Raw genomic sequence first — 57671 nt, 5'->3', positions numbered from 1 at the left:
GTGGTGTGGTGGCCGCGCCGCCGGGAGCGGGCCTGGCGGCCGGTCGGGTTGGCGCTGCTGCTGGTGGCGGTGCCGTTCGCGCACCTGCACTTCGTCGGCCTCGCGGTCCGGGACGTGCTGGGCGCGCGGGCCGACGTGACCCTGGACGGCGTGGCGGTCGTGCTGGCGTGGGCGCTGCTGGTGGCGTTCGCCTCGAAGGCCCGGTGCGGACGACCGTGACCAACGACGCGGCGGTGCGCGGTTCGCTCTGGTTATTCCTGGTGAACGTGGTCAGCAAGGGCAGCCAGGTGGCGGTCACCCTGGTGCTGGCGGCGTTCCTCACCCCCGGGGCGCTGGGGCTGGTCGCGCTGGCCGTGGCGCTGGTGAACATCGGGCAGGTCGTGCAGTCGATGGGCGTGTACGACGTGATCAGCCGCACCGCGGGCGACCCGCGCCGGGTGGCGGGCACGCTGCTGGTGCTCAGCGCGGGCGCGGGCGCGGTGTCGGCGCTGGTGCTGGTGGCGGCGGCCGACGAGGTGGCGCGGGCGCTGGACGCGCCGGGGGCCGCGCCGCTGGTGCGGCTGGCGGCGCTGAGCCTGCCGTTCTCGGCCGTGGCCGGGGTGCAGATGGGGTTGCTCCACCGGGACCTGGACTTCCGGCGCAGGCTGCTGCCCGACGCCGGGGGCGCGGTGCTCGGCGCGGCGGTGGCGATCGCGCTCGCGGTGGGCGGCGCGGGACCGTACGCGCCGGTGCTGGGGCTGCTGTGCACGGCGGTGTCCGCGCCGCTGCTGGCGGTGCTGGTCGGGGTGCGGGTGCGGCCGGGGTGGGACGCGGCGGCGGCCGGCGAGTCGCTGCGCTGGATCGCGGTCGTCGGGCCGGGCGCGCTGGTCGCGGTGCTGCTGATCAACGTGGACTACCTGGCCGTGGCGCGGGTGCTGGGCGCCGAGGCGGTCGGCGCGTACTCGCTGGCGTACCGGATCGCCTGGGTGCCCTACATCCTGGTGGCGGTGGTGCTGGGCGGTGTCCTGCTGCCGCTGTGCGCGGAGCTGCTGCGCGAGGGGAGGGAGCTGTCCGGTGTGGTCGGTCGGTTCACGCTGGCCGTGCTGGCGCTGACCGGCGGCCTGTACGCGGTGGTGGCGGTGTCGGCGGACCGGGTCGTGGTGTTCGGCGCGAGGTGGGCCCCGGCGGCGCTGCCGCTGGCGCTGCTGTGCCTGTACGGCCTGGGGATCAGCCTGCTGCACGTCTGGTACCAGGTGCTCAAGGCCACCGGGCACGCGCGCCGCTACCTGGCGCTGGAGGTGACCCACCTGCTCCTGCTGGTGTCGGGCCTGGTCCTGTTCACCGCCCGGGGCGTGGTGGCGGTGTCGCTCGTGCACGCGGTGGCGGCGTGGGTGCTGGTACCGGTGACGTGGCGGGCGTTGGCGCGCCGGGGGCTGACCCCGCCGGCGCGGTCCCTGGCGCGCGGCGCGGCGGGGGTGGTGGCGGCGGCCGGGTGCGCCGCGCTGGTGGTGTGGCCGGCCGGTGAGGTGTTCGGGCCGCCCGGTTCGGTGGCGGGCGCGGGAATCCAGGGGGTGGTGCTGGTGGCGGTGTGCGGTGCGGTCGTGGTGGGCGTGAACCGGGACGTGCTGCGGGGGGTGCGGCGGTGAAGGTCGTGCACGTGAGCCAACCCGTGACCGCGGGCGTGGCGGCGGTGGTGCTGGGCCTGGCGCGCGCGCAGCGGGACCGGGGGTGGCAGGTCACCGTGGTGTGCCCGCCGGGGCCGCTGGCCGCGCGGGCGCGGGGCGCGGGCCTGCGGGTGGAGGAGTGGCGGGCCGGCCGCCGACCCGGACCGGGGGTGGTAGCCGAGGCGTTCCGGCTGCGGCGCGTGCTGCGGCGGTTGGCGCCGGACGTGGTGCACCTGCACAGCTCCAAGGCCGGCCTGGCCGGGCGGCTCGTGCTGCGCGGGCGGCGGCCGACGCTGTTCCAGCCGCACCTGTGGTCGTTCCAGACGGCCCAGGGGTTCCTGGGGCGCGCGTCGCGGTGGTGGGAGCGGTTCGGCTCGCGGTGGACCCACCAGCTCGTGTGCGTGAGCGACGACGAGCTGGTGGTCGGGCGGGTCGCCGGCATCGGCGGGTCGGCCGAGGTGGTGTGCAACGGGGTGGACACCGAGCGGTTCCGCCCGAGCGACCGGCTGGCCGCGCGGTGGCGGCTGGGGCTGCCGGACCGGCCCACCGCGGTGTGCGTGGGCCGGCTGACCCACCTGAAGGGCCAGGACCTGCTGCTCTCGGCGTGGCCCGCGGTGCTGGCCGCGGTGCCCGACGCCCGGCTGGTGCTGGTCGGGGACGGGCCGATGGGGCACCGCTGGCGGCCCGCGTTCCTGGACGAGTCGGTGCGGTGGTGGGGCCACGACGACGAGACCGCCGACTTCTACGCGGCGGCGGACGTGGTGGTGCTGCCGTCGCGGGCGGAGGGGATGGCGCTGGTGCCGCTGGAGGCGATGGCGTGCGGCCGGTCCGTGGTGGCGTTCGACGTGGGCGGGGTGCGGCAGGCCCTCGGCTCGGCCGGGGCGGTGCTGCCGGTCGGCGACGTCGCCGGGCTGGCGGCGGCGATCTCGGCCCGGCTGCTCGACACCGCGTCGGTCGACGCGGAGGGCAGGCGCGGGCGGCGGCGGGTCGAGCTGCTGTTCGACCGCAGGCAGGCGAACGAGCAGGTCACGACCCTGGTGGAGAAGCTGGTGGACCGTGGGTGAGCGGCTGAGGGTGGCGTACCTGCTGACCCAGGACGGCGGCGGGCCGGTGGAGGTGGCGGTGCGGCTCGCGCGGGCCCTGCTCGACTCGGGCGAGGCGGACGTGCGGGTGTTCGGGCCGGTGCCCCGGCGCGGGGCCGAGCTGCTGGGCGGGAACCACGAGCGGGTGGAGGTCGGGGGCAAGTCGGACGTGCGCGCCGGGCGCCGGGCGCGGGCGGCGCTGCTGGCCTGGCGGCCCGACGTGGTGCACGCGCAGGACCGGCGCTCCGGGCTGGTCGCGGCCGGGCTGGTCGTGGCGGGGCTGCGCGCGCGGTGCGGGGTGGTGCAGACCTACCACGGCGTGCCGGACGACGTGGGCGAGGCGTGGTTCCGCGGGGTGGCGCGGGCGCCCGGCCCGTCGCCGTACACGCGGACCGTGCTGGCCGCCGACGCGGTGGTGGCGCGGGCGGTGCACCGGACCGTGGTGCCGGCGCGGGCGATGGGGCTGTTCCTCAGCTCCCGGCTGCGGGTGCCCGCGCGGCGGCTGGCGCACATCGACAACTGCGTGGGCGCGGCCCGGCCGCACCCGCCGTCCGGCCCGGTGCGGCGGCTGGTGTTCGTCGGGCTGCTGGTGGCGCGCAAGGGGGTGGCGACGCTGCTGGAGGCGCTGGCCGTGCCCGGGGTGATGCCCGCGGACGCGACGCTGGCGGTGGTCGGGGACGGGCCGGAGCGGGCGCGGGCGGAGGTGCTGGCGGGGCGGCTGGGCGGGCGCGTGCGGTTCCTCGGGTTCCGCCCCGACGTGCCGGAGCTGCTGCGGGCGCACGACGCGCTGGTGCTGCCGTCCACGATGGAGCAGCAGCCGCTGGTGGTGGCCGAGGCGATGGCGGCGGGCAAGCCGGTGGTCGCCACGGACACCGGCGGCGTGGCGGACATGCTCGGCGACGCGGGCCGGCTGGCCGCGCCCGGTGACGTGGCGCAGCTCGCGGCCCGGCTGCGGGCGCTGTTCGAGGACCCGGACCCGGGGCGGACCGGGCGGGAGCTGGCGGAGCGGGCGCGGGAGCGGTTCGCGCCGGGGGTGTGCGCCGGTCGGCACCTCGCGCTGTACCGCGAGGTGCTGGGGCGGCCCGGGGGCTGACCTCGGGTGGCGTTCGCCGGACGGGGGTGCCCCGACCGCGACGAACGCCACCCGGGGTCAGCCCGGCGTGGGTGTCGTGGTCGGGGCCTCGGTGGTCGTGTCGGTCGTCGGCGGGGTCGTGGTCGGGTCCGCGGAGGTCGGGCCTTCGGTGGCCGGGACCTCGGAGGTCGGCGCGTCGGTGGGCGTGGTCGCGGGCGTCGTCGTGGCGGGGTCGGTGGTCGTCGTGGGGTCCGGCCGGGTGGTCGTGGTCTCCTGGGCCGGCGGCCTGACCAGGACCAGCGCGTCGGCGGCGGCCAGCTCGACGGTCGCGGGCACGGGGTCCCCGGTGTCGAGGTCCACCAGCCCCGCCGGCGGCGTCACCACGACCTTCTGCCCGGTCGGGTTGACCGCCACGTACCCGCCGGTGAAGCGGCGGTCCCACACCCCGGAGGGCAGCCGGTTCGCGGTCTCGACCGCCTCGCCCAGCTCGGCCTCCTGGTAGTCCGACCAGTCCGGGTGGCGGTAGTCCTTGGTGGTCGCCCCGCTCCAGCAGGTGTACGGGCTCGCCAGCAGGGCCGCGGTGGCGTAGCCGACCCGCTCCTCCCGCTCGCTCCTGGTGTGCGTGATCAGCAGCAGCCACGTCTCGCCGAGCGCGGCCTGCGAGCGCAGCTCCTTCCACTCGTTGCCCTTGAAGGTGAGCAGCTCGCCCGTGCCGGTGTCGCGGAGGCCGAAGTTCTCCTCCATCGCGCCGTGGTAGCGGGAGTGCGCCGACCAGCGCCCGGCCGTCAGGTGCGACTCGGACACGTTCGGGACCAGCATCTTCCCCGCCTTCTGCAGGGCGTCGCCGGCCGTGGTGAGGAACGCGTCCAGGCCCTCGCGGATGATCCGGTCGGACTCGGCCGCGTCCTCCGCGCCCTTGACGACCGCCGAGGAGTAGTAGCGCAGGGAGCTGAAGTCGTTGTCCGCCAGCACCCCGTCCCAGCCCTCGCGCACCAGCTCGGTGGTCACCGCCTCGGTCCACGCCTTCTGGTAGGAGGGGTCCCACACCGCCATCTGCCAGTGCTTCGGGTACGGCTTCCACTCGATCCGGTGGTTCGCCGTGTCCACCGCGAACCACTGGGGGTTGTGCCGCTGGGCGGCGAAGTAGCCGACGCCGCTGGGCAGGAACGGCGCGTCGTCGTCGCCGATGACCGCGCCGGGGTAGTTGCGGGCGCTGGAGAAGTCCTTGTAGACCAGCACCTTGATGTCCGGGTTCAGCTTCTTGAGCCGGCGCAGGGCCTTGGTCTCGGTCGCGTTGAGCACCACCAGGTCGTAGTGCTGGGCGGCGAACTTCAGCTCCACCGCGCTCGGCGGCTCGCCGATGCCGTACCACCAGGCGCACGGCGCGAGCGGCTTGGGCGGCGGGGCCAGAGGGTCCGCCGGGGGCCTGCCCCCGACCTGGCCGGTGGCGGAGTCGACGGTGCAGCCCGAGCCCGCCAGCAGCAGCGCGGCGGCGCACAGCAGCCCCGCCGCCCGGCGCGCCCGCCGGATCAGCGATCCCTTCGGCACAGCAGCTCACCCACCGTCTGCAACAGGATCTTGACGTCCAGCCACAAGGACCAGTTCGCTATGTAGTAGTTGTCGTACCGGGACCTGTCGACGATCGAGGTGTCGCCCCGGAGGCCGTGCACCTGCGCCAGCCCGGTCAATCCCGTGGGAACGCGGTGCCGGGCCCAGTACAGCTCGTGGATCGCGGAGAACTCGCGCACGAAACCCGGCCTTTCCGGGCGCGGGCCGACGATCGACATGTCGCCCCGGATGATGTTCCACAACTGGGGCAGTTCGTCCAGGGACGAATTGCGCAGGAATCGTCCGACTGGTCCGACCCGGCGATCTCCGGTCACCGACCAGGTGATTTGGGAATCGTCTTCGCCCAGCATTCTCACGCTGCGCAACTTGTAGAGCACGAAAGGCTGATCATCCATCCCGATCCGGACCTGCCGGAAGATCACCGGCCGCCCGCTCTCCAGCAGCACGGCCAGCGCGCACAGGGCGATCACCGGCGACAGCGCCACCAGCGCGCCGGCGGCCAGCAGCACGTCCATGCCGCGCTTGACCCACCAGCTCGGCCTGCTGGTCGGCGCGGTGCCCAGCCGCATCAGCGGGTAGCTGCGCAGCCGCTCGACGTCGGGTCCGTCCTGGTGGAGCTCGTACATCCGGGGCACCACCAGGGTGGTGCAGCCCAGCCGGTGGGCGGTGATGGCCGAGTCGACCACGGACGACTCGCGGGCGCGGGAGAACGCCAGCACCACCGTGCCCACCCCCAACCGGCTGATCGCGTCGGCCAGGTCCCCGTCCAGCAGGTCGACCGGCAGCGCGGCCGGGTCGAGCGCGGGCTCCGGGTCGACGAACCCGACCGGCCGCAGGCCGAACTCCGGGTGCGCGAGCATCGCGCCGACCAGGTCGACGCCGACCTTGCCCGCGCCGACCACGATCGCCCGGTCGCAGCGGTGGAACCGGCGCCGGCACCAGCGGCCGAACGCGAACACCGCCAGCCGCGCGGGCTCGCCGGCCGCGGCGAAGACCAGCACCGATCGCTGGGCGGCGAGCGCGGGCTCGTCCGCGACCAGCCCGACCCCGGTGACCAGGGCGAAGGCCAGCGCGGTCGCGCCGAGCGAGCGGGGCAGGTCCTGGAGCCAGGACAGCCACAGCCGCCGCCGGTACAGCCGGCCCGCGGCGCGGGCGCCCAGCAGCGCCGCCGCCACCACCGCGGCCCACCACCAGTCCGGGCGGCACCGCGCGACCGCGAGCGCCACCGCGCCCGCGTCGACCGCGACCAGCAGCACCGCCACCGCGTTCACCCGCCGGAGCAGGTCCGACCACGAGGACTCGCGCGGCCTCGGCCCCCGCCGCCGCGACGCCGGGGGCCGGGTGGCCGCCGAGCGCAGCCCGTTCACCCCCACCCCGTTCACCGCGGACCGCCCGGGCCGGGGGCCGCGGGCGTGCCGCACACGCCACACCACATCAGGACGTCGTCCTCTCCACCATGAACTCGATATTGGTCACCCGTTCGAGACCAGTCGAACGGGGAAGCGCTAGTCACTCGGTGTAAATTCAGTGCGCCTTCCTTGGATTAGTTCACTCTTTCGGGAACCGCTTTTCCTCTTCTCGGTCAGAGCCGGTCGGTCGGGCACCGGCGAATTCGCCCCGCCGCCCCGCCCGGAAAGCCCGGGGTGGCCGGATCGGGTCGGGACACGCAGGCGAATAATTCTGACCCGACATCCGACATCCAGTGAAATGGGGCCCTTTGACCGTCGATGAAGGCGCCGTGCGCACCACGTCGGAACAGGGCGCACCGGCCCTTTCCCCCGGCCGCGGCACCAGCGCCAGAGCCCACGTCGTGCTGCCCGCCTACAACGAGGCCGCGTCGCTGCCGCCGCTGCTGCGCCGGCTCGCGGACGTCGCCCTCGCCGAACGGCTCACCGCCTGGGTCGTGGACGACGGCTCGTCCGACGGCACCGCCGAGGTGGTCGCCGCCGGCGTGCCCGGCCTGGACCTCAGGCTCGTCAGCCACCCGGTGAACCTCGGGCTCGGCCAGGCCGTCCAGTCCGGCCTGCGCGCCGTGCTCGCGGAGGCCGCCGGGTCCGACCTCGTCGTGGTGATGGACGCCGACGACACCCACGACCCGGACCTGCTGCGCCGGCTGCGCGCGGAGATCGACGCGGGCGCGGACGTGGTGATCTGCTCCCGCTTCGTCGACGGCGGCGACGACGCCACCGCGCCCCCGCTGCGCCGGCTGCTCTCGCGCGGCGCGGCCGTGCTGTTCCGGCGCCTGGTGCGGGTCGAGGGGGTGCGCGACTTCACCAGCGGGTTCCGCGCCTACCGGGCGGACCTGCTCGCGCGGGCCACCCGCCACTGGGGCGAGCGGCTGATCGAGGAGCGGGGGTTCGCCTGCATGGTGGAGCTGCTGCTGAAGCTGCGGCACTGCCGCCCGGTGGTGACCGAGGTGCCGCTGGTGCTGCGGTACGACCGCAAGCAGGGCGCGAGCAAGATCCGCATCGCCCGGACCGTCGGGCAGTACCTGAAGCTGCTGGCGCGCGACCGCCTCGCGCCCGCGCCGCACCGGGCCCTGTGATGGCCGCCGCGCCCCGGGCGGGCGAGCACGTCGCGGTCGTCGGCGGTGGGATCTGCGGCCTGGCCGCCGCGCACCGGCTGGCCCGCTCGGGCACCGGGGTGACCCTGCTGGAGGGCAGCGACCGGCTCGGCGGCCTGGGCACGTTCTTCCCGTGGCGCGACCGGTGGGTCGAGCGGTTCTACCACTGCGTGATGCCCTCCGACGAGCACCTGCTCGGCCTGCTCGACGAACTCGGCCTGCGGTCCTCGATCAGGTGGTCACGCACCCGGATGGGCATGGTCGTCGCCGGGCGCCACCACGCGTTCAACACGGCCCTGGACCTGCTGCGCTTCACCCCGCTGGGCCTCCCCGACCGGGTGCGCTTCGGCGTGGTCACGCTGCTGCTGCGCCGCCTGGGCCGCGGCCGCGACCTCGACGCCGTCCGGACCGAGGACTGGCTGCGCGGCCTGTACGGCGACCGCGTGTGGGAGCTGCTGCTGGCGCCGCTGTTCGGCGCGAAGTTCGGCGCGCGCTTCGGCGACGTGCCCGCGCTGTACCTGTGGCAGCGCCTGGGGCGCGAGGGCGCGGTCTCGGTGCGCGGCTACCCGGAGGGCGGCTACCGGGCCGTCGTGGACGCGCTGAGGGCCTCGATCGAGGACCACGGCGGCGTGGTGCGGCTCGACGCGCCGGTGCGGCGGATCGGCGTCGGCGACGGCGTGCGGCTGGAGCTGCCCGGCGAGGTGCTCACCGCCGACCGGGCGATCTCCACGCTGCCGCTGCCCCAGCTGCGGCAGGTCGCCGACGAGGACCTCGCGCCCCGCCTGCCCGAGGTGGAGCTGCCGTACCAGGGCGTGGTCAACGCGCTGTTCTTCCTGCGCCGCCCGCTGTCGGGCCACTACTGGACGCCCGTGGTGCGCTCCGGCACGGACTTCGACGGCCTGGTCCAGATGACCCCGCTGGCGGGCGTGGAGCCCTACGCCGGCCGCCACCTGGTCTACGCCATGCGCTACACCGACCGCGGCTCCGCGCTGTTCGCGGAGGACGACGCCGCGGTGGCCGAGCGGTGGACCGCGCAGCTGCTGGCCCTGCACCCCGGGCTGGGCCGCGAGGACGTGGAGGACGTGCGCGTGTTCCGGGCGCCGTTCGTGGAACCGGTGTACCCGCTGGGCTACCTGGCGCGGCGGCCGCCGGTGGTGGTCGCCGGCACCCCGCTGCTGCTGGCGACCACCGCCCACGTCTACCCGGACGTCACGAGCTGGAATTCGAGTGTGGGACTCGCGAACCGCGTGGTCGCGACGCCGGCGGGGGCACCAAGACCCGTTCCGGGCTGAGCACCCGCTCGTCGCCGACCAGCCGCCGCAGCGCCGCGGCGATCCGGGTCGACGGCGAGCCGGTGCCGTAGGGGGAGGGGATGCGCTCCAGCCGCTCCCGGTGGCCGGGCACGTCGTCCAGCCACCGCAGCACCTCGGCGCGCACCCCCGCCCCCGGCGCCACCAGGGTGCCGAACGTGCCCTCGATCTCCGGCCGCTCGGTGCTGCGGCGCACCACCACGACGGGCCGCTTGAGCACGCTCACCTCCTCCTGGATGCCGCCGGAGTCGGAGACCACCACCGCGGCGTGCCGGGCCAGGGCGAGGAACGCCGGGTACGCCTGCGGCTCCACGACCCGCAGGCCCGCCAGGAGCCCGCCCAGGTTGAAGCCCTCGACCCGCTTGGCCGTGCGCGGGTGCAGCGGCAGCACCACCGGCAGCGGCAGCCGCAGCAGCTCGCGCAGGATGGTCTCCAGGTTCGCCGGGTCGTCCACGTTCTCCGGGCGGTGCACGGTGGCCAGCACGTAGCCGTCCGGCCGCAGCTCGTGCGCGGCCAGCACGACGTCCTCCTCCTCGCGGCCGGGCAGCGCGGCCACGAGCGCCTCGACCACGGTGTTGCCGGTGATCGCGATGCGCTCGTCGGGCACGCCCTCGGCGAGCAGGTTGGTGCGGTTGAGCGGGGTCGGCGCGCAGCACAGGTCGGCGAGGTGGTCGATGGCCACCCGGTTGTGCTCCTCGGGCATCGCCCGGTCGTAGCTGCGCAGGCCCGCCTCGACGTGCACCAGGGGCACCTCGTTGGCGTTGGCGGCCAACGCGCCCGCGAGCGCGGAGGTGGTGTCGCCCTGCACGACCACCGCCCGCGTCGGGTGCTGCGCCAGCAGCCCGTCGACCGCGGCCACCGCCGCGCCCAGCTGCGCGCCCCGGCGCGCGCCGCCGACCGCCAGCTCGTGGAACCGGCCGGTGCACCCGATGTCGCGGCGGATCCGGTGGTACATCGCGGTGTCGTAGTGCTGCCCGGTGTAGACGACGGTGGCCGCCTGCCCGAGCAGGCGGATCAACGGGGCCAGCTTGATCAGCTCTGGCCTCGTCCCGCACACCAGCGTGACGGCTCCGGGGGCTCCCGTGTCGATCTGACCCACCTCCAGTCGCGGACGCCGCGCCGGGGCGCGATCGCGGAGAAGGTTAGAGTCCCGGTGGTCGATTTCCCTTGTGTCTCAGTCGATCGAGTGAACCTGGCCGGTGTGTAGCCGGTTTGTCGGGGTATGTCACTAGGTTCTCAAGTGGACGAATCCGTCCATCCCCCCGAACACAGGAGGAGAAATGCGCAGACACGTGCCCCTGCTCGCCACGGCGGTGCTCGTCGTGGCGCTCATGGGGCCGTCGAACGCGCGGGCCGGCGACGCGCACCTCCTGCCCGACCTGAGGCAGGCGCCGGTCGGGTGCGCGGGCGGGCAGACCGGCGACCCGGCGGGCTGCACCGACTGGGACGTGTGCGTGGTCGCCGACGCGGAGGCGCCCACCGGGCCGTGCGGGAGCGCGGGCGAGGCGGTCCGGCTGCGCTTCACCACCGCCGCGGACAACGTCGGGGACGGGCCGCTGCTCATCTACGGCAGCCGCGCGCGCGCCGAGGAGCCGACCATGACCGCGCGGCAGGCTTTCCAGTCCTCTGTGGACGGCAAGATCCCCGGGTCGTACGCGGAGGCGCAGAACCCGATCCCGGCGACCCTGTACTACGAGCCCGCCCCGTCGCACACCCACTGGCACCTGCTCGACTTCGAGCACTTCCAGCTGCGCACGCCCGACGGGCGGGTGGTGGTGACCGACCGCAAGACCGGCTTCTGCCTGGGCGACCGCTACCCGCTGCACGACGCGCTGCCCCACCGCCCGGACGACCCGGGCACCCCGGAGGGCGCGCTGGCCGACTACCTGCGCCAGAACCGCTGCGGCCACCACGCGCCCGAGGCGCTGGAGGTGGCCGAGGGCATCTCGGTCGGGTACGGCGACGACTACCGGTACGCGGTCGACTTCCAGTGGCTCGACCTGACCAGGGTGAGGTCGGGCGTGTACGACGTGCTGAACGTGGTCAACGGCGACCGCTCGCTGGTGGAGAAGTCCTACGACAACAACACGTCGTCGGTGGCGATCTCGCTCCAGTGGCCGGGGGGAGCCGCGCAGCCGCCGCTGCGCATCACCTCGCCGCCGGTGGTGAAGCTGCTGCGCAGCTGCCCGGGGGAGGCGACGTGCGCGCGGCGGGCAGCCGGTGACGCCCTGCTCGACCCGCTGCCGTCGGTGGTCACCGTTCCGGGGTAGGGGGTGGTTGTCGGGGGTCGCTGTGCTGCCGTGACGGAGTGGCTGCCCCGGTCGCGGGCTGGTCCGGGCTCCTCGTCCGGTGGTGAGACGCAGGTCATGGCCGGTTCGCGTCTCGAATCGGTTCTCCGGTTTGTCGGCGTCGACGGAGGGGAACCCGGTCGCGTCCGGACCAGTCGACCGTGAGGGGCGAGGCAGTGTCGCTGCCCACCGACGACCGCGTGGCCGACCGTGCCGGTGGTCGCGTGCTGGCGGGTCGCTACCACTTGTCCGGGAAGCTGGGCTCGGGCGGCATGGCCGAGGTCCACCGGGGCTGGGACGTGGTGCTGCGCCGCTACGTCGCGGTGAAGGTGTTCCAGGGCGAGGACCTGGTCGCGGGCAGCCGGTTCGACAACGAGGTGCGCACGCTGGCCTGCCTGTCGCACCCGAACCTCGTCTCCGTCTACGACGCGGGGGAGTGCGACGGCACCTCGTTCGTGGTCCTCCAACTGGTCGACGGCCCCACGCTGCGCGACCGGTTGGCCGGTGGCCCGCTGACGCCCGAGCAGGCGCGGGACCTCGGGGCGCCCCTCGCCGACGCCCTCGCCCACGTGCACGAACGCGACGTGGTGCACCGCGACGTGAAGCCGTCGAACATCCTGCTCGACGAGGACGGCATCCCCTACCTGGCCGACTTCGGGCTGGCCCGCTCGGCCGGCTCGACCAGGCTCACCAACGCCCGCCAGGTCGTCGGCACCGCCGCCTACCTGGCCCCCGAGCAGGTGCGCGGTGAGGACGTCGGCCCGGCGGCCGACGTCTACGCGCTCGGCCTGGTGCTGCTGGAGTGCCTGACCGGGCGGCGCGAGTACCAGGGCAGCCAGGTGGAGGCGGCGGTGGCCCGCCTGCACCGCCAACCGGAGATCCCGCGCGACCTGCCCGCCGACCTCGTCCGCCTGCTCAAGCGCATGACCTCGCTGTCCCCGCACCGGCGCCCGACCGCCGCCGAGTGCGCCCGCCTGCTGCGCGGGTCGACCCGGCCGGTGGCGGTGCTCGCCGTCGAGCCCGGCACCGTGGTCCTCAGGGCCCCGGCGCACTCGCGGGCGAAGCTGGCGGTCGCGAGCGCGGCGGTGCTCGCCGCCGTGGGCGCGGCCTGGGTGGTGTCCGGGCAGTTCGAGCCCGTGCCGACGCCCCCGGCGACCGGGTTCCACCAGCAGATGCCCGGTTACCTGATGCCCTGATCCGGCATTCCCCGGCCTCGCATCCCCTGGCCCAACACCCCTGGCCCGACCTCCCCCGCCCCGACATCCCCGGGCCCTACCGCGCTGCCTCGCCCGCCTCCCGGAACACCTCCGCGAGGAACCGCTCCACCACCCCGGTGAACGCCTCCGGCCGCTCCAGGTTCGGCAGGTGACCGGCCCCGTCGACGACGGCGAGCGTCGACCCGGGGATCACCGCGTGCAGGCGCCGCGCCACCTCGACCGGCGTGTACTCGTCCTCCGCGCCGACCACCACCAGCGCCGGCACGGCGACCCGGGCCAGCGACCCCAGGTAGTCGGGCCGCTCCGCCCGCCCGCGCAGCGCGGCGGCCGCGCCCTCGGGTGGGGTCCCGCGCATCATCCGCAACACGTGCTCCGCCACCTCGGGCAGCTCGCGGACGTTGCGCGGGGTGATCATCCGGTCCAGCACCTCGTCGGCGTAAGGGCCCATGCCCTCGCGCAGCACCCGCTCGGCCGCCGCGCGCCTGGCCTCCCGCCCCGCCGGGGTCTCCGCCTCCGGGAAGGTGTCCGCGAGGATCAGCGCACCGACCCGCTCCGGGTGGGCTCGGTGCACCTCCATGACGATCTGCCCGCCCATGGACAACCCGCCCAGCACCACCCGCTCCAGCCCCAGGCGGTCGAGCAGCGCCACCAGGTCGTCGGCGAACACGCCCAGCGGCGTCGTGTCCGGCATCGCCCCCATCCCGCCGGACACGAGCCTCGTCTCCCCGTAACCGCGCAGGTCGGGCACGATAAATCGATACACCCCGCTGAGCCGCTCGACCTGGGGCCGCCACAGCGAGCGGTCGAACGGGTGGCCGTGCACCAGCACCACCGGCGGGCCGCTGCCCTCGTCGTCGTAGGCGATGTCCAGCCCGTTCACCCGCATGAGGACCCCCGTTGCCGTTGACGACCCCAGCCTAGGAACGCCACTATCTCGGTGCAATGAAAACAATGCTCTCGGTGCAATGTGGGGTGCCGTGGACTACCGGGACATCGCGGACCGGATCGCGCGCGACATCGAGGCCGGCCGGCTCAAGGCCGGTGACCGCCTGCCGCCGCAGCGCGGGTTCGCCCGCGCGCACCGCATCGCCGCCTCCACGGCGGCCCGCGCCTACGGCGAACTGGTCCGGCGCGGCCTGGCGGTGGGCGAGGTCGGGCGGGGGACGTTCGTGCGCGCCGCGCCCCCACCCGCCGAACCGGCGCTGGCCGAACCCGCCGACGCCCGCGTGGACCTGGAGTTCAACACCTGCGTGCTGCCCGAGCAGGCCGACCTGCTCGCGCCCGCCCTCCACGACCTCGTCGACCGGGGGTTCGGCGAGGCGATGGCGCCGGTCGGCGTGCGCGGCACGGCCCCGGCCCGCGAGGCGGCGGCCCGCACGATGACCCGCGGCGGCTGGAGCCCCGACCCGCGGCGCGTGGTGTTCACCGGCAACGGCAGGCAGGCGATCGCCGCCGCGGTGGCGGCCCTGGTGCCGGTGGGCGGGCGGCTCGGCGTCGAGGCCGTCACCTACCCGGTGGTCAAGGCGATCGCGACCCGCCTCGGCGTCACCCTGGTGCCCCTGCCGGTGGACGAGGCCGGAGTGCTGCCGCGGGCGGTGCGGGCGGGCGGCGTGCGCGCGGTCTACCTCCAGCCGGTGCTGCACAACCCGCTCGGCACGACCGCGCCCGAGCACCGGCGCGCGGAACTGGCCGAGGTCGTGCGGGAGCTGGACGTGCAGGTCGTCGAGGACGCCGTCTACGCGTTCCTGGGCCCCGGCCTGCCGCCGCTCGCGCCGGAGCGCACCACCGTGGTGGACGGCCTGTCCAAGCGCCTGGCGCCCGGTCTGACCCTGGGCTTCGTCGTCCCGCCCGCGGAGCTGGTCGACCGCGTGGCCGCCGCCGCCCGCTCCGGCGGCTGGACGGCCGGCCGCTTCGCCCTGACCGCGGCCACCACCTGGATGTCCGACGGCACCGTCGAGTCCGTGGTGGACCGCAAGCGAACCCTGGCCGCGCAACGCCAGCACCTGGCCCGCCGGCACCTCGCCGGTTTCGACGTCCGCTCCGACCCGGGCGCCTTCCACTGCTGGTGGCGACTGCCGGAACGGTGGCGGGCCGAGACCTTCGTGGCCGCCGCGGGGAGGCGGGGCATCGCCGTCACCCCCGCCGCCGCGTTCGCGGTCGTGCCCGGCCACGCGCCGAACGCGGTCCGCCTGGCCCTGGCCTCCACTCCCGCCGAGGTGCTGACCAGGGCGCTCGACGTGCTGGCCGCCCTGGCGCACGGCCACCCCGAGGACGAGGCCGTGGACTGAGCGGAGCGCCGGGGTGGGCGGGAATCCCCGCTCACCCCGGCGCTCGCGCACCGCGGACCGGCGGAAGACCTAGCCGCGCCGCCACTTCTGGTTCGCCGTGCCCCCGCACTCCCACAGCTGGAGCACCGCGTCGTTGTCCGGGTTCCAGTCGGCGATGTCCACGCACTTGTTCGCCTGCGGGTTCACCAGGTCGCCCGCCGCCGACAGGACGAACTGCTGGGCCGGGTTGCCGCTGCACCGCGCGACCTGCACGGCCGCCCCGTTCGCGGTCGAGCCCCAGGCCACGTCCATGCACATGTCGTTCTGCGTGCGCACCGTCCCGCCGGTGAACTCCCACCGCTGGTTGGTCCCGCCGGTGCAGTTCCACACGATCAGGCGCTGCCCGTCGGTGAAGTTCCAGTTCGGCACGTCCACGCACTTGCCGTGCCAGGCGCTGACGATGCTGCCGCCGGTGGGCGGAGGGGTGGTGCCGCCGCCACCGCTGAACGGGGTCAGGATGATCCCCGCCGCCCTCGGGTCGCCGTCGTGCACCAGGGACTCCTGCGCCTGCACGTCGTCGAACGCGAACCCGTACGCCTTGCCGTCCACCATGTTCTGGTGCACCAGGCGCGAGTAGTGGTTGGTGATCGCGCCGCGGTAGAAGTCGGCGGGCCCGCCGCCGGGCTGGGTGTCGATCACGCCGAGCGTGGAGCGGTGCAGCGCCGCGCACAGGGTGCGCGCGATCGGGCCGACCACCTGGTCGTTGGGCGCGTGCAGCGCGCCGTCGCAGCCCCACACGTTCGCGGTGGACGGCTTGGCGAACGACGCCACCCGCTGCCCGGCGGAGTTGGTGAAGTTCATGGTGCTGCCCGAGGTGCGGCCGAAGTAGCGCACGTCGGGGCGGTCGCCGAAGGGCACCACGGTCAGCGTCCTGGACGTGTAGGCGTTCCACGCCTGCGTGATGTACGGGTCGAGGTAGTTGCGGTCGAACAGGCCCACGTCGGCCGCCTTGCCCGGCGCGAGCACGCGCAGCACCGTGCCGTCGGACCGGGTGACCACCGAACCACCCCAGCCGGCCTGGCCGCGGATGCCGTTGACCACGTTGTCCCGGCCGTTCGCGACCAGTTCGCCGGTCTTCTTCGTCACGCCGCTCGCGCCGGTCACGGTGACCGCGTGCGGCACGGCGAACATGTCCACCTGGGAGCTGTTGAGCCACAGGCCCGCGTCGTTGTAGGTGAACTCGCTCCAGTCGAACAGGATGCCGTGGTTCGGGTCGCCCGACGCCCACGGCGCGGGCTGCACCAGGCCGTCCGGTGTCAAGAAGAATTTCAGCTTCTCCCCGAACGACATGTAGACGCGGCCGGAGATGAAGCGGGGCACGCGCAGCGTCACGCTGCCGCCCGGCGGGGGACCGGGGATCGACACGTCCGGCGCGGGGGAGGGCGGGTTCGAGCCGGCGGGCCACGGCGTGAAGCCGCCGCCCTGGTTGACGTGGCCGAGCCGACCGCCGGGGCGGATGTCGGTGCCGAGGACGTAGAGGTGGACGGACTCCGACCGGCCGCTGTTGTTGGTGACGGTGAGCGGCAGCAGGTCGGGACCGACGGCCTGCGCCGGAGCACTGGCCACGGTTCCGGCCGCCGCAAGGGCGACGAGCGCGCTCAACAACTTCGTTCGGGTGCGCATCTTGACTCCTAGGGCAGGGTTCGTCCGCCGCCCGGGGTTCCAGGGACGGGCGGCGGAGCCTTCACGAAACTGGTCCAGACCGATTCGTGAGAGCGCTTCCATAGGGTCGGCCGAAGGTCCATTCGATGTCAATAGGAGAGAGTGGGTGCCATGACCTACGACGTCGACGCCGTGCGCGGCCGCTTCCCCTCGCTCGCCTCCGGCACCGCCCACTTCGACGGGCCGGGCGGCACCCAGGTGCCCGCCGCCGTCGCGGACGCGGTGCGGGACGCGCTGACCTCCTCGCTGTCCAACCGCGGCGCGGTGACCGCGGCCGAGCGCGCCGCCGACTCCATCGTGCTGGACGCCCGCCGCGCGCTGGCCGACCTGCTCGGCGTCGAGCCGACGGGCGTGGTGTTCGGGCGCAGCGCGACGCAGTTGACCTACGACTTCGCGCGCACCCTGGCCAAGACCTGGCGGCCCGGCGACGAGGTGGTGGTCACCCGCCTCGACCACGACGCCAACGTGCGGCCGTGGGTGCAGGCGGCCGAGGCGGTCGGCGCGGTGGTGCGGTGGGTCGGGTTCGACCCGGCCACCGGCGAGCTGACGCCCGACGACGTCGCGGCGGTGCTGTCGGAGCGGACCCGGCTGGTGGCGGTGACCGCCGCCGCCAACCTGATCGGCACCTGCCCCGACCTGCCCGCGATCGCCGAGCTGGTCCACGCGCGCGGCGCGCTGTGCTACGTGGACGGTGTGCACTACGCGGCGCACCGCGCGGTCGACGTCACCGCGCTGGGCGCGGACTTCTTCGCCTGCTCGCCCTACAAGTTCTTCGGACCGCACTGCGGGGTCGTGGCCGCGCGGCCCGAGCTGCTCGACCGGCTGCGGCCGGACAAGCTGCTGCCGTCGTCGGACGCGGTGCCGGAGCGGTTCGAGCTGGGCACGCTGCCCTACGAGCTGCTGGCCGGCTGCACGGCGGCGGTCGACTTCATCGCCGACCTCGTCCCGTCGCGGGGCGACCGGCGCACGCGCCTGGCGCGGTCGCTGGCGGAGGCCGGCGCGCACGAGGACCGGTTGCGGGAGAGGGTCGAGGCGGGGCTGGCCGCGCTGCCCGGGGTGATCGTGCGGTCGCGGGCGGCGCGGCGGACGCCCACGCTGCTGGCGACCTTCGCGGACCGCCCGGCGGCCGACGCGCACCGCTTCCTGGCCGGGTTGGGCGTCAGCGCGCCCGCCGGGTCCTTCTACGCGCTGGAGACCTCCCGCTGGTTGGGCCTGGGGGACACCGGCGGGCTGCGCGTCGGCCTCGCGGCCTACACGACGGACGCCGAGGTGGACCGGTTGCTCGACGGCCTCGCGCGGTTCACCGGGGCCGGCTGACCGGCCTGACCGGCCTGACCGGCCTGGCCGGGGGTCCCCTCTAGCGACCCCCGGCCAGGCCGGTCAGGAAGTGGTCCAGGCCCCGCTCGAACAGGGCGTCCCAGTCCTGGTCGGCCAGGTGGTCGTTGGCCGCCAGGGTCGGGTAGGCGTCGGCGCGCGTCCGGAGGTGGTCGCGCGCCGCGGCCAGCACCTCGGCGCTGTGCCAGGTCGACTGCGTGAGCGCGGAGCCGATGACGAAGTTCGCCAGCCCGTGCGTGGCGGCGGCCAGGTGGGCGCCGGTGAAGCCCGCCGACGCCAGCGCGCCCTGGAGGAACTCCGTGCGCTCCAGCACGTTCGGGCCGAGCGCGGGACGGCCGAGCAGGGGCGGCGACCACGGGTGGCGCAGCATGGTCGCCCGCCAGGCCAGCACCAGCGCGCGCACCGCCCCCCGCCACGGCCCGCTCGGCACCGGGACCTCCGCGAAGATCGCGTCCACGGCCAGGTCGAGCACGTCGTCCTTGGTCTTGACGTGCCAGTAGAGCGTCGGCGGCGCGACGGAGAGGCGGTCCGCGAGCCGCCGCATGGTCAGGCCCGCCACGCCGTCGGCGTCGAGCAGGTCCACGGCCGTCGCCACGATGCGGTCCAGGGTCAGCGCGTCCCGGTGCGCCCTGGGCTCCCGCAACCACACCCCGCCCGCCACGCCGCTCGACCGGCCCCCGCGCCCACCCGCCGGTTTTCCCTTCGCGTCCACGGCACGCACAGTAGTACGTTGTTCACACTCTCGACCAACGTTCGAGAGCTGGACCAACGTTAGGGGAATCGGTGCCGCACGTGGAGGTGTCCGACCTGACCTACGCGCTGCCCGACGGCCGCGTGCTGCTCGACCGCGTCTCGTTCCGCGTCGGCGACGGCGTCACGGCCGGTCTGGTCGGCCCGAACGGCGCGGGCAAGACCACCCTGCTGCGGCTCGTCGCCGGCGAGCTGCGACCGGCCTCGGGCGAGGTCGCCACCAGCGGCGGGGTGGGCGTCATGCGGCAGTTCATCAGCGGCGACACCGTGGGCGGGCTGCTGCTGGCCGTCGCGCCCGAGCGGATCAGGCGCAGCGCGGCGGCGCTCCGGGCGGCCGAACGCGCGCTGCGCGAGCGTGACGAGGAGGACACCCAGCTGGCCCTGGCCGAGGCGATCACCGAGCACGTCGACGCCGGCGGCTACGACATCGAGGTCGTCTGGGACACCTGCGCCACCGCCGCGCTCGGCCTGCCGCTGGTCGAGGTCGCCGACCGGCCCGTGGCCACCCTGTCCGGCGGCGAGCAGAAGCGCCTGGTCCTGGAGGCCCTGCTGCGCGGCCCGGACGGGGTGCTGCTGCTCGACGAGCCGGACAACTACCTCGACGTGCCCGGCAAGGAGTGGCTGGAGGAGCGGCTGCGGGCCACCCGCAAGACGGTCCTGCTGGTCTCGCACGACCGGCGGCTGCTCGCCGGCGCGGCGGACCGGGTGGTGGCCGTGGAGGACCGGGACGTGTGGGTGCACGGCGGCGGGTTCGCCACGTTCGCCCAGGCCCGGCTGGACCGCGTCGACCGGCTCGACGAGCGGCGCAGGCGCTGGCAGGAGGAGCACCGCAGGCTGCGCGACACCGCGCAGGTGCTGCGGCAGACCGCCGCGCGCAACGACGCGGTGTCCTCCGCCTACCGCGCCGCGCGGACCCGGCTGGCCAGGTTCGAGGAGGCCGGGCCGCCGCGCCGCCCGCCGCGTCCGCAGAACATCCGGGTCCGGCTGCGCGGCGGCCGCACCGGCAAGCGCGCCCTGACCTGCTCGGAGCTGGCGCTGACCGGCCTGACCGGTCCGTTCGACCTCCAGGTGTGGTTCGGCGAGCGCGTCGCCGTGCTCGGCGCCAACGGCTCGGGCAAGACGCGGTTCCTGCGGCTGCTGGGCGGGGCGGACGACGTGCCGCACACCGGCGCGGTGGAGCTGGGCGCCCGCGTCGCGCCCGGCCACTTCACCCAGACCCACGCCCGCCCCGACCTGCGCGGCCGGGCGGTCGACGACATCGTCATGCGGGACAACGCCCTGGTGCGCGACGACGCCATGGCCGCGCTGGCCCGCTACGAGCTGGCCGCGTCGTGGCGGCAGCGGTTCGAGCAGCTCTCCGGCGGCCAGCAGGCGCGGTTGCAGATCCTGCTGCTGGAGCTGTCCGGCGCGACCCTGCTGCTGCTCGACGAGCCGACCGACAACCTCGACCTGGCGAGCGCGGACGCCCTCCAGCACGGCCTGCGCGCGTTCACCGGCACCGTCCTGGCCATCACCCACGACCGCTGGTTCGCCGCCGACTTCGACCGCTACCTGCACTTCGCCCCGGACGGCCGGGTGGTGGAGGTGGACGAGCCGGTCTGGCACTAGCGCCGCGGCCCGCCGTCAGCCGACCTCGCGCGCCTCCACCAGCACCCGCTGGGAGTGCGCCACGAACGGGCCGTGGCGTTCCACGAAGCGGTGCAGCTCCGCCAGCCGGTCCCGGTAAGCGGCCACGGTGAAGTCGGGGACGATCCAGATCACCTTGCGCAGGAAGTGGACCACGGCCCCGACGTCGTGGAACTCCATCCGCAGCGCCTCCTGCCGCAGGTCGACCACCTCCAGACCGGCGGCCTCGGCCCCGGCCGCGATCGACGGGGCGCTCCGGCCCGGGTCGACGGGCCGGGGACCCATCATGAAGTCGGTCAGCTCGCGCACCGAGCCCGCGCCGACGTGCTGGGCCAGGTAGGTCCCGCCGGGGCGCAGGACGCGGCGCACCTCGTCCCAGCGGGTCGCCACCGGGTGGCGGCTGACCACCAGGTCGAAGTGGTCGGTCGGGAACGGCAGGTCGTCGTGGTCCCCGACGTGGACGACGGTCGCGCCGACCCCCGCCAGGGTGCGCCGGGCGATCGCCAGGTTCGGCGGCCACGACTCCGTGGCCGCCAGCACCGGCGGGGCGACCGGGATCGAGGCCAGCACCTCGCCCCCGCCGGTCTGGACGTCGAGCGCCGCGCGGGCTGCCGCCATCCGCCCGGCCATCAGCGTCGAGTAGCCCCAGGAGGGGCGCTGCTCGGTGGCGCGGCCGTCGAACCAGGAGAAGTCCCAGCCCTCGGTCGGGACGGCCGCGCCCTCGGTCACCAGGTCTTCGAACGTGGGCACGGGGTCGAGGGTGGCAGGCGGACCCCGGTGGCCGCACCCGATTTCACCCCGGCGAACCGCCTCAGCCCGGCGGGGCGGCGGTCGGCAGCGGGGGCAGCGCGGTGCCGGTCGCCGGCGCGGGGTCCGGCGCGCAGAACAGGTCTTGCGCGGGCAGGACCCCGGTCTCCAGGAACCGGTGCGCCTCGCGGACCGCGCAGGACGGCGTGCTCGGGTCGTACGCGCCGTGGTTGCCGGTGTCCACCGTCACCAGCCGGGCCCGGTCGCCCAGCGCCCGCCTCAGGCCCAGCGCGCCGAGGTAGGGGGTGGCCGGGTCGCGCAGGGTCTGCACCATCAGCACGGTGGCGGGTCCCTCGCCGGTCACCTCGACCGGCCGTTCGACCGGGTCGGTCCAGAAGGCGCACGGCCACACGTTCGTGCCCATCCCGCCCGTCAGCGGGAACAGGGCCCGGTGCGCCGCCACCTCGCGGCGGTAGTGGCGCGGGTCGCGGGGCGCGCGGGCGTCACCGCAGAACACGGCCAGCTGGGACGCGCGCCCGTTGTCGGCGGGGACGGCGTTGGTGGGCACGGCGTTGGTGGGTACGGCGTTGGTGGGCACGGCGTTGGTGGGCACGCCGCCTGCGGGGACGTCGGCCCGCGCCGACGACAGGCGCGACACCCCGGGGGCCGGCCCGCCGCGGTCCAGGAACACCCACAGGTCGGCCAGGTCGGGGAACAGCGCCGTGTGGTAGCTGTACGAGAAGACCATGCCGCGGAACACGTTCCCGGTGACGGCCCCGACCTCCGGGTGGTGCGCCGGCTCGGCGTCCAGCCGGGCGGCGGTGTCGAGGTACCGCTGCCGGACCCGCGCCGGGGTCGCGCCGAGGTGGTACGTCGCGTCGCGCTCGGCCGGCCACGCCGCGATGTCGCGCAACCTCGGCTCCAGGCCGTGGTCCCACAGCGCCAGCTGCTCGTGCCACACCCGGCCGGGGTCGACGTTGGAGTCCAGCACGAACCGGTCGGTGCGGTCGGCGAACAGCGTGGCGTAGACGGCGCCGAGGTAGCTGCCGTACGAGCCGCTGTTGTAGGAGATCTTCGACTTGCGGAGGGACCGCTCACCCCGGACCTGCCGCGCGCGGCCCGAAGCGCAGCCGCAGGCCGGTCAGCGCGACGCTGACCAGCGGCCGGGCCGGGAGCCAGTTCAACGGACCCGCCGGGTTCACCTGCCAGGCCGCGCGCAGCGGCGCCACGCGGGCGGTGGCGCGCAACGGGGTGCGGGCCAGGGCCGCGCCCATGACCTGCCAGGTCGAGGTCCCCAGCGGCAGCCGGAGCCCCCGGCGCGCGGTGGCGACGGCCAGGCCGGCGATCGGCCCCCGGTCGTCGTGGGCGGAGGTGGGGGAGTCGAACGTCGCCGGTTCCTTGGGGATGCCCCACAGCTCGCGACCGCCCTCCCGCGACACCGGGCTGTCGACCCAGATCTGGGTGATGGACACGCCGATCCGCCACCCGCGGCGCACCAGCACCGCCACCGCCAGCTCGTGGTAGACCAGGCCGGGCGGCCGGTAGTCCACGAACGCGGTGCCCACCACGGCGCGGCCCCGCACGGTGACCGGGCGGACCGGCGAGGGCGGCAGCCTGGCCGCGTCGACCAACCACAGCGACGCCTGCGCCTCGCCGTGCAGCACCCACGGTTCCGGTGGATAGGTCACGGGGACCATTCTGCGCCGATCAGGGCCGCCGCGTCGTGGTCCCGCCCAGACCCCGGCGCGGGCGGCTCGGCGGCGGGGCCTCCTCGGGTGGGTTCACCGCGGTGTAGGCGGCCAGCCAGCCGGTCGCCCGGTAGTCGCCCCGCCGGGTGAACACCGCGACCCCCGTGGCCCCCGCCTCCGGGTCCGCCCCGTCCTCCGGCTCCGGGTAGGCGACGGTCGACGCGGACGTGGTCGGCTCGGTGCGCGCCCGGCCGCGCCAGGCCACCACCGCCGCCCCGGTGCCACCGGTCGCGACGGCCCCCGACGCGTGCGCGGTCAGCTCGTAGTTCGTGGTGCGCTCGCGCAGCAGCGCGGTGTACCCGGCGTGGTCCAGCACGCACCCCGCCGGCGACCGGCCCGGCGGCCAGTCCGGCGACCGCACGCCCCGCGCCACCGCCGAGCGCCACAGGTCCGGCACGTGCGTCCTCAGGTGCGGGCGGGTCGCCATCTCCTCGCACATCCACAGCAGCCGACCCGAGCCGCGCGCCGGGACCAGCGAGCGCCAGCGCACCCGGTGGTCCAGGTCGGCCGCCACCACGGCGATCCACGGGTGCACCGAGCCCAGCGCGCCCTGCGCGGCCAGCCACGCCAGGAACCGTGGCGCCTGCTCGTACACCTGGTGCAGGGTGGTCAGCGGGATGCCGCCCGCGACCCGGCGGCCCGGCCTGCCGGCGTCGAACAGGTGCGGCGAGCGGGCCGCCAGCAGCAGCGCCGCCCACGCCAGGTCGCCCGGCGCGGTCGACGCCTGGGAACCCAGTCCCTTGACCGACGTGGTGCTGGTGATCCGCGAGGTCCGGCCGCCCGCCTTGATCACCGTGGCCACGGCGGGCCGCACCGGCTCGGGCACCGGGATGCCCGCCAGGTCGGGCACCGCCACCGACAGCACCAGGCTCAGCGCGGTCTCGGCCTCGTCGGGGTCCTGCGGCACGGGCAGCAGGCCGAGCGTGCGGCGCAGGCGGTGGCCGGTGCGGGTGGACACCATCATCCGCGCGGTCAGCCTGCCCAGCTCGGTGATCGCCAGCCGGTCGTCCACCAGGGCCAGGTGCCCCTCGTCGACCAGGAACGACACCGCCTCCTGCACCGGTTCCAGGTCGTCGTCGCCCTGCGCGTGGGCCAGGGTCTCCACCCACCACGCCTGCGCGTCGTCCGTCGTCTGGATCCGGCCCTGGAGCACCTCGGCCAGCACGTGGTCGGGCAGCGACTCGCGGATCCGCGAGTACACCGAGTAGCCCGCCACCAGCCGGGTCTGCCACGCGGCGCGCTGCGTCTCGTCGACGACCAGGTAGGACCAACCCTCGGTCTCGCCCGCGCCGATCCGCCCGGCCCGGCCGAACATCTGGAGCACCGTGGAGGTGTCCATCGGCTCGCCGCCGATCGACACGTCCCGCACGACGACCGCCCGCGCGGGCAGGTTCACGCCCGCCGCCACGGTGGAGGTGGCCACCAGCACGTCCGCCTCACGCCCGCGGAAGGCGCGCTCGGCGGCGTGCTTGTGCTCGTAGTCCGCGTAGTGCAGCCGCACGCCGACGTCCGCGCACACCCTCGTCAGGCCGTCCACGTCGTCGGCGGCGACGGTGTGCACGGGCGCGCCGCGGTCGGCCGCGATCGCCATCGCGGTGGACCGGACGTTGCGCTTGGAGCCGCAGAACACCAGCACGCTGCCGCCCTCGGCGGTGTGCCGGTGGGTCAGGTCGATCACCACCTGCTCGCGCTGCCGGTTGTTCGCGGCGAACCCGGAGGCGGCCGGGATCGTCGGCAGCTGCCAGGTGACCCGCGAGGGCCGCCAGGTGGTGGCGACCAGCTCCGCCTCCAGCCACTCGGCGACCTCGGCGGCGTTGGACACGGTCGCCGACAGGCCGACGATGCGCACCGGCGAGTCCGCGCCGCGCACCCGCGCCAGCAGTGCCTCCAGCAGCGCGCCCCGACCCGGGCTGCCCAGCAGGTGGATCTCGTCCACGACCAGGCAGCCGACCTCGCCCAGCGCCGCCTGGAGCGAGGCGGCCCGGCAGATCGCCTCGAACTTCTCGGTGGTGGCCACCCACAGGTCGGCGGCCTTGACCGCCTCCACGTCCACCGCGTACTCGCCGGACAGCCGCTCCACGCGCAGGCCGTGCGCGCGCCACGTCTCCAGCTCCCGGTCCAGCTCGTCGGTCAGCGAGCGCTGCGGCACCAGCCAGGCGGCCTTGCGGCCCTCCTCCAGGATGGCCTTGAGCACGGCCATCATGCCCATCGCGGTCTTGCCCGCGCCGGTCGGCGCGGTGATCAGCACGTGGGAGTCGCCGTCCACCAGGTGGGGCGCGGCCTGGGTCTGCGCGGGGTTGAGCACCGGGAACGGCAGGAACCGCGCCCAGTCGGCGGGCACGAACCGCTCCACCGGCACGGGCGCGGGCACCTCGCCGGGCGGCTCGTGCAGGTCCCACAGCACCTCGAACGCCAGCCGCGCGGCCCGCGCGGCCTCGCCGGAGACCGGTTCGCACCGCTCCGGCACCACCCCGCCGACCTCGGACAGCCAGGCCGCCGCCGCGTCGGCCGTCACGTCCTCCTGCTCCAGCCAGTGGCGGACCGGGCGGTACGGCACCCCGGCCCGGTCGAGGCGGGCGCGCAGGTCGTCGAACTCGGGCCGGTCGGGCAGGACCACGCGGGCGTCCACGCCGGGCGGGACGTCGGGGACGTCCAGGGCCGGGTCGACGGTCTTGCGCCACCAGACCGGGCGGGACCCGACGGCGGGCGGGAGCGTCGGGAGGTCCGCCTCGCGGGTGGTGGGCGCGGCCTCGGAGCCGTTGAGGATCGACCGGATGCGCGCCGCCATGGCGACGGTGGAGACGCGGCGGCCGGTGCGGACCGGCTCGGGTGCCGGGCCGAGGATCGGGCCGAGGGGTGGTTCCGGGGCCGGTTCGGGGTGGGGGTCGCGGGGCGGCCCGGGATGAGGCTCGGGGTGCGTCCGGGTGTCGGCCGGTGTCGGGGCGGGGGCCGACCTGCGGGTACGCCGCTTCCCGGCGGTGGGACCGGGTTCCGGCTCCGCGCGCCCGGTGGTCGGCGGTTGGGTGGTCGTGGGCTGGGTGGTCGTGGGCTGGGTGGTCGCGGGTCGGGTGGTCGTGGGCTGGGCGGCTGCGGGCTGGGCGGTCGCGGGTCGCGTGATCGGGAGGCGCGTCGCCGGTTCCGGGGTCGGCGGGGTGCGCTGGGTCAGGGCCGCCAGCTGGGCGTCCTCGGCCATCCGCCGCGACACCGCCTCCGGGCGCAGCTCACCCAGCACCGACCGCTGGGACAGCTTCAGCTCCCGCAGCGTGAACGTCGCCGGGCACGTCGGGCACGCCACCGCGGCCTGGAGCTGGTGCTTGCCCCGGTGCGGGTGCGCCCGGTAGAGCCCGTGCAGCTCGCCGGAGCACCTCGGGCACGGCGGGTCGAGGGGCACCGGCGACAGCTGCCACCCGGGCTCGGCGTAGCGCGCGATCGCGGGCTCCGGCCGGACACCCCACCGGGCGGCCACGACCCCGGCGACCGACGTGTCCACCACGGGCGACCCGTGCTCCACTCACCGCCTCCGTCCCGACCCGGCGGGCCGACAAGCGATGCTATGCCGACCCCGACCCCGACCACGCGCGCCGCCTGCCCGCACCGCCGACCCGCTCACCGGCCGACACCCGCGCGACCGACCCGTGCCACCAACCCGCGCGACCGACCTCAGCAGCCCGCCACCAGCAACGGCACCTCCTGCTCGACGGCGGTCAGCGAGCCGTGGTGCCCGGTGAACCCCGCCTGGAACCGCTCGACCTCCGAGCGCACCAGCACCAGCGAGTCCCGGGCCGCCACGACCAGGTCACCGATGCGCGGCAGCACGTGCCCGGCCACCCGGGGCCCGAACCAGCCCGCCGCGACCGCCTCCGCCCGCGATGCCAGCCACACCCTCTCACCCAGCACCGACAACCAGCGTTCCCGCACGTCATCGGGGGTGTCGGTGTACACGTGCCGCACCCGCGCCTCACCGGCGACCGCCCGCACGCCCTCCCGCAGCCCACCGACCGTGTCGAGGTCGACCCGCTCACCGGCGGTGACCATGCCGTGGTCCGCCGTCACCACCAGCGCCCCGCCCTCCGGCAGCCCGGCGGCGACCGCCTCGGCCACCCGGTCCACGAACCGCAGCTGCCACCGCCACGGCTCGCTGCCCGGCCCGTACACGTGCCCGAGGGCGTCCAGGTCCCCGTGGTAGGCGTAGCACAGCACCCGGTCCGCCGACCGCAGCGCCCGACCGACCCGGCTGACCAGGTCGCCGAACCCCAGCACCGCCTCGAACCGCCCGCCGCGCAGCGCCGCCCGCGTCAGGCCGCTGCCCTCGTGCTCCCGCGGCAGCACCAGGCGCACCGCCACCCCCGCCCCGGCCGCCGCCTCGAAGGCCGTCCGCCGGGGCTGCACCGACTCGGGGACCAGCGACTCCCGCAGGTCCACGTGCCCGGCCGCGTCGTACCGGCTCCACCGCAGCGCGTTGAGCAGCTCGCCGCCCTCGGCGAAGGAGAAGCCGACCAGGCCGTGCTCGCCGGTCGGCGCCCCGGTGCCCAGCGCCGCGAGGCTGCTGGCGGTGGTGGCCGGGAAACCGGCCGTGATCGCCCGCCCGGCCAGGGACGACAGGAACGGCGCGTCCTCCCCGTGCTCCCGCAGCAGCCGCCACCCCAGGCCGTCCACCAGCAGCACGCACACCCGGGCCGGCCCGGAGACGCCCAGCACGTCCACCGCGCCCGGCACCCCCATCCCGGCCAGCAGCGACGGCACCACGTCGGACAGCGAGCCCTCCCCGTACCGGGGCACCAGGAGATCCACCCCGCCGACCTTAGGGCGCGCGGCGGGTGACCGCCCCCACTGGCGACCGGTTCCCGCGCCCGGCCCGGTGAGTCGCCGGGTGGTGCCGGTCGGCCGCCCGTCTACTGTCTTGCGCGGGACGGTCACTAGGAGGCTTGAGTGGTTGACGGAACTGGACAGGCGGACCGCCTGACCGGCTTGTTGCGCGAGAACACCGACGAGCTGGTCCGGCGCTGGGTCGCGTCCGTGGCGGAGACGGTGCGCGGGCGGGCGACCGCCGCCGAGCTGGAGCGCGACTTCCGGGAGTTCCTCGCCGTGCTCTCGCCGGTGGTCGGCGGCGCGGACGCGCGCGACGCGAGGTACGCCGAGGTGCGGTCGCTGCTGGAGGAGATGTCCCGCAACCGGGCCCGCAGCGGCTACAGCCCGTCGGAGACCGCGTCCAGCGTCTTCGCGCTCAAGCGGGTGGTGTTCGAGCTGGCCGGGAACGACGAGGACCCGGCGCTCTTCCGGCAGCTCATGGACTTCTCCTCGCTGCTGGACGCGTTCGGCCTGTTCACCTTCGAGACCTACACGCGGGCTCGCGAGGAGATCATCAAGGAGCAGTCCGAGCAGCTGCTGGAGCTGACCACGCCGGTGGTCAAGCTGTGGGAGGGCGTGCTGGCGGTGCCGCTGGTCGGCACCCTGGACTCGGCGCGCACCCAGGTGGTGATGGAGAAGCTGCTGGAGACGCTGGTCGAGACCGGCTCGGAGTACGCCATCATCGACATCACCGGCGTCTTCGCGGTGGACACGCAGGTCGCCCAGCACCTGCTCAAGACGGTGGTGGCGGCCCGCCTGATGGGCGCGGACTGCATCGTCTCGGGCATCCGGCCGCAGATCGCGCAGACGATCGTGGAGCTGGGCATCGAGTTCGGCGACATCACCACCAAGGCGTCGCTGGCCGACGCGCTGCGCCACGCGCTGCGCAAGGAGGGCACCGACATCGTGAGGGTGAGCCGCTGATGGAGCGGGTGCCGATCCTGGAGATCGAGGGCATCCTGCTGGTGTCGATCCAGATCGACCTGCACGACCAGAGCGTGCTGGCGCTCCAGGAGGACCTGGCCGAGCGGATCTCCGCCAGCGGCGCGCACGGCGTGGTGATCGACATCTCCGCGGTGGAGATCGTCGACTCCTTCATCGGGCGGATGTTCGCCACCATCGCCTCCCTGTCGCGGCTGTTCGACGCCGACACGGTGGTGGTCGGGATGCGGCCCGCGGTCGCGATCACGCTGGTCGAACTGGGTCTGACGCTCGGCGGGGTGCGCACCGCGCTGAACCTGGAGCGGGGCATGAGGATCCTGCGGGAGCTGGGCACGCGGCGCCGGGGACAGCTGTGACCACCCCCGGCGAGGCGCCGGAGGAGCTGCCGATCGCCGGTGACGACGACGTGGTGCGGGTGCGGCAGCTCGTGCGCGGGTACGCCCAGCGCGTGAAGCTGTCCCTCGTGGACCAGACGAAGCTGGTCACCGCCACCAGCGAGCTGGCGCGCAACACCCTCATCTACGGCGGTGGCGGCTTCGCCACCGTCGAGGTGGTCACCCGGGGCTCCCGCCAGGGCGTGCGGGCCTCGTTCCGCGACGAGGGGCCCGGGATCCCGGACCTGACGCTCGCCCTGGCCGACGGCTGGAGCAGCGGCAGCGGCCTCGGCCTGGGCCTGAGCGGGTCCCGGCGGCTGGTCGACGAGTTCGACCTGGACACCGGCGTCGGTCGCGGCACGACGGTGACGGTGGTGAAGTGGAAGAGGTGAGCACCTGCCTCCCGGTCACCGAGGACGTGGCGTGGCTGAACGTGGACGAGCCCGCCGAGGTGGGCCGGGTCCGCCGCGCCGCCACGAACCTCGCCGAGCGGCTGGCGTTCCCCGCCACCAGGGTGGCCGAGATCGGGCTCGCGGTCACCGAGATCGGCACCAACCTGCACAAGCACGCGGGTGGCGGCCAGGTGGTGGTGCGCTCGGTGCGCTCGACCGAGCACGCGGCGGTCGAGGTGCTGGCCGTCGACCGCGGCCCCGGCATCGCCGACGTGGAGCTGGCCATGACCGACGGCCAGTCCACCACCGGCACCCTGGGCCTCGGCCTGGGGGCGGTGGCCCGGTCGGCGGACCGGTTCGCCCTGTCCTCCGACCGCGGCCGGGGCACCGTGCTGGTGGCCCGGTTCCACCCCCGCCACGTCCCCCCGTTCGACGACGACGGCACCACCGCCGGTCTGACCAGGGCCATCGGCGGCGAGGAGCAGTGCGGCGACGCCTACGCCGTGCGCCGCTCGGCGAACCGGGTGACCCTGATGATGTGCGACGGCTCCGGGCACGGCCCGCTGGCCGCCTCGGCTTCGCGCGAGGCGGTCCGGGTGTTCTGCGCCCTGCCGCCCGGCCCGCCGGAGGCGGCCGTGGCCCGGCTGCACGAGGCGCTGCGCGGCACCCGCGGCGGCGCGGTCGCAGTGGCCGACCTGGACCGGGAGGCCGGCGTGGTCCGGTTCGCCGGGCTGGGCAACATCGCCGCGGCCGTGGTCACCCGCGAGCGCAAGCACGGCATGGTGTCGGTGCCCGGCGTGGCGGGCTACCAGGCGCGCACCGTCCGCGCGTTCGACTACGCGCTGCCCCCCGGCGCGGCGGTCGTGCTGCACTCCGACGGCCTGACCGAGCGCTGGACGCCGGACGGCGACCTGGTCACCCGGCCTCCGCTGGTCGTCGCGGCCGCGCTGATGCGGGACGCGGGCGTGCGGCGGGACGACGCGGGCGTGCTCGTGGCGGTGGCGCCGTGACGGGTCCCGGGACGGGGGCCGAGGCAGGCGGACGATCGGGGGACGAGGTGCTGTTGCGGGTCACGGTGCACCGCGAGGCCGACGTGTTCCCGCTGCGGCAGCACGGTCGTGACGCCGCGGCGGCGCTGGGGCTGGACGGGCAGAACCAGATCAGGGTGGCCACCTCGCTCAGCGACGTGGGCCGCGAGCTGGTGCGCCTGACCACCCCCACCACCCTGGTGTTCCTGCTGCGCCGCCCGCCCGCGCCCGCGCTGCTGATCCGGGTCGAGACCGGCGAGACCGGCGGACCGGGCTGGGACACCGCGCGCAGGCTCATGGACGAGGTGCTGGCCGAGGGCTGGGCGACGACCCTGGTCAAGGCGCTGCCCGTGGGCCACGAGCCGCTGCGGGCCGAAGAGGTCGAGCGGCTGCGGGGGCTGCTGAGCGTCCGGGACGCGGCCGACTCGCTGGACGAGCTGCGCTCCCAGAACCAGGACCTGGTGCAGACCCTGGAGGACCTGGAGGCCAAGCAGCGCGAGCTGGTGCGCCTCAACGAGGAGCTGGAGGACACCAACCAGGGCATCATCGCCCTGCACAAGGAGCTGTCCGACGAGCTGGAGCAGACCAACCAGGGCGTCGTGGCGCTGTACGCGGAGCTGGAGGAGAAGAGCACCCAGCTGCGCGAGGCGGCCGAGGCGCGCACCCGGTTCTGGTCCGGCATCAGCCACGAGCTGCGCTCGCCGGTCAACTCCGTGCTGGGCCTGGCCCGGCTGCTGGCCGACCCCGAGGGCGACCCGCTGACCGACGAGCAGCGCCAACAGGTCGGGTTGATCGAGGAGGCCGGTTCGACCCTGCTGGCCCTGATCAACGAGCTGCTGGACACCGCCAAGGCCGAGTCCGGCAGCCTGCGGCCCCGGCTCGCGCCGGTGGACCTGCCGCTGCTGCTGGCCCGGCTGCACGGCTCGGTGCAGCCGCTGGTCCGCTCCTCCGACGTGGAGCTGGTCGTGGACCACCCGCCACCGATGCCGGAGCTGATCACCGATGAGGTCATGCTCGGGCGCATCCTGCGCAACCTGCTGTCCAACGCGCTGAAGTTCACCGAGCGCGGCCGCGTGCGGCTGGCCGTGCACCTGGACCCCGACACCGTGCGCTTCGTCGTCACCGACACCGGCATCGGCATCCCGGAGGCGGAGCAGAACCGCATCTTCGAGGACTTCTACCAGGTCGCGGGCCCGCTCCAGGTCGGCGCGAGCGGCACCGGCCTGGGCCTGCCCTACGCCCGGCGGCTGGCGGGCATCCTCGGCGGCGACCTCGCGCTGCGCAGCACGCCCGGCGAGGGCACCGAGGTCTCCGTGCGGCTGCCGCTGCGGCAGGCCGACGACTCGGCGGCCGCGCTCGCGCTGGTCGTGGTGCCGGAGGAGGCGGTCCGGACCCGGCTGGTGACCGCGCTGGAGGGGCTCGCCGAGCGGGTCCTGGAGGTCTCCGACGGCCGCGGGGCGCTGGCCGCCGCCCGCCGCGAGCGGCCGGACCTGGTGGTGGTGTCCGTGGACGTGCCCCAGGTCAGCGGCACCGAGATCCTGTCGGTGCTGCGCGGGGCCGAGGAGTCGCGGTCGGTGCCGGTGCTGCTGGTGAGCCACGACGTGGACAGCGGCCTGGAGCGCACCGCCGCCGGTCACGCCGCGGCCGTGCTGCCGGTCGCGGCCATCGCGCCCGCCCCGGTCCGCGACGCCGTCCGGGCCGCCCGCACCGCCGTCCGGCTCCCCACCCCTCCCACCGAGGCGGACCGATGACCCCACCCGTCGTGCCCGCCCGCATCCTCGTCGTGGACGACACGGTGGCCAGCCGGTACGTGCGGGTCAGCTGGCTGCGCCGGGGCAGGCACGAGGTGGCCGAGGCGGTCACCGGCGGGCAGGCCCTGGACCTGCTCGCCGCCCAGGAGTTCGACCTGGTCGTGCTGGACGTGAACCTGCCGGACATGTCCGGGTTCGAGGTGGCCGAGCGGATCAAGGGCGACCCGCGCACCGCGGCCGTGCCGGTGGTGCACGTCTCGGCGGCGTTCCGCGAGGCCGAGGACCGGATCACCGGCCTCAACCGCGGCGCGGACGCCTACCTGACCGAACCGCTGGAGCCCGGTGAGCTGCTGGCCACCGTGGAGGCGGCGCTGCGCTACTACCGGGCCCGCGCGCTGGCCGAGCGCCTGGCCGACCGGCTGGCCAAGCTGACCGCGACGACCCTGCGGATCAACGCCGCCGCCACGTTCGACGACCTGGTCGACGCGGCGGCGGAGGGCACCGCGACGGTGCTGGGCGCCCCGGCCACCGCGCTGGTCACCAACCCCGAGGGCGAGCTGCTGATCGGCCGCGCCGAACCCGGCGCGCCGGCCGGGCTGCGCCGCGAGCCCGCGAGCCTGCTCGACGGCCTGCCGCCCGACACCGGGACCCTGCCGGACCCGCCGTGGGAGCCCGGCGTGCCCGCGACGGTCGTGGTGGCGCGCGGCAACCCCCGCCGCCCGCCGATCCGCGTCGCGGTCGCGCCGGGCGCGGTGGCCACCGACGAGGACCACAACCTGCTGCGGCAGCTGGCCCAGGCGACCGCGCTCACCGCCGAGGGCCTGCGCGCCTTCACCGAGGAGCACAACCTCGCGCTGACGCTCCAGCGCAGCCTGCTGCCGCGCCGGCTGCCGTCGCTGCCCGCGCTGCCGATGGAGGCCCGCTACGCGCCCGCGTCCGCGCACGCCGAGATCGGCGGCGACTTCTACGAGGTCACCGAGCTGGACGACCGGCTGCTGATCGCCATCGGCGACGTCACCGGGCACTCGCTGCACGCCGCCACGATCATGGGCGAGGTGCGGCACGCGCTGCGGGCCTACGCGGTGGACGAGAGCGACCCGGCGAAGATCCTGCGGCGCCTCGACGCGATGCTGCACAAGTTCCACTCGACCCAGGGCCTGACCACGATGTGCCTGATCCTGGTCGACCCGGCCGAGGAGACCGCGGTGGTGGCCAACGCCGGCCACATCCCGCCGCTGCTCGCGGACGCCTCGGGCGCCCGCTACCTGGACGTCCGGGGCCCGCTGCTGGGCATCGGCCTGCCCCGACCGCCCGCGTCGGAGGTGGTGCTGCCGGTCGGCGGCCTGGTGCTGCTGACCACGGACGGCCTGGTCGAGCACTCCGGGGCCGACCTGGACGAGGGCATGGAGCTGCTGCGGACCGCGGTGTCGCACGACGACGACATGGACGCGCTGTGCGACCGGCTGCTGGCCGAGTTCGGGCGGAACAAGAAGGACGACATCGCCCTGCTGGCGTTCCGCCGCGAGCACCTGGCGCCGCGCGGGTGACCGGCCCGGGATGATGGCCGGCACGGCTCCACCACGGCCGCTGCGGGTGCTGCTCAGCCGTACGCCCGGGCTGGGGCGTTATCCCGGGACCGCTCGTTCGCCGAGGACGCCGTCCGGCGCGCGGGCGGGCAGCCGCCCCGTCTGACCGGGACCGCCGCCCCGCTCACTCCCCCGCGGCCAGGCGGATGTCCAGCCCCGGCGCGGTGGACAGCCCCGACAGCTGGACGATGCGGGCCGGCGCGGAACCGGGGCGGAGGGTCCACGTCATCCGGTGGCCCGCGTCCCGCGCGGTCGCCGCGGCCTCCAGCAGCAGCGCGACGCCCGAGCTGCTGAGGTACTCCAGGCCGGTCAGGTCGAGGTCAACCGAGCCGCCCCGCACCCGGGCCAGCAGGTCGGCGCGGGCGGCGGCGACACCGGCCGCGTCGAGGTCGCCGGTCAGCCGCACCACCCCGTCCCCGGCGACGGGTCCGGCGGGCGGGGGCTCGGCCCGCGGGTGCCGCGGCTCGGCGGGCACCAGGAAGTCCACGGTGGTGCCGCCGGGCCCGCGCTCGAACACCACCTCGTCGGCCAGCTCGCGGATGATCTCGATGCCGCGCCCGCGGTGGCCCTTGTCCGCGGGCTCCGGCCGCCACCGGCCGTGGTCGCGCACCACCACCCGCACGTCACCGCCCGCGGTCCGGTCCAGCAGGTAGTCGAAGTTGCCGGGGCCGTCCGGGTAGGCGTGGTCCACCGCGTTCGCCGCCGCCTCGCCCAGCGCCAGCTGCACGTCGCACAGCAGGTCGGTCGACACGCCCGCCAGCGCCGCCCAGGCCCGGACGTCGCGGCGCATGTCGGACAGCGCCTCGGGCACCGCGGGCACGTCGCGCCGGTCCAGCGGGTCGGGTACCCGGCGCAGCACCACCAGCGCCACGTCGTCGTCCTGCCCGTCCGCGAGCAGCGCGCCGACCACCTCGTCGGCCAGCTCGTCCGGCCCCGACCCGTGCGCCTTGCCCGCCACCTCGGCCAGCCGGGCCAGCCCCACGTCGACCACGGAGGTGCGCCGCTCGACCAGACCATCGGTGTAGAGCACCACCGAGGCGCCCACCGGCACGCCCACCCGGCGGTCCCGGTACGGGGCGCGGTCCGGCGTGCCCAGCACCGCGCCGCCGGGGCCGTCGGTGTCGTCCGGGTGGTCTGCGTCGGCGTTGCCGGATCCGGCCAGGAACCGCGCGCCCTCCGCCGAGACCAGCAGCGCGGGCGGGTGCCCGGCGGCGGCCCAGCACAGCTCGCCGGTGGCCCAGTCGAAGGTCAGGCACACGCACGTGCTGCCCAGCGCGCCGGGCGTGCGGCGCGCGAACGCGTCCAGCCGCTCCAGCGCGGCGGCGGGGGAGTGGTGGTCGAGCAGGTACCCGGCCAGGGCGCTGCGCAGCTGCCCCATCACCGCCGCCGCGGTCGGCCCCTTGCCCACCACGTCGCCCACGGACAGCGCGACCGAGCTCTCCCCGATCGGCAGCACCTCGTACCAGTCGCCGCCGATCTGCCCGTGCGCCGCCGCGGGCAGGTACCGGGCCGACACCGCGACCCGGGGCAGCGGCGGCAGCTCGCGCGGCAGCAGGCTGTGCTGGAGCGTCTCGGCGATCTCGCGCTCGCGCTGGAGCAGCAGCTCGCGCTCGGCCTCGACGCGCCGCCGCTCGGTGACGTCCCGCCCGATCGCCTGCAACCCGGTCGGCGTGCTCTGGATGCTCAGCTCCAGCGGCACCGCGTCGCCGTCCGCGCGCCGGAACTCCCACACGTCGCTGATCACCCGTCCCGGAGAGCCCGCCAGCTCCGCCAGCCGGGCTGCGGGCCCCGGGGCGACCAGCTCGGTCAGCGACCGCCCCAGCAGGTCCTCCCGCGCGTACCCGAGCAGCTCGCACGCGGCGGGGTTGACATCCACGAACCGCAGGTCGCGGTCGACGGTCCAGATGCCGTCCGTGGCACGTTCCACCAGCAACCGGTGTCTCTCCTCACTGGCGCGCAACGCGCGGTCGGCGTGCGTGCGCTGCAACGACTCCCAGCACCGGTTCACCACGACGGTGACCAGCTCCACGTCCGCCTCGGTCCAGTGCCGGACTGTAGCCTGGTGCACCGCCATCGCCGCGACGAACCTGCCGCCCCTCAGCAGCGGCAGGCAGATCACCGCGCGGATGCCCGTGACCCGGTAGGCGTGCAGGTCGCCGGCCCCCAGCCGCGGGTCGTCCAGGCTGTCGCGCACCACCCACGGCTCCCCGGCGCGCATCGCCCGCACCGCGCCCGCGCCGAAGGCCGACATGGCGAAGCGGCCCGGCAGCGGCGGCAGCCCGTCGGTGTAGTCGCCGCTCATCAGGAAGTGGTCCTCGTCGGCCTCCGCCTCCGCGAAGGCGCACCGGTTCACGCCCAGGTGCTCGCCGAGCAGCCGCATGGCCGCCGACATCACCTCCTCGGCGTCGACCAGCCGCCGGAGCTCCCGGTCCAGCTCGCCCAGGAACCGGTCGCGCTCCTCGCGCAGCCGGGCGCCGGTCACGTCGACCAGCACGCCGCGCAGCCGCGCGGGCGCGCCGTCCGCGTCCCGCACCACCCGGACCCCGTCGCGCACCCACCGCACGGCGCCGTCGGCCGCGACCACCCGGTAGACCAGCTCGAACTCGTCGGGTCCGTCAGGGCGGGGCCGGCGCTCCCGCGCGACCGCCCCCCGGTCGTCGGGGTGCACCACCGGGTCCCACGACTCCGGCGACCGGCCCGGCGGTAACCCCAGCAGCCGCTCGGCGTGCCGCGAGACGTAGGTGAGCCGCCCGGTCCGCGCGTCCGCCTCCCACACGACGACGGGCAGGTCGTCGACCAGGCTCGCCAGGTCGGTCGGCCCCGGCTCGCGCGGTCCTGTCATTCGGTGGCTCCTCGTCGGTGCGGGCACCCAGGTTAACCTCGAGCGCCCCACCGCACAGATCACCGTTGAGGGGGAGGTGCCCGCAGGGACGCGGCCGGGGTGTGATCTTCTGGTGTCAGGCGGTGTCGTTGAGCCCACAGCGCACCTGCGCGAGTGAACCCGCTCTGGAGAACGGATCCGCATGTCTTCCCACGACTTCGAAACGTCGACGAGCCGCGTCGACGAGGGCCTCACCGTGATCGCGGCACGCGGTGAGCTGGACATCGCCACCGTGCACAAGCTGCGCGAACCACTGCTCGACGCCGTCGGCGAGGGCCGGGACGGCGTGGTCGTGGACCTGACGGACGTGCGGTTCTTCGCCTCGATCGGCATCGAGGCGCTGCTGCTGGCGCACGAGCGGACGCGCGCCGGCGGCGGTGTGCTGAAGATCGTCACGCCGCGCCTGGTGCGGCGCACCCTGACCTCGGTGGGGCTGGGCGAGGTGCTGGAGCTGCACGACACGCTGGAGGGGGCGCTGGGGTGAGCGCCGGGCCGGGTCGTCAACTTTAGTCTGACGACGGCATACCGGGTCGTCCGTTAAATTCTCGTCAAGACCTTGGACGAGGGGGACGCCCATGGCCGACAACTCCTTCAGCCCGCCCGGCGCGGGGGACCTGTTCCCGCCGCCGATCCTCGGCGGGGTGACCAAACCGATGATGCTGGTCGTGCTGTCGGTGGTGATCATCGCCGCGTTCTTCCTGCTCACCACGCGCAGGATGAGGCTGGTGCCGAGCCGGGTGCAGTTCGCCGCCGAGTCGGTCTACGACTTCGGCCGCAACACCGTCGCCCGCGAGCAGATCGGGGCGGACGACTTCCGGCCGTTCGTGCCGTTCATCGTGTCGATCTTCTGCTTCGTGCTGGTGAACAACATCTTCGGCGTCGTGCCGCTGGTGCAGTTCCCGACCATGGCGCACATCGGCTTCCCGGCCGCGGTGGCGCTGCTGCTGGTGTTCCCGCTCTACCACTACGTGGGGATCAGGAGGCACGGCCTCGTCGGCTACCTGCGCAACCAGTTCATCATCCCGGACGTGCCGAAGCCGGTGCTGTGGCTGCTGCTGATCCCGACCGAGGTGGTCCTCAAGTTCTTCTTCGACCCGGTGAACCTGGCCATCCGGGTGTTCGCCGCCATGTTCGCCGGTCACATGCTGGTGCTGGTGTTCACCCTGAGCGGCGAGTTCCTGCTGCTGGAGGCCGGGCCGCTGCTCAAGCCGGTGTCGCTGCTGAGCTTCGCCCTGGCGATCGGCGTCACCCTGCTGGAGGCGCTGATCCAGGTGTTGCAGGCGTACATCTTCGCGACCCTGTCCGCGCACTTCATCGGCCGGGCGCTGGCGACCCACCACTGAGCGGCCGTTCCGGGGCGGCCGGCCCGGGGCTACCGGGGCGTGATGCCGTTGAGCACGGTCGACACCAGCGCGTCCACGTACCCGGGCGGCACCTCGACGGCCGTCCCCGGGTTCCGGTAGAGGCGGGGCAGCACCAGTTCGTGGCACGCCCCGACCACCAGCGTGGCGACCGCGTCGACGTCGGTGCCCGCCGCCACCCGGCCGCGGTCGCGCTCGGCGGCCAGGTAGTCGGCCAGCGCCGCGTGCAGGCCGCGCCCGTCGGCCATCGGATCGGGCAGCGCGTCGAAGCGGGCGAACACCTCGGGCCGCCCCACCAGGCCCGCGAACGCGGGCAGGATCGCCGCGTGCACCTCCAGGGCGTGCTCGACGAACGCGCGCAGGTCTGCCGCGAGCGACCCGCCGGTGTCCGGCCGGCCCAGGCGGCGTCCGGTCGACCGGACGTGCTCGTGCAGGGCCAGCGCGAGCAGTTCCTCCTTGTCGGCGAAGTGGTTGTAGAGCACGCCGACCGCCACGTCCGCCGCGCGGGCGATGTCGCGGACGGTGAGGCCCGCGGTGCCGCGCTCGGCCACCAGCCGGGTCGCCGTCGCGATCAGGTGATCGCGCAGGCTCACGTCGCCGTCGCGCAGGGCCGCTGCTCGTCTGGGTGCCATCGCGCAGCATCGTAAGGCCGGGTCCGTCAGGTCCGTGCGGTCACCAACCACGCCTCGCCGCGCAGCCGCACCGCGCCCTCCCCGGCGTGCGGGGCCAGGGCGTCGGCCACCGCCCGCCGGACGCGGTCCCGGGCGGCCGGGTCGGCGTCGCGCAGCGCGAACCGGACCGGGCCCCACGCCAGCAGGAAGTCCGTCGCGTCCGGGACGTCGCGACCCCACACCCCGGCGGCCTCGACCGGCTCGGCGCGGACGTCCCGGAACCCGGCCGCGCCGAGCACGTCCCGGACCACGTCCGGGTCGGCCAGCGACAGCGGGCCCGCCGGACCGGGCTGCGGCCCGCCGCCGCCGAGCGCGGCCAGCACGTCGGCGAGGCCGCCCAGGCCCCGCATCGACAGGAACGCCAGCCGCCCGTCCGGGCGCAGCGCGCTGCGGACGTTGCCGAAGGCCCGGACCGGGTCGGCGAAGAACATGACCCCGAACCGGCTCAACGCGACGTCGAACCCGCCGGGCGGGAACGGGAAGACCTGCGCGTCGCCCTGCTCGAACGCGGCGTCGGCCACGCCCTCCGCGACGGCCAGGGCCCGCGCGCGGGCCAGCATCGGGCCCGACAGGTCCAGGCCGAGCGCTCCCCGGCCGCGCCGGGCCGCGAGCCGGGTGAGCTGCCCGTTGCCGCAGCCGACGTCGAGCACGCGGTCGGCGGGGCCGATGTCGGCGGCGGTGAGCAGTACATCGTTGTAGCCGCTGTTGACCGCGTCGTAGCGCTCGTGGTGGTCGGCCCAGTGGGTGCCCTCGTAGCCGTTCCACGCCTCGGCCTGGTGGGTGTTGACGACCTCGTGCACGAGCGCCCCTCTCGTTGTGAACATGCGTTCATGAACAAGCGTTCATGGGCTTGGCGGGCTTGTCAAGGCGGGTCACCGGTCGCCCGGCTAGGGTCCCGATCATGACGGTCGTCCGCTCGCTGGTGTTGTTCGCGCTGGCCGCGCTCGCCGAGATCGGCGGGGCGTGGCTGATCTGGCAGGGCGTGCGCGAGCACCGCGGCCTGCTGTGGATCGGCGCGGGGGTGGCGGCGCTGGGCCTGTACGGGTTCGTGGCGACGTTGCAGCCCGACGCGAACTTCGGCCGCATCCTGGCCGCCTACGGCGGGGTGTTCGTCGCCGGGTCGCTGGCGTGGGGGATGCTCGTGGACGGTTTCCGCCCGGACCGCTGGGACTACGCGGGTGCGGGAATCTGCCTCGTCGGCGTGGCCATGATCATGTACGGCCCGCGCGGCTGAGGCCCCGGGTCGGGGGTGCCGCGTGGCTGAGACCGCCGGTCACGGGTTGCCGCACGGCTGGGCCCCGTCGCGGTGCCGCGCGGCTGGGCCCCGTCACGGGTTGCCGCGCGGCCGGAGCCTGCCCCCCGGCAGCGGGGGCGCGGGCAGCCGGTCGCCGGGGTAGCCCTCGACCCGCCCGAACCGCTCCGACCCCTCCTGCCACTGCTCGCGGTACCGCGCCACCTCGTCGTGGCTGCGGCCGACGAAGTTCCACCACATGACCAGCCGCTCGCCGAACGGCTCGCCGCCGAGCAGGACCACGCGGGCGGGCGCGTCCCCGGGGTTGTCCAGCCGCAGCCGGGAGGCGCCCACCCCGAGGCAGCCCAGCGCGCCGCCGGCCAGCGCGGTGCCCTCCAGCTCGACCCCGCCCAGGTCGACCAGCACGCCGTGCTCGAAGGCCGGGTCCACCTCCAGCACGAGCCGGGCGCCGGGGTCCAGCACCAGTTCGGCGCCCAGCAGCGGGGTGGAGGTGCGCACGGGGGAGGTGTGGCCGGCCAGCGTGCCCAGGAACACCCGCGCCGTCGCGCCGTCCAGCCCGACCGGCTCGGGCACGTGGTGCTGGAAGTCGCGGGGCGCGTCGCGGTCGGCGTCGGGCAGCGCGATCCACAGCTGCACGCCGTGCAGCACGGTCGTGGCGGGGGTGGACACCTCGGAGTGGCAGATGCCGTGCCCGGCGGTCATCAGGTTCAGCTCGCCCGGCCGCACCAGCGCGTGCACGCCGAGGCTGTCGCGGTGCTCGATCTCACCGCTGAACAGCCAGCTCGCGGTCTGGAGCCCGGTGTGCGGGTGGGGCGCGACGTCCATGCCGCCGCTGACCGAGACGTCGTCGGGGCCGTAGTGGTCGGCGAAGCACCAGGCGCCGATCAGCGACCGCGACCTCTGGGGCAGCGTGCGGCGCACGGTCATCGCCCGCGGGCCGCCCAGCGGCACGTCGCGGGGTTCCAGGACCTCGACCACCGCGGCGCCGGGGGTGCTCCCGCCGACCAGGGCGACCGGTTCGGCCTCGACGTTGCTCACCCGACCCATGGTAGGCGGCCCGCCGGGGCTGCGGCCCCGACCGTGACCCGCGCCGCGCCGACCCCGCCCGGGGACCGGCGGCGCGTTCCCGTTCGCGACGAAAGTATTTCGCCGTCCCATGTGGACTCCGGCCGCTGCTTTCCGCTTGGGCGGCAACTAGGTTCGGAGAGGTGACACCTCCCCACCCGGCCTGGCTGCCCGTCCCCGCGTTCCGCCCCGTCGGCTCCCGGCGCGTCCGGGTCACCGGGACCGGCCTCCTCGTCACCACCGTGCGCGACGAGGTCGCCGCCGCGGTCGCCGCGCACGGCGGCGCGCTGGTCGACGACGGTCCCGCGGACCTGGAGCTGGTCCTCGTGGGCGGCGGTTCCGGGGAGTTCGACGGCTCCGGGGAGTTCGGCGGCTCCGAGGAGTTCACCGTCGCGCGGGCGGGGACCACCTCGGTCCGGGCGGGCGGCGGCGCGGGCCTGCTCTACGGCTTCCACCACGTGGTGCGGCTGGGCGAGGCCGCGTTCGCCGCCGACTTCGCGCCGCAGCGCCACGCGCCCCGGCAGCCGATCCGGATGCTCGACCACTGGGACAACGCGGAGGTCCACCCGCTCATGGGCCAGGTCGAGCGCGGCTACGCCGGGAACTCGATCTTCTACGCCGACGGCCGCGTGCGCGAGGACCTGGGCCGGGTCGCGGAGTACGCCCGCCTGCTCGGCTCGATCGGCGTCAACCGGGTGGGCCTGAACAACGTCAACGTGCACCGCGCCGAGGCCCGCCTGCTCACCGACCTGCTGCCGGACGTGGTGCGGCTGGCCGACGTGTTCCGGCCGCACGGCGTGCGCGTCCACCTGTCGGTCGGCTTCTCGTCGCCCGTGACCCTCGGCGGACTGCCCACGGCCGACCCGCTGGACCCGGCGGTGCGCGAGTGGTGGGAGCGCGCCACCGCCGCCGTCTACGCCGCGATCCCCGACTTCGGCGGGTACGTGGTCAAGGCCGACTCGGAGGGCCAGCCCGGTCCCTTCGCCTACGGCCGCGACCACGCCGACGGCGCGAACCTGCTGGCCCGCGCCCTCGCGCCGTTCGGCGGCACGGTGTTCTGGCGCGCCTTCGTCTACGACCACCGCCAGGACTGGCGCGACCGCGCCACCGACCGCGCCCGCGCCGCGCACGACCACTTCGCCCCGCTCGACGGCGCGTTCGACCCCAACGTGGTGCTCCAGGTGAAGTACGGCCCGATGGACTTCCAGGCCCGCGAGCCGGTCTCGCCGGTGATCGCCGCGCTGCCGCGCACCCGGCTGGCCGTGGAGTTCCAGGTCACCCAGGAGTACACCGGGCAGCAGAAGCACGTCTGCCACCTCGTGCCGCAGTGGAGCGAAATCCTGCGCTTCCCCCTCGACGGCCGGACCGTAGGCGACCTCGTGGACGGCGTCGTCGCCGTGTCCAACGTCGGGCTGGACCGGTTCTGGACGGGGCACCCGCTGGCGCAGGCCAACCTGTTCGGCTTCGGCCGCCTGGCCTGGGACGACCGGCTCGCGCCCGAGGCCGTGCTGGACGAGTGGATCGGCCTGACGTTCGAGGACCCGGCCGCGCGCGGACCGCTGCGCGAGCTGATGGACGACTCCTGGCCCACCTACGAGCGCTACACGGCCCCGCTGGGCGTCGGCTTCATGGTCACCCCGGGCCACCACTACGGCCCGAGCGTGGACGGCTACGAGTACTCGCCCTGGGGCACCTACCACTTCGCCGACCGCGACGGCGTGGGCGTGGACCGCACCCGCGCCACCGGCACCGGGTTCACCGGTCAGTACCCGGTGCCGTGGCGGGACGTCTACGAGTCGCCGGAGACCTGCCCGGACGAGCTGCTGCTGTTCTTCCACCACGTCCCGTACGGCCACGTGCTGCACTCGGGCAAGACCGTGGTCCAGCACGTCTACGACACCCACTTCGAGGGGGTGGAGGAGGTCGTGCGCATGGCGCGGGTGTGGGCGGGGCTGGAGGGTCGCGTGCCGGACGGGGTGTTCGGGCGGGTGGCGGAGCTGCTGGCCGAGCAGCTGCGGTGCGCCACCGAGTGGCGCGACCAGGTGAACTCCTACTTCTTCCGCAAGTCGGGGGTGCCGGACGCGCACGGGAGGACGATCCACTGACGCGCCGGGGCAGGGGGCCTGGCGGGGACCGGGCGGGGAGGGCCGGCCGGGAAGGGCGGGCGGTGCGGGCCGGACGGTGTGGATCGGGTCCCGCCGGACGGTGTGGACCGGGTCCTGCCGGACGGGCGCGGGCCCGGCCTCCGCCGGACCCGCGCGAGGCGTCGACCGCCGGACCCGTCAGGCGTCGGCCGCGACCCGCACCACCAGCACGTCCACCGCCTCCAGCACCAGCTCCCCACCCACCGCCAGCTCCCGCCCCGACAGCACGTCCACCCCCGCCACCGGGCACCGCACGACCCGCCGCGGCCCGTGGTTGAGCACGTACAGCCACCGGGCACCGTCCGCGCCCACCCGCTCGGCCACCTCCACGTCCGGCACGTCGGCCAGCGGCCCGGCCAGGCCGTGCTCGTCCAGCACCGCCCGCACCAGCGCGGCCACGCCCGCGTCGTCCAGCAGGGTGGCCGCGTACCAGGCGCTGCCCCGCCCGCGCGCCGCCCGGGTCACGGCCGGCGACCCGGCGTAGAAGTCGGCCCCGTAGGCGCCCAGCACCTCGGCGTCCTCGACCACGACCACCTCGAACACGTGCCGCGCCGCATGCTCGGCCCCGAACAGCGCCACCGGGTTCACCACGTCGGGCTGCCGGGCGTCGGTCTCCTCGACCCACAGCCCCAGCAGGGAGGCGAACGGGCCGTCGTCGAGGAAGGCGTTGTCGTCCTCGTCCACCCGGCCGGACAGGGCGGTGGTCACGAACGCCCCGCCCCGCTCCACGAACGCCGTGACGCGCTCCGTGAAATCCCCCTTCACCACGTGCAGCAGCGGCGCCACCACCACGTCGTACCCGGACAGGTCCGCGGTCACCGGCACCACGTCCAGCGCCGCGTTCGCCTGCCACAGCGCCCGGTGGTAGGCCGTCAGCACGTCCAGGTAGCGCACGTTCCGGTTGGGCCCGTCGGACATCTCGACCGCCCACCAGCTGTCCCAGTCGACCAGCAGCGCCACCCGCGCGGGCGTGCGCGCGCCGGTCAGCTCCGCGCCGACCCGGGCGAACTCCCGCCCCAGCGCCGCGACCTCGCGGAACACCCGCGTCCCGGTGCGCCCGGCGTGGTCGAGGACCGCGCCGTGGTACTTCTCGCACGCCCCGCGCGACTGGCGCAGCTGGAAGTACAGCACCGCGTCGGCCCCGTGCGCGACGGACTGCCACGACCACAGCCGCAGCACGCCGGGCCGCTTGACCGCGTTGACGTCGCGCGAGGCGGTCACCGAGGGGGTCTGCTCCATGACCCAGAACGGCCGGCCGCCGCGCAGGCCCCGCACCAACCCGTGCGCCAGCGCCATCCGGGCTGCCGTGCGCGCCGCCGACGGGTCCTCCGGCGGGTAGTTGTCCCACGAGGCGAAGTCCAGGTGCGGCGCCCACCGGTGGTAGTCGACGGGCTGGTAGAGCCCCATGAGGTTGGTGGTCACGGGCGTGTCCGGGACGTGCTCGCGGATCGCCGCCTTCTCCGCGACGAACCCGCCGAGCAGCGCGTCGGACAGGAACCGGCGGTAGTCCAGGGTAATGCCCTGGAACGCGGTGTGGTTCGGCCCTCGCCAGTGCTCCGACAGCGCGGTGGGCGGCTGGACCTGCTCCCAGTCGGTGAAGGTGTGCGACCAGAACGTGGTGTTCCACGCCCGGTTGAGCCCGTCGAGGTCGCCGTGGCGCTCGCGCAGCCACCGCCGGAACGCCGCCGCGCACAGCGGGCAGTAGCACGCGCCGCCGTACTCGTTGCCCACGTGCCAGGCCACGATCGCCGGGTTGTCCCCGTACCGCTCGGCGAGCCGCCCGGCCAGCGCCACCGACAGCCGGCGGAAGTCCGGGGACGACGGGCACGCGTTGTGCCGCTGCCCGTAGACGTGCCGGCGGCCCTCGAAGTCGACCCGGCAGGCGTCGGGGTAGGCGTGCGCGAGCCACGGCGGCATCGCGCCGCTGGGCGTGGCGAGCACGATCCGCCTGCCCTCGGCGGTCGCGCGGTCGACGATCGCGTCCAGGGTCGAGAAGTCGTGGGTGTCCTCGGCCGGCTGGAGGTGCGCCCAGGCGAACACGCCCAGCGTCACGGTGTTGATCTCCGCGAGCCCGAACGCCTCGTAGTCGCGGTCCCACACCTCGCGGGGCCACTGCTCGGGGTTGTAGTCGCCGCCGTAGCCGATCACGCGGTGAACCTCTCAGTAGCGTCGCGCAGCACCGGTTCGGCGTTGCGCAGCAGGAGCAGGGTGAGCGGGGAGGCGAGCAGCACCAGCACCCAGTCCGAGGTCAGCGCGACCAGCCCGCCGGCGGCCACGACCAGCGACAGCGCGCCCAGCGCGCTCGCCGGGCGGGCCCCGAGGTAGTAGGACGCCAGCCGCGCGGTGTCCCGCGCGCGCAGCGACAGCGCGGAGGACAGCACCAGGGCGTTGGACGCCCAGACCAGCACGCCGACCGCGACCACCACCAGCAGCACCCCGTACGCGCCGGGCACGCCCGCGAGCCCCAGGTTGGCGAGGCTGAAGCCGATCACGGTCAGCACCGCCACCGCGGGCGCCCACCAGCGCAGCACGTCCAGCCAGTTGAGCCGGTAGCCGCGCCCGAAGTGGCGGGCGGGGGAGAGGTCGCGGTCGGTCAGGAAGACCCGCCAGGCGAACACCGCCGCGGACAGCGCGGGACCCACCGGCAGGAAGCACAGGCCGATCAGCGGCGCGTTGCCGCCACCGCCGGCGAGGAACACGACGAGCACGAGCGCGGGCGCGGTGGTGAGCACCAGCAGCACCTCGACCACCAGGAACCAGTACACCACCGAGGCGACGCGCGACAGGACCCCGGCGCCGATCTCGTTCGCCGGGTCCTGCCGCGGTCCGCTCACGACGAACCCGACCCGGACGGGCCGACCCCGGGCAGGGCCGGTCCGGGCAGCCCCGACCCGGGCAGGCCGACCCCGGACGACCCCGACCCGGGCAGGTCCCCCACCAACCGGTCGTCCGAGCCGCCGAGCAGCCGCCGGTCGTCCAGGCCCGGGTGCTCCTCCGGCCGCACCGGCAGCACCTCGACGAACGTCACCTCGTGCCTGCTCAGCGCCAGGTCGAGCAGCACCCGCCCGCCCTCGACCGCGTGCGCCCGGTGCTCCACGGCCGGCCGCGCGCAGTCCCGCAGCACCGCCAGCTCCCGGGCGCCGGGCGAGCGCGGCCGACCCAGCTCCCGCCACGCGGCGAACGCGTTGCCGTCGTGCTCGTTGACCCGCTCGCGGCGGCTGAACGCCCGCTCGCCGGGGACCGGGACCGACAGCCGCACGGTGTGCCGCCCGGGGGCCGCCCCGCCCTCGCTGCCGCCCACCGGCTGCCAGGCCAGCGCGGTCACCCGGCCGTCGTCGTCGCGGCACACCAGGTGGTCCTCGCCGCGCGCCAGCACGTGCGCGCCCATGCGGGCCATGAACGCGTACAGGTGGTAGGTCGGCTTGGGCAGCTGCCGGTGGGTCAGCAGGCCGAACCCGCCGTGGAACAGCGAGGTGGGCACGTTCTCCTCCTCGAAGACGTCGCAGAACGTCCAGTAGGAGTACGAGTCCACCAGCTCCGTGCCGCCCGCCACCACCGGCGCGAGGTAGGCGGCGTTGTAGGCGGTGTCGTGGATCGGGTTGTCCGGCCGGTAGGAGGTGTTGAACTCGGTGATGTGCACCGGCAGCCCGGCCAGCGCCGTGCCCGCGAGGTGCCGGCGGGGCGCCTCGAACTGCTCCAGCAGCGCCCGGGGCGGCAGCAGCTCCTGGTAGGTGCCGAACGGGACGTGCTGGGCCGGGCCCGAGGTGTAGGCGTGCCGCGAGACGAAGTCGACCGGCACGTCCCGGGAGGTGACGAACTCGGCGAACGGCGCCCACCACTCGTCCGAGCCGGGCGAGATCGCGGGCCCGCCGACCTGGAGACCCGCGTCCAGGTCCTTGATCGCCCGCGCGGTGGTCTCGTAGAGCCGGAAGTACGCCCGCTGGTCGGCGTCCTTCCAGAAGTGCGTCAGGTTCGGCTCGTTCCACACCTCGATCGGCCAGGCGCGCACCTCGTCGAGGCCGTACCGGTCGATCAGGTGCGCCACCACCGCCCGCACCAGCGCGGCCCACTCGGCCTGGTCGCGCGGCGGCGTGATGTTGCCCTTCCACCAGAACACGGTGTCCTCGCCGGAGGCGAGCGCGGTGGGCATGAACCCCAGCTCCACGAAGGGGCGGATGCCCAGCTCCAGGAACCGGTCGAACACCTGGTCCAGGTAGGTGAACGAGTACCGGGTCTCGCCCCGCGACACCCGGTGCACGCCCATGTCGTCGGACAGCAGGCCGTGGCCCCGGACGTACCGGAACCCGATGTCCCGCTGCACCAGCGCCAGCGACTCCTGGTGGTCCGCCCGCAGCGCGAGGTTCAGCCGGCCGGTGCCGACGCAGTGGCGCCAGGACTCCGACAGGCGGCCGAGCGGCTCGGCGGGCACGACGACGTGGCTCAACTCGACAACCTCCGCACGCGGGCCGGGTCCGGCCGCCCCAACCGCGGCCGGACCCGGGTCCTCATCGCTGTTCTCCACCGCGCTGTTCTCTGCTGGGGTTCAGCCGTTCTTCTGCTTGAACCGCTCGTGGGCGCTGTTGACCAGCTCCATGTACTGGGTCATGCCCTTGGCCTCCAGCTCCTTGACGTAGGCGTCCCACTCGGAGATGTCGCGGTCGCCGAGGATGAACTGGAGCGTGCCCTGGGTGGCGGCGTCCTTGAGCGGGGTCTCCCACAGGGTGGCCTGCTCGCGCTCGTCCGCGGTGAACGGGAAGGGCGGGGGCAGCGGGTTGACCTTCTTGGCCTTCATGGCCTCCTGGAAGGTGATCTCCTCCGGGGTGAACATCGACTGGAGCAGCTCGGTCTTGCCGCCGTAGGCGAACACGCCGCCCTGGAAGCCGAAGTTCTTCTGGAGGTGCTGCGGCGCGCCGACGTTCAGGCCGCCGAAGGCCACGTCCTGCTTGAGCGTGCGCTTGCCGGAGCCGTCCTTCTCGTAGGTCGTGCCCTGGACGCCCCACTTGGCGAACTCCTGGCCCTCGTCGGAGTACCAGAGCCAGTCGATGAACTGCATCATCGCCACGAACCTGTCGCTCTCCAGCGCCTTCGCGGAGATCATCAGGCCGTTCTCCAGGCGGGTGCCGGAGATGACGTCGCCCTTCGGGCCGCCGGGCACGGTGACCTTGGCGATGGTCGCGCCCGGGATGTTCTTCAGCGCCGGGCGGTAGTCGTTGACCAGGTTCTGCGCGTTGGAGCTGATCGCGAAGGACTTGCCGTTGGCCAGCTTCTGGATGGCCGGCTCATCCTTCTGGGTGAAGCTCTCGGGGTCCATCAGACCCTCGTCCACGAGCCCGTGGAAGAACTCGATCAGCTGCTTCTGCTCGGGCGAGGAACCGGTGAAGACGAACTTGTCGTCCGAGGCGCTCCACTGCGCGTTGGAGTAGCCCCAGCCGCCACTGGTGCCGAACGAGCCCGCGGCGTAGTTGAGGATGCTCTTGCCCTCGAACCGGTCCGACAGCGGGTAGGCGTCCGGGTGCGCGGCCTTGATCGCCTTGAGGACGGTGTGGACCTCGTCCCAGGTCTTCGGCGCCTGGAGGTTCAGCCGCTGGAGCTCGTCGGTGCGGAAGGCCAGGGTGTAGTCCGGCCACAGGTTCTCGTGCACGCCGGGCAGCACGTAGAACTTGCCGTCCTCCTGCTTGAGCGTGTTCAGCTCCGGCTGGAGCTTCCACTTCTCGATCTTGTCCTTGAAGTTCGGCATCAGGTCGAGGTAGTCGCTCACCGGCAGGATCGCGCCGGAGGCCACGTACGCCTGCTCCTGGCCCGGGTAGGTCTTGGCGATGATCGCGGGCGCGTCGCCCGCGCCGACCACGAGGCTGCGCTTCTGCTCGTAGTCGCTCATCGGCACGACCGTGGGCTTGAGCGTGACGTTCGTCCGCGCCGCCAGCTCCTTCCAGAACAGCCAGTCGTCCTTGACGGCGTAGTTCGGGTGGTCGCTGTAGAGGATGCCGAACTCGACCGCCTCGCCCGCCTTGAACTGCTGCCCGGCCTTGAGGTCGGCCATGGCGGCGACCTTCTTGCCGTCCAGGTCGACCGCGCCCTCGGTGGCGGGGTCGTCGCTGCACGCCGCCGTGCCCAGCACCAGGCTGCCTGCGGCCAGTGCCAGAAGCGCGCGCTTCCACGTGGTTCTCATCGTGCTGCTCTCCTCGGGGGGACCGGACGTGCGAGGTGCGGTGCGGGGGACGGGGTCACTGCTTGACCGCGCCGAGCATCACGCCCGACACGAAGTACTTCTGGATGAACGGGTAGACGGTGATGATGGGCAGCACGGTGAGCACCATCGTCACGGCCTTGATGTTGGAGTTGACCTGCGTCAGGTCGCCCGACGCGCCGCCCACGGAGGTGGCCGTGGAGGCGCCGGAGATCATGTTGCGCAGGTAGACGGTCACCGGGAACAGGTCGGCCCGGTCGAAGTACAGGAACGCGGTGAACCACGAGTTCCAGTTGGCGACCGCGTAGAACAGCACCATCGTCGCGATCACCGCCTTGGACAGCGGCAGCACGATCTTGAGCAGGATGCCGTAGGTGTTCAGGCCGTCGATCGCGGCGGCCTCCTCCAGCTCCTTGGGCAGGCTCTCGAAGAACGCCTTCATCACCAGCAGGTTGAACACGCTGATCGCGTTGGGCAGCACGATCGCCCAGATCGTGTTCTTCATGCCCAGCTCGGAGATCAGGACGTAGTTGGGGATGAGGCCGCCGTTGAAGAACATGGTGAACACGGCGATGCCGATCAGCAGGCCGCGGCCCTTGAGGTGGTGCTTGGACAGCACGTACGCGTACGTGGTGGTCAGCACCAGCGAGATCGCCGTGGCGGTCACCGTGTAGACCACGGTGTTGAGGTAGCTGTTCCAGAACGCCGGGTCGGAGACGACGACCTCGTAGGTGTCGATGTTGAAGCCGCGCGGCCAGAAGTTGACCTGGCCCGCCAGGATGTACCGCTCGTCGCTGAACGACTGCGCCACGATGTTGACGAACGGGTACAGCGTCACCACGACCACGACCAGCAGCACCGCGGTGTTGACGCGGCGGAAGACGCGGTAGCCCGGGGTGTCGTCGAGCGAGGTGCGGCGCGGCGCGGCCGGCTTCTCCATCCGCTCGGCGAGCCGCGTCGGGTCGGTGGTCACCACAGGCTCGTCCCCACTGCTCGGCGCGAGATCGCGTTCGCGGACAGGATCAGCGTCAGGCCGATGACCGCCTCGAACAGGCCGATGGCGGCGGCGTAGCTGAAGTTGTTCGACACCAGGCCGACCCGGTACAGGTACGTCGAGATGACGTCCGCGGTCGGGTAGGTCAGCGGGTTGTAGAGCAGCAGGATCTTCTCGAAGCCCACCGCCATGAAGGTGCCGATGTTGAGGATCATCAGGGTGATCATGGTGGGGCGGATGCCGGGCAGCGTGATGTGCCAGGTCTGCTTCCAGCGCCCCGCGCCGTCGATCCGCGCCGCCTCGTAGAGCTGGCCGTCGATCGTGGTGAACGCGGCCAGGTAGAGGATCGTGCCCCAGCCGACGGTCTGCCACACCTCGGAGGAGACGTAGATGGTGCGGAACCAGTCGGCGTCCTGGGCGAACGTGATCGGGTCGCCGCCGAACGCCTTGACCACCTGGTTGACCGTGCCCTCGACGGAGACCAGCTGGAGCACCATGCCCGCCACGATCACGATCGACAGGAAGTGCGGCAGGTAGGACACCGTCTGCACGAACCGCTTGAAGTAGCGCGTGCGGACCTCGTTGAGCAGCAGCGCCAGCACGATCGGCAGCGGGAAGCACAGCAGCAGCGTCAGCGCCCCGAGGACCATCGTGTTGCCGAAGACCTGCCAGAACGTCGGGTCGTCGAGGAACATCTTGACGTAGCGCAGGCCCACCCACGACTCGCCGTAGATGTCGCCGCCCGGCACGAACCGGCGGAACGCGATGACGTTGCCCAGCATCGGCAGGTACCGGAACACCAGGAAGAACAGCAGCGGCACGAGGACGAGCGTGTAGAGCTGCCAGTCGCGGCGGATCGCCCGCCGCCAGCTCTCCCGCCGGCGCCCCTCGCGGACCCGAGGGGGCTTGCGGACCGGTTCGCCCGCCGCGGACACCGGTTCGCGGACCTGGGTGGTCACGAGCCCGCCACCTCCTTCACGGTCGCGGTGGTCAGCCAGTCCCGGGTGTGGTCGACCGCCCGGGGCGGGCCCACGAGGTCGAGGGCGACCTCGTGGTGGACGTCGGCGCTCGACCGCGACACGCGCAGCCGGACCTCGCCGGGCTCGACCACGCGCCGCCCGTCGAGACCGGTGAACGAGGTGACGTCGGCGGGCACGCGGAAGCGCACCCGCGCCGTCGCGCCGGGGGCCAGCGGCACCCGCGCGTAGCCGACCAGCCGCACCACCGGGCGCGTGACCTGGGCGACCGGGTCGTGCAGGTACAGCTGCACCACGTCCGCGCCGGCGCGGGCGCCGGGGTTGCGCACGTCCAGCTCCAGCTCCACCGCGCCGTCGGTGGGCCAGTCGGCGCGGTCGACGCGCGGCGCGGACCAGGTGAACTCCCCGTAGCCCAGGCCGTGGCCGAACGGGAACGCCGGCGTCGGGTCGACGTTGGAGACCTCGCTGCGCAGGCCGAGCCTGGCCGACAGGTAGGTGCCCGGCTGGCCGGAGGGGTCGGCCGGGATGCTCACCGGCAGCCGCCCGGAGGGGGACACCGCGCCGGTCAGCACGTCGGCGATCGCGCGACCGCCGAGCTGGCCGGGGAAGAAGCACTGCACCGCGGCGGCCGCGCCGGCGGCCAGGTCGCCGACGGCGTACGGGCGCCCGGTGATCAGCAGCAGCACCACGGGCGTGCCGGTGGCGAGCACGGCGCGCACCAGGTCGCCCTGCGGACCGGGCAGCACCAGGTCGGTGGCGTCGCAGCCCTCGCCGGAGGTGCCGCGGCCGAACAGCCCCGCCAGGTCGCCGACGGCCACCACGCACACGTCCGCCGCGGCCGCGGCCTCCACGGCCGCCGGGTCGACCCCGCCGTCCCGGATTTCGCAGCCGCGCACGTGGGTCACCTCGCCGTGCGCCTCGCGCAGGGCGTCGAGCACGGTCGGGATGTCCAGGCCCAGCGGCACGTCCGGGTGGTGCACGCCGATGTGCGCGGGGAAGGAGTAGCAGCCCAGCATCGCCATGGGGTCGTCGGCCGGCGGGCCCACCAGGGCGATCCGGAGGCCGGGCCGGAGCGGCAGCACGCCGTCGTTCTTGAGCAGCACCGCGGACTCCCGCGCGAGCCGCAGCGCCACGTCCCGGGCCTCCGGGGTGTCCAGCCGCAGGTCGTCGACGTCCGGGGGCAGCGGGGACCAGTCGGGGTCGAGCAGGCCCAGCTCCACCTTCTGCGCCAGCACGCGGCGCAGCGCGCGGTCCACCAGCTCCTCCGGCACGTCACCGCGCTCCACCGCGCGCCGCAGCGGTTCGCCGTAGCAGCGCACGGTCGGCAGCTCCACGTCCACGCCCGCGGCGAGCGCCAGCGCGGCGGCCGCCTCCTCGTCGGCGGCGACGCCGTGCAGCGACTCCAGGAACTTGACCGCGAAGTAGTCGGCCACGAGGGTGCCGGTGAAGCCCCAGGTGTCGCGCAGCAGCCCGGTGAGCAGGCCGCGGTCGGCCGCCGACGGCACGCCGTCGACCTCGCTGTAGGAGTGCATGACCGACCGGACGCCGCCGTCGCGCACGGCCATCTCGAACGGCGGCAGCACCACGTCCGCGAACTCGCGCGGGCCGATCGCGACCGGGGCCAGGTTGCGCCCGGCGCGGGAGGCCGAGTAGCCCGCGAAGTGCTTGAGCGTGGCGACGACGCCCGACTCCTCCAGCCCGCGGACGTAGGCCGTGCCGACGGTGCCGACCAGGTAGGGGTCCTCGCCGATGGTCTCCTCGGTGCGGCCCCACCGGTAGTCGCGGGTGACGTCCAGGACCGGCGCCAGCCCCTGGTGCACGCCCGCGGCCCGCATCGACGTGCCGATCAGCCGGGACATCTCGGCCACCAGGGCGGGGTCGAAGCTCGCGCCCCAGGACAGCGGCGCGGGGTGCGCGGTGGCCCGCCAGGCGGCGAACCCGGTCAGGCACTCCTCGTGCACCAGCGCCGGGATCCCGAACCGGTTCGCGGCCACGACCTGCTCCTGGGACAGCGCGAGCGAGCGCGCCCCGGCGGACGGGTCGACCGGTCGGGTGCCGAACGGCCGGGTGAGCTGGCCCAGGCCGTGCGCGATGACGTCCGACCAGGCGGGGGGAGCGTCGGTCAGGTCCCACTGGTGCGGCGCGACCTCGCCGCCGGCCGGGTCGGCGCCCACCCACAGGCCGACCAGCTGGGCCAGCTTCTCGCGGAGGGTCATGGCGGCGACGAGCGACTCGACCCGTTCGGCCGCCGGCAGGCGCGCGTCGCGCCAGGCCGGCGCGTCGGGCGGTGCGGTGTCCGTCGTCCTGTTCCCCATCGACCAGGTTCCTCCGCGGTTCACGTCTTCGTGAAGGCCGAAAGTATCGGCTCGAATGCCGACATTACGGCCCGGTGTGGAGAACGTAGGGGCTAGTCGTTGGGGCGTCAACAAGTTCGTATTTGTGAACAGCCGCTGTTCAACCTTGGTGACAACCCTTACGCTTCGAGATCGAAACTTTAGCCCCGGCGCCGCTGCTGCTCGGGTTACGTCGCGAACAGGGGCCTGCATGAGCGCGTCCATCGAGCCCGGCACCGCCGGGGCCACCGACGGCCGGACGCCGTCGATCTCCTCCATCGCCGCCGAGGCCGGCGTGTCCATCCCGACGGTGTCCAAGGTGCTCAACGGGCGGCCGGACGTCGCCGCCGACACCCGGGCCCGCGTCGAGAGCGTCATCGAGCGGCACAGCTACCAGCGGCGGCGAGCCCGTCAGTCGTCCCGGCCCGCGCTGATCGACCTGGTGTTCCACGAGATGCACTCGGCCTGGTCCACCGAGATCATCCGCGGGGTGGAGCTGGCCGCCGCGGTCGAGCGCGCGGCCGTCGTGCTGTCCGAGCTGGGCGGCGCGCACCGGCCGCGCCAGGAGTGGTTCGACGACCTGCTCACCCGCCGCCCGCTCGGCGTCATCCTGGTGCTGGCCGAGCTCGACGACGGGCAGCGCCACCAGCTGGCCACCCGCAACATCCCGTTCGTCGTGGTCGACACCGCCGGCGAGCAGCCGCCGGGCGTGCCCACCGTGGGTTCGGCGAACTGGGCGGGCGGCCTGGCCGCGACCCGCCACCTGCTCTCCCTCGGCCACCAGCGCATCGCGGTGATCTCCGGGCCCACCACCATGCTGTGCAGCCGTGCCCGCATCGACGGGTTCCGCAGCGCGCTGGAGTCCGAGGGCGTCGCCGTGGAGCCGGATTTCGTGCGCTACGGCGACTTCTACGTCAACGGCGGCTACTCCCACGGCCTGTCCCTGCTCGACCGCCCCGACCGGCCCACGGCGATCTTCGCCGGGTCCGACTTCCAGGCGCTGGGCGTGATGCGGGCGGCGCGCGAGCTGGGGCTGTCCATCCCGGAGGACCTGTCCATCGTCGGCTACGACGACGTCCAGGTCACCGAGTGGATCGGTCCGCCGCTGACCACCGTCCGCCAGCCGCTGCGGGAGATGGCCACCACCGCCGCGCAGATGGTCTTCACCCTGGCGCGCGGGGAGCGGCCGCCGAACGAGCGGATCGACCTGGCGACCGAGCTGGTGGTGCGGCAGAGCACCGCTCCGCCGAGGAGCTGAGACCGGGGGTTGATGTCGGGAGGTCGGCGTCGGGGAGCCGGTGCCGGGGAGCCGGTGCCAGGAGCTGATGTCGCCCGCCCCGGCTGCGGGCCGGGGCCGGTCGGGCGATGCTGGTGGGGTGGAGCGCACCCCGGACGGTCGTTACGTGGTGATCAACGGCAGGCGGTGGCGCGCCACCGACCCGGAGGTCCCGGAGGACGTGGCGGCGCGGTTGCGGCGGGCCCTGATGGCGGCCCGCCGCGACGTCGGCGCGGCGCTGCGGGCGGGTGACGCGGAGGCCGAGGCGCGGGCGCGGGGGCGCGTGCACGCGGCGAAGGTGGCGCTGGGGGAGCGCGGCACGCCGTGGTGGGAGCAGGACGCCGAGGAGCGCCGGGAACGCTGGGAATCGGGGCCAGGGGAATCCGGGCCAGGGGAATCAGGACCGGGGGAGTCAGGCCCGGAGGGGTGAGCCCCGGTCACGGCAGCCGGCGGCGCCCCGCGAAGCCCAGGTCGGCCCGGTGGTACCAGTCCAGGCCCTCGTCGCCCTCCAGCCAGCACAGCAGCACGGGCACGCCGTCCAGGTCGGCCGGGAAGTCCACCAGCAGCGGGGCGAAGCCCTTCAGCTCGGCGCCGGTCGCCTGCACGCCGGCCAGCAGGTCGTCCAACCGGGCCTGGGCGGCCTTGAACTCCGGCAACCCGCCCAGGTCCGTCCGGCGACCGCCCTCCCGCAGCGACGCGGCCAACTCCGCCGCGTCGGCGCGCACCCCGACGATCTCCGCCAGCACCGGCCGGAGCCTCGCCAGCTCCTCCCGCGCCTCGGGCACGCTGAACAAACCCACCCGATCAGCCTACCGGCGGGCGTCCGACCCGGGCTCCTCCCACCACCGGTGATCACCACACCGGGTACCCGGAACCGCTCCGCGCGACGCGTGCCCGGAGCCCCGTGGGCCGATCCACACCGGCCCCGCCGCCGTCCGCGGGTAGGCTGTTCCCGGCCGGCACCCGCGCCGGCGCACCGAAGTCGGGGTCGGCGTCGCTCCTGGCCGGGGAGCACCCGGGAGCACCGTGCACACCACCTCGGCCCCCACGCCGCCGTGACGACCCGGCGCTGAAGACCCCCTCGTCCAGCAGGCCGCGAGGCCGCACGCACCCCGGCGCGACCCCGACCACCCCGGCGCGCCCCGAGCACGACAGGTCCTCCCTTGCCCCGTGTGTTCCCCGTCGCGCTGCCGCGCGGCGTCCGCCTGTCCCCGAAGACCCTGCGCACCGAGGTGCCGGCCGGCCTGGTGGTCGCCCTCGCGCTGATCCCCGAGTCCATCTCGTTCTCGGTCATCGTGGGCGTCGACCCGGCGGTGGGGCTGTTCGCCTCGTTCACCATGGCCGTGGTGATCTCGGTCGTCGGCGGCCGCCCGGCGATGATCTCCGCCGCCACCGGCGCGGTCGCCCTGGTCATCGCCCCGGTCTACCGCGACCACGGCATGGACCACCTGCTCGCGACCGTCGTGCTGGCCGGCGTGTTCCAGGTCGCGCTCGGGGCGCTGGGCGTGGCGGGGCTGATGCGGTTCATCCCGCGCTCGGTCATGGTCGGCTTCGTCAACTCGCTGGCGATCCTGATCTTCCTGGCGCAGGTGCCCGAGGTGCGCGGCGTGCCGTGGGCGGTCTACCCGCTGCTGCTGGGCGGCCTGGCGCTGATGGTCCTGTTCCCGAGGCTGACCACCGTCGTCCCGGCGCCGCTGGTGTCGATCGTCGCGCTGACCGCCATCACGGTCGGCGCGGGCATCGCCGTGCCGACCGTGGGCGACCGGGGCGAGCTGCCCTCGTCGCTGCCCGTGCCCGGACTGCCGGACGTGCCGCTCACCGCGGCCACGTTCGCCACCATCGCGCCCTACGCCCTGGCCGTGGCGCTGGTCGGGCTGATCGAGTCGCTGATGACCGCCAAGCTGGTCGACGAGATCACCGACACCCCGTCGAACAAGACGCGCGAGTCGATCGGCCAAGGGGTGGCCAACGTGGTCACCGGCTTCTTCGGCGGCATGGGCGGTTGCGCCATGATCGGCCAGACCATGATCAACGTGAAGGTGTCGGGCGCGCGGACCAGGCTGTCGACGTTCCTGTCCGGCGTGTTCCTGATGGTGCTGTGCGTCGTGTTCGGCCCGATCGTGTCCGACATCCCGATGGCCGCCCTGGTCGCCGTGATGGTCGTGGTGTCGGTGACGACCTTCGACTGGCACTCCGTCGCGCCCCGGACGCTCAGGCGGATGCCGGCCGGCGAGATCACCGTCATGGTCGTGACCGTCGCCTGCGTGGTGGCCACCCACAACCTCGCGATCGGCGTGGTGCTCGGGGTGCTCACCGCGGCGGTCGTCTTCGCCCGGCGGGTGGCGCGCCTGGCCGACGTCACGGCGGTCGCCGACCCCGACGGCGGCGCCGTGGTCTACTCGGTGACCGGCGAGCTGTTCTTCGCCTCCTCCAACGACCTGGTCACGCGGTTCGACTACGCGGGCGACCCGGACTGGGTGGTGATCGACCTGTCCGCGGCCCACGTCTGGGACGCCTCGTCGGTCGCCGCGCTGGACGCGATCGAGGAGCGGTACCGGCGGCGGGGCAAGACCGTGGAGATCACCGGCCTGAATGATCCTCCCCTGGTTGCACGGAGTCGGGTTACTGGATGATCACTCATCTCAGTAGCCCGGAGGACAACCCACGATG

47 protein-coding genes (1 of these 47 running past the window's edge) are annotated in these 57671 nt (G+C 74.6%); 24 read left to right on the top strand and 23 right to left on the bottom strand.

Annotated elements, in window-relative coordinates; translation table 11 throughout:
• The 4 genes in view from Q5530_RS33350 to Q5530_RS33335 are tightly spaced (at most 11 nt apart) and all read left to right on the top strand, a layout consistent with a single transcriptional unit that may run on beyond the window.
• Window positions 1-219: the final stretch of a glycosyltransferase 87 family protein gene (locus Q5530_RS33350; RefSeq protein ID WP_415366787.1), read on the top strand. Its footprint begins 1032 nt before the window's first position; the window shows 219 of its 1251 coding nt (coding positions 1033-1251); the start codon falls outside the window, past its left edge; its stop codon occupies window positions 217-219.
• On the top strand, window positions 216-1625 hold the full coding sequence (locus tag Q5530_RS33345) for an oligosaccharide flippase family protein (RefSeq protein WP_415366786.1): 1410 nt from the start codon (window positions 216-218) through the stop codon (window positions 1623-1625). The genes Q5530_RS33350 and Q5530_RS33345 overlap by 4 nt, the downstream gene beginning before the upstream one ends.
• A gap of 11 nt (window positions 1626-1636) precedes the next feature.
• On the top strand, window positions 1637-2707 hold the full coding sequence (locus Q5530_RS33340) for a glycosyltransferase family 4 protein (protein WP_380638111.1): 1071 nt from the start codon (window positions 1637-1639) through the stop codon (window positions 2705-2707).
• A complete protein-coding gene (locus Q5530_RS33335; protein ID WP_415366785.1) occupies window positions 2700-3818 on the top strand; it encodes a glycosyltransferase family 4 protein in 1119 nt (372 codons plus the stop codon). The genes Q5530_RS33340 and Q5530_RS33335 overlap by 8 nt, the downstream gene beginning before the upstream one ends.
• Window positions 3819-3875: 57 nt before the next feature.
• Here the strand turns inward: Q5530_RS33335 and Q5530_RS33330 are convergent, their stop codons facing one another.
• Both Q5530_RS33330 and Q5530_RS33325 read right to left on the bottom strand, forming a co-directional pair.
• Window positions 3876-5345 (bottom strand): putative glycoside hydrolase family 15 protein, encoded by a 1470-nt coding sequence (locus tag Q5530_RS33330; RefSeq protein WP_415366784.1) that lies wholly within the window; start codon window positions 5343-5345, stop codon window positions 3876-3878.
• Entirely contained in the window at window positions 5327-6739 is a 1413-nt protein-coding gene (locus tag Q5530_RS33325; RefSeq protein ID WP_415366783.1) for a sugar transferase, read from the bottom strand. Before Q5530_RS33325 ends, Q5530_RS33330 begins: the two co-directional genes overlap by 19 nt.
• Window positions 6740-7104: 365 nt before the next feature.
• On the opposite strand from Q5530_RS33325, the gene Q5530_RS33320 reads away from it, so the two are divergent.
• The gene (locus tag Q5530_RS33320) at window positions 7105-7911 is read left to right on the top strand and encodes a glycosyltransferase (protein ID WP_415366782.1); all 807 of its coding nucleotides are present in this window, start codon (window positions 7105-7107) and stop codon (window positions 7909-7911) included.
• Entirely contained in the window at window positions 7911-9221 is a 1311-nt protein-coding gene (locus tag Q5530_RS33315; RefSeq protein ID WP_415366781.1) for an FAD-dependent oxidoreductase, read from the top strand. The genes Q5530_RS33320 and Q5530_RS33315 overlap by 1 nt, the downstream gene beginning before the upstream one ends.
• Here the strand turns inward: Q5530_RS33315 and wecB are convergent.
• Entirely contained in the window at window positions 9139-10296 is a 1158-nt protein-coding gene (gene wecB, locus Q5530_RS33310) for a non-hydrolyzing UDP-N-acetylglucosamine 2-epimerase (protein ID WP_415366829.1), read from the bottom strand. The genes Q5530_RS33315 and wecB overlap by 83 nt on opposite strands.
• A gap of 223 nt (window positions 10297-10519) precedes the next feature.
• Between wecB and Q5530_RS33305 the strand changes: the two genes are divergently transcribed.
• On the top strand, window positions 10520-11509 hold the full coding sequence (locus Q5530_RS33305; RefSeq protein ID WP_415366780.1) for a lysyl oxidase family protein: 990 nt from the start codon (window positions 10520-10522) through the stop codon (window positions 11507-11509).
• 179 nt (window positions 11510-11688) lie between these two features.
• On the top strand, window positions 11689-12723 hold the full coding sequence (locus Q5530_RS33300) for a serine/threonine-protein kinase (RefSeq protein WP_415366779.1): 1035 nt from the start codon (window positions 11689-11691) through the stop codon (window positions 12721-12723).
• 76 nt (window positions 12724-12799) lie between these two features.
• Here Q5530_RS33300 and Q5530_RS33295 read toward each other — a convergent pair whose 3' ends face one another.
• The gene (locus tag Q5530_RS33295; RefSeq protein WP_415366778.1) at window positions 12800-13630 is read right to left on the bottom strand and encodes an alpha/beta fold hydrolase; all 831 of its coding nucleotides are present in this window, start codon (window positions 13628-13630) and stop codon (window positions 12800-12802) included.
• Between the two features lie 91 nt (window positions 13631-13721).
• Here Q5530_RS33295 and Q5530_RS33290 point away from each other — a divergent pair, with 91 nt between their 5' ends.
• Window positions 13722-15032 carry a PLP-dependent aminotransferase family protein gene (locus tag Q5530_RS33290; protein ID WP_415366777.1) on the top strand — a complete coding sequence of 437 codons (1311 nt, stop codon included), beginning with the start codon at window positions 13722-13724 and terminating at the stop codon, window positions 15030-15032.
• A 69-nt stretch (window positions 15033-15101) separates the two neighbouring features.
• On the opposite strand, the gene Q5530_RS33285 is transcribed toward Q5530_RS33290, so the two are convergent.
• Complete coding sequence (locus Q5530_RS33285; RefSeq protein WP_415366776.1) at window positions 15102-16694, bottom strand: glycoside hydrolase family 64 protein; 1593 nt, start codon at window positions 16692-16694, stop codon at window positions 15102-15104.
• A 150-nt stretch (window positions 16695-16844) separates the two neighbouring features.
• Here Q5530_RS33285 and Q5530_RS33280 point away from each other — a divergent pair, with 150 nt between their 5' ends.
• The gene (locus Q5530_RS33280) at window positions 16845-18050 is read left to right on the top strand and encodes a cysteine desulfurase-like protein (RefSeq protein WP_415366775.1); all 1206 of its coding nucleotides are present in this window, start codon (window positions 16845-16847) and stop codon (window positions 18048-18050) included.
• 40 nt (window positions 18051-18090) lie between these two features.
• Here the strand turns inward: Q5530_RS33280 and Q5530_RS33275 are convergent, their stop codons facing one another.
• Window positions 18091-18780: a TetR/AcrR family transcriptional regulator C-terminal domain-containing protein gene (locus Q5530_RS33275; RefSeq protein WP_415366774.1), complete on the bottom strand. Its 690-nt coding sequence runs from the start codon at window positions 18778-18780 to the stop codon at window positions 18091-18093.
• 71 nt (window positions 18781-18851) lie between these two features.
• Between Q5530_RS33275 and Q5530_RS33270 the strand changes: the two genes are divergently transcribed.
• The gene (locus Q5530_RS33270; RefSeq protein ID WP_415366773.1) at window positions 18852-20426 is read left to right on the top strand and encodes an ABC-F family ATP-binding cassette domain-containing protein; all 1575 of its coding nucleotides are present in this window, start codon (window positions 18852-18854) and stop codon (window positions 20424-20426) included.
• Window positions 20427-20441: 15 nt separating this feature from the next.
• Here the strand turns inward: Q5530_RS33270 and Q5530_RS33265 are convergent, their stop codons facing one another.
• From Q5530_RS33265 to Q5530_RS33245, 5 genes are all read right to left on the bottom strand, one after another.
• Window positions 20442-21194, bottom strand: a complete 753-nt coding sequence (locus Q5530_RS33265) for a class I SAM-dependent methyltransferase (RefSeq protein ID WP_415366772.1) — start codon at window positions 21192-21194, stop codon at window positions 20442-20444.
• A 61-nt stretch (window positions 21195-21255) separates the two neighbouring features.
• Entirely contained in the window at window positions 21256-22182 is a 927-nt protein-coding gene (locus tag Q5530_RS33260) for an alpha/beta hydrolase (RefSeq protein ID WP_415366771.1), read from the bottom strand.
• A gap of 103 nt (window positions 22183-22285) precedes the next feature.
• Entirely contained in the window at window positions 22286-22888 is a 603-nt protein-coding gene (locus Q5530_RS33255; protein ID WP_415366770.1) for an acetoacetate decarboxylase family protein, read from the bottom strand.
• Window positions 22889-22898: 10 nt separating this feature from the next.
• On the bottom strand, window positions 22899-26450 hold the full coding sequence (locus Q5530_RS33250; RefSeq protein WP_415366769.1) for a DEAD/DEAH box helicase: 3552 nt from the start codon (window positions 26448-26450) through the stop codon (window positions 22899-22901).
• A gap of 149 nt (window positions 26451-26599) precedes the next feature.
• Entirely contained in the window at window positions 26600-27730 is a 1131-nt protein-coding gene (locus Q5530_RS33245) for an alkaline phosphatase family protein (protein WP_415366768.1), read from the bottom strand.
• Between the two features lie 138 nt (window positions 27731-27868).
• Here Q5530_RS33245 and Q5530_RS33240 point away from each other — a divergent pair, with 138 nt between their 5' ends.
• From Q5530_RS33240 to Q5530_RS33215, 6 genes are read left to right on the top strand one after another with little or no spacing between them, the layout of a single operon-like run.
• Complete coding sequence (locus Q5530_RS33240) at window positions 27869-28711, top strand: STAS domain-containing protein (protein WP_415366767.1); 843 nt, start codon at window positions 27869-27871, stop codon at window positions 28709-28711.
• Complete coding sequence (locus tag Q5530_RS33235) at window positions 28711-29085, top strand: STAS domain-containing protein (protein WP_380638130.1); 375 nt, start codon at window positions 28711-28713, stop codon at window positions 29083-29085. The genes Q5530_RS33240 and Q5530_RS33235 overlap by 1 nt, the downstream gene beginning before the upstream one ends.
• Entirely contained in the window at window positions 29082-29495 is a 414-nt protein-coding gene (locus tag Q5530_RS33230; protein ID WP_415366766.1) for an ATP-binding protein, read from the top strand. The genes Q5530_RS33235 and Q5530_RS33230 overlap by 4 nt, the downstream gene beginning before the upstream one ends.
• On the top strand, window positions 29492-30505 hold the full coding sequence (locus Q5530_RS33225) for an ATP-binding protein (RefSeq protein ID WP_415366765.1): 1014 nt from the start codon (window positions 29492-29494) through the stop codon (window positions 30503-30505). Before Q5530_RS33230 ends, Q5530_RS33225 begins: the two co-directional genes overlap by 4 nt.
• Window positions 30502-32274: an ATP-binding protein gene (locus tag Q5530_RS33220; protein WP_415366764.1), complete on the top strand. Its 1773-nt coding sequence runs from the start codon at window positions 30502-30504 to the stop codon at window positions 32272-32274. Before Q5530_RS33225 ends, Q5530_RS33220 begins: the two co-directional genes overlap by 4 nt.
• Window positions 32271-33821 carry a SpoIIE family protein phosphatase gene (locus tag Q5530_RS33215; RefSeq protein WP_415366763.1) on the top strand — a complete coding sequence of 517 codons (1551 nt, stop codon included), beginning with the start codon at window positions 32271-32273 and terminating at the stop codon, window positions 33819-33821. Before Q5530_RS33220 ends, Q5530_RS33215 begins: the two co-directional genes overlap by 4 nt.
• A gap of 163 nt (window positions 33822-33984) precedes the next feature.
• On the opposite strand, the gene Q5530_RS33210 is transcribed toward Q5530_RS33215, so the two are convergent.
• Window positions 33985-36702 (bottom strand): SpoIIE family protein phosphatase, encoded by a 2718-nt coding sequence (locus Q5530_RS33210; RefSeq protein ID WP_415366762.1) that lies wholly within the window; start codon window positions 36700-36702, stop codon window positions 33985-33987.
• A 181-nt stretch (window positions 36703-36883) separates the two neighbouring features.
• On the opposite strand from Q5530_RS33210, the gene Q5530_RS33205 reads away from it, so the two are divergent.
• Both Q5530_RS33205 and Q5530_RS33200 read left to right on the top strand, forming a co-directional pair.
• Window positions 36884-37225 carry an STAS domain-containing protein gene (locus Q5530_RS33205; RefSeq protein ID WP_415366761.1) on the top strand — a complete coding sequence of 114 codons (342 nt, stop codon included), beginning with the start codon at window positions 36884-36886 and terminating at the stop codon, window positions 37223-37225.
• Between the two features lie 91 nt (window positions 37226-37316).
• Entirely contained in the window at window positions 37317-38084 is a 768-nt protein-coding gene (locus Q5530_RS33200; protein ID WP_415366759.1) for a F0F1 ATP synthase subunit A, read from the top strand.
• A gap of 29 nt (window positions 38085-38113) precedes the next feature.
• On the opposite strand, the gene Q5530_RS33195 is transcribed toward Q5530_RS33200, so the two are convergent.
• Both Q5530_RS33195 and Q5530_RS33190 read right to left on the bottom strand, forming a co-directional pair.
• Window positions 38114-38734, bottom strand: coding sequence for a TetR/AcrR family transcriptional regulator (locus Q5530_RS33195; protein ID WP_415366758.1), 621 nt, complete (start codon window positions 38732-38734; stop codon window positions 38114-38116).
• Between the two features lie 26 nt (window positions 38735-38760).
• Entirely contained in the window at window positions 38761-39597 is an 837-nt protein-coding gene (locus Q5530_RS33190) for a class I SAM-dependent methyltransferase (RefSeq protein ID WP_415366757.1), read from the bottom strand.
• Between the two features lie 77 nt (window positions 39598-39674).
• Here Q5530_RS33190 and Q5530_RS33185 point away from each other — a divergent pair, with 77 nt between their 5' ends.
• On the top strand, window positions 39675-40007 hold the full coding sequence (locus Q5530_RS33185; RefSeq protein ID WP_415366756.1) for a YnfA family protein: 333 nt from the start codon (window positions 39675-39677) through the stop codon (window positions 40005-40007).
• 93 nt (window positions 40008-40100) lie between these two features.
• Here Q5530_RS33185 and Q5530_RS33180 read toward each other — a convergent pair whose 3' ends face one another.
• Window positions 40101-41063 carry a pirin family protein gene (locus tag Q5530_RS33180; protein WP_415366755.1) on the bottom strand — a complete coding sequence of 321 codons (963 nt, stop codon included), beginning with the start codon at window positions 41061-41063 and terminating at the stop codon, window positions 40101-40103.
• Between the two features lie 170 nt (window positions 41064-41233).
• Here Q5530_RS33180 and Q5530_RS33175 point away from each other — a divergent pair, with 170 nt between their 5' ends.
• Window positions 41234-43195 (top strand): alpha-glucuronidase, encoded by a 1962-nt coding sequence (locus Q5530_RS33175; RefSeq protein ID WP_415366754.1) that lies wholly within the window; start codon window positions 41234-41236, stop codon window positions 43193-43195.
• Window positions 43196-43372: 177 nt separating this feature from the next.
• Here Q5530_RS33175 and Q5530_RS33170 read toward each other — a convergent pair whose 3' ends face one another.
• The 7 genes from Q5530_RS33170 to Q5530_RS33140 form a co-directional block, all read right to left on the bottom strand.
• Window positions 43373-45382, bottom strand: coding sequence for a beta-galactosidase (locus Q5530_RS33170; protein WP_415366752.1), 2010 nt, complete (start codon window positions 45380-45382; stop codon window positions 43373-43375).
• Window positions 45379-46068, bottom strand: a complete 690-nt coding sequence (locus Q5530_RS33165) for a glycosyl transferase (protein WP_415366751.1) — start codon at window positions 46066-46068, stop codon at window positions 45379-45381. The genes Q5530_RS33170 and Q5530_RS33165 overlap by 4 nt, the downstream gene beginning before the upstream one ends.
• Window positions 46065-47678, bottom strand: coding sequence for a GH39 family glycosyl hydrolase (locus Q5530_RS33160; RefSeq protein ID WP_415366749.1), 1614 nt, complete (start codon window positions 47676-47678; stop codon window positions 46065-46067). The genes Q5530_RS33165 and Q5530_RS33160 overlap by 4 nt, the downstream gene beginning before the upstream one ends.
• Window positions 47679-47777: 99 nt before the next feature.
• Window positions 47778-49403, bottom strand: a complete 1626-nt coding sequence (locus Q5530_RS33155; RefSeq protein WP_415366748.1) for an extracellular solute-binding protein — start codon at window positions 49401-49403, stop codon at window positions 47778-47780.
• 55 nt (window positions 49404-49458) lie between these two features.
• A complete protein-coding gene (locus Q5530_RS33150; RefSeq protein ID WP_415366747.1) occupies window positions 49459-50394 on the bottom strand; it encodes a carbohydrate ABC transporter permease in 936 nt (311 codons plus the stop codon).
• Entirely contained in the window at window positions 50391-51374 is a 984-nt protein-coding gene (locus tag Q5530_RS33145) for an ABC transporter permease (protein WP_415366746.1), read from the bottom strand. Before Q5530_RS33145 ends, Q5530_RS33150 begins: the two co-directional genes overlap by 4 nt.
• On the bottom strand, window positions 51371-53707 hold the full coding sequence (locus Q5530_RS33140) for a beta-glucosidase family protein (protein WP_415366745.1): 2337 nt from the start codon (window positions 53705-53707) through the stop codon (window positions 51371-51373). Before Q5530_RS33140 ends, Q5530_RS33145 begins: the two co-directional genes overlap by 4 nt.
• Window positions 53708-53936: 229 nt before the next feature.
• Here Q5530_RS33140 and Q5530_RS33135 point away from each other — a divergent pair, with 229 nt between their 5' ends.
• On the top strand, window positions 53937-54983 hold the full coding sequence (locus tag Q5530_RS33135) for a LacI family DNA-binding transcriptional regulator (protein WP_415366744.1): 1047 nt from the start codon (window positions 53937-53939) through the stop codon (window positions 54981-54983).
• Window positions 54984-55101: 118 nt separating this feature from the next.
• Window positions 55102-55431: a hypothetical protein gene (locus Q5530_RS33130; RefSeq protein WP_415366743.1), complete on the top strand. Its 330-nt coding sequence runs from the start codon at window positions 55102-55104 to the stop codon at window positions 55429-55431.
• Between the two features lie 7 nt (window positions 55432-55438).
• On the opposite strand, the gene Q5530_RS33125 is transcribed toward Q5530_RS33130, so the two are convergent.
• Window positions 55439-55801, bottom strand: a complete 363-nt coding sequence (locus Q5530_RS33125; RefSeq protein WP_415366742.1) for a DUF2203 domain-containing protein — start codon at window positions 55799-55801, stop codon at window positions 55439-55441.
• A gap of 372 nt (window positions 55802-56173) precedes the next feature.
• On the opposite strand from Q5530_RS33125, the gene Q5530_RS33120 reads away from it, so the two are divergent.
• Window positions 56174-57634 carry a SulP family inorganic anion transporter gene (locus Q5530_RS33120; protein ID WP_415366828.1) on the top strand — a complete coding sequence of 487 codons (1461 nt, stop codon included), beginning with the start codon at window positions 56174-56176 and terminating at the stop codon, window positions 57632-57634.
• The last annotated feature ends 37 nt before the right edge of the window (window positions 57635-57671 follow it).

The organism is Saccharothrix sp. BKS2, assembly GCF_047689505.1.
GTDB classification, from domain to species: domain Bacteria; phylum Actinomycetota; class Actinomycetes; order Mycobacteriales; family Pseudonocardiaceae; genus Actinosynnema; species Actinosynnema lopnurensis.
This window is presented reverse-complemented; position numbering and strand designations above follow the sequence as displayed.

What these genes read in the sequence shown, in the direction of transcription:
- Q5530_RS33295 (WP_415366778.1), bottom strand. Translation starts at nt 13,630, where the DNA reads ATGCGGGTGAACGGGCTGGACATCGCCTACGACGACGAGGGCAGCGGC.
- Q5530_RS33215 (WP_415366763.1), top strand. Translation starts at nt 32,271, where the DNA reads ATGACCCCACCCGTCGTGCCCGCCCGCATCCTCGTCGTGGACGACACG.
- Q5530_RS33155 (WP_415366748.1), bottom strand. Translation starts at nt 49,403, where the DNA reads ATGAGAACCACGTGGAAGCGCGCGCTTCTGGCACTGGCCGCAGGCAGC.
- Q5530_RS33285 (WP_415366776.1), bottom strand. Translation starts at nt 16,694, where the DNA reads ATGCGCACCCGAACGAAGTTGTTGAGCGCGCTCGTCGCCCTTGCGGCG.
- Q5530_RS33280 (WP_415366775.1), top strand. Translation starts at nt 16,845, where the DNA reads ATGACCTACGACGTCGACGCCGTGCGCGGCCGCTTCCCCTCGCTCGCC.
- Q5530_RS33195 (WP_415366758.1), bottom strand. Translation starts at nt 38,734, where the DNA reads ATGGCACCCAGACGAGCAGCGGCCCTGCGCGACGGCGACGTGAGCCTG.
- Q5530_RS33305 (WP_415366780.1), top strand. Translation starts at nt 10,520, where the DNA reads ATGCGCAGACACGTGCCCCTGCTCGCCACGGCGGTGCTCGTCGTGGCG.
- Q5530_RS33135 (WP_415366744.1), top strand. Translation starts at nt 53,937, where the DNA reads ATGAGCGCGTCCATCGAGCCCGGCACCGCCGGGGCCACCGACGGCCGG.
- Q5530_RS33235 (WP_380638130.1), top strand. Translation starts at nt 28,711, where the DNA reads ATGGAGCGGGTGCCGATCCTGGAGATCGAGGGCATCCTGCTGGTGTCG.
- Q5530_RS33185 (WP_415366756.1), top strand. Translation starts at nt 39,675, where the DNA reads ATGACGGTCGTCCGCTCGCTGGTGTTGTTCGCGCTGGCCGCGCTCGCC.
- Q5530_RS33190 (WP_415366757.1), bottom strand. Translation starts at nt 39,597, where the DNA reads ATGTTCACAACGAGAGGGGCGCTCGTGCACGAGGTCGTCAACACCCAC.
- Q5530_RS33315 (WP_415366781.1), top strand. Translation starts at nt 7,911, where the DNA reads ATGGCCGCCGCGCCCCGGGCGGGCGAGCACGTCGCGGTCGTCGGCGGT.
- Q5530_RS33205 (WP_415366761.1), top strand. Translation starts at nt 36,884, where the DNA reads ATGTCTTCCCACGACTTCGAAACGTCGACGAGCCGCGTCGACGAGGGC.
- Q5530_RS33210 (WP_415366762.1), bottom strand. Translation starts at nt 36,702, where the DNA reads ATGACAGGACCGCGCGAGCCGGGGCCGACCGACCTGGCGAGCCTGGTC.
- Q5530_RS33140 (WP_415366745.1), bottom strand. Translation starts at nt 53,707, where the DNA reads ATGGGGAACAGGACGACGGACACCGCACCGCCCGACGCGCCGGCCTGG.
- Q5530_RS33200 (WP_415366759.1), top strand. Translation starts at nt 37,317, where the DNA reads ATGGCCGACAACTCCTTCAGCCCGCCCGGCGCGGGGGACCTGTTCCCG.
- Q5530_RS33255 (WP_415366770.1), bottom strand. Translation starts at nt 22,888, where the DNA reads ATGGTCCCCGTGACCTATCCACCGGAACCGTGGGTGCTGCACGGCGAG.